Origin of the sequence: Salicola sp. Rm-C-2C1-2 (genome assembly GCF_040196175.1) — a bacterium.
In the GTDB taxonomy this organism is placed as follows: domain Bacteria; phylum Pseudomonadota; class Gammaproteobacteria; order Pseudomonadales; family Oleiphilaceae; genus Halospina.
On sequence record NZ_JBEFNF010000001.1, the window covers coordinates 741,539 to 799,209 of the forward strand.

A 57,671-nucleotide genomic window follows, 5' to 3' on the forward strand; every position below is an offset into this window, starting at 1 on the left:
TTACTCCGCGATGACTGCGAGCAACTCCGCAGGTGAGGAGCGGCGTGTACTGCTGACCTGGAAAACCTCGCGCTACCCTGGTTGGCACTGGCGCCTTGACAGGGCAACGCCGATTACTGTTGAAACCCAATGCAGTGAGCGCCAGTGGAAGCTGCGTGACCCGGGAATGGAGGGAGCTTGCACAGACGATGCTATTGCCGCCTGTGGCGATCCGCGTCTGGATGCTACAGGGAGTGGGGAGCCGGTGGACGAGGGGCTGGTATGCATGCGGCTGACTGATGAAGACGGCAGCGAGCGTATTCGGGAACTTGGCAACCGCCTGAAACTGAAGGTCAGTTGCTCACCGCGCCGCGCCCAAGTGGATATGGGAGACAGGGTGGTCAATGTTGATTATCCGAGAGCGTCCTCAGTGGCCTACACCTTCCGGGTGCGGTCCGTGCCGACTGGCAGTCTGACCCAGCGCCCGCCGGAGCTCGATGATCATGTCTGCAGCGACGACTGACGCATCCGCCGCGTAAAGGTCAGTAACATTTCGCCGCATTTATTAAACGTTTCGTCACCGGGGGGCCATTGCTTCTTCTCTGAAATTTGAAAAAATGCAAAAAGGTATAATTAGTGCCGGGCGTTCGAGGTTAGATTCATGGGTGTACAGCGGTGTAAGCTTCCCGTTCAGGATCTGGAAATAGGGATGTTCGTGGCCGACCTTGATCGGCCATGGTACGAAACCCCATTTCCGATCCAGGGATTCCATATCCGTGATCAGCAGGAGCTGGATCAGCTGATACGCCATTGCCGGCACGTGCACGTAGATGTGGCGGAAAAACGCCAGGATGTAGCCGCTGAGTCGGTTGCCGGACCGGAGCGCCAGGGGAGCGCTGGCGGCAAGGTTCTGAAGTTGCCCGCCGTTAAGGTTCGTAACCCTCACCACTACGAGATAACCCGCCCTCTGCGCAAAGAAGTCCGAGATGTGCAACAGGTCCTGGACAGTGTCGAAAAGGCTCTGGATCGGGTCAGTGAAACCCTGTCCGGAGGCCGGAGCCAGGTGGCTGTAGAGGCGGTTACCTCCGTTGCGCGTACCATGGCCGAAAGCGTGACGCGCAATCCGGATGCGTTGCTGTGGTTAAGCCGGGTCCAGAGCCGGGATGACTATACTTGGCGTCATTCGCTCAACATCAGTATCTGGGCGCTGCTTTTGGGCCGCCAGTTAGGCTTGGATCCAGATGTGTTGCACAAGCTTTCGTTGGGAGCTCTGCTTTCCCAGATTGGCAAGGCGCGCTTGCCTGAGGGAATGCTGGTGTTCGAAAGCGACCTGAGTGATGAACAGTGGCGAACCTATTGCCGCTATCCCGAAACCGGCGCCCGCATCGCAGCGGAATCCGGTCTGCCGCGGGTTGTAGTCAATGTGATTCGCTATCACCGAGAACGCCACAATGGCACCGGCTTCCCGCAGAAGGTAACGGGCGAGCAGATCCCGCTTCTGGCAAAGCTCGTGGGATTGGTGGACTACTACGAATCATTGATCGAGCCGCGCGACAGACGCAATCAGTTGACGCCGGCCCAGGCGGTTTCACGGCTTTTTGACTGTCGTAACAGCCAGTTCCAGGAGGATCTGGTTGAACAGTTCATCCAGGCTGTGGGGGTCTATCCCACCGGCACTATTGTCGAGCTTGCCACCAGCGAGGTTGGGGTGGTTGTTTCACATACGCCGAAACGCCGTCTCTGGCCCAGCGTGATGGTGCTGACTGATGCTGAGAAGAGGCCGCTCAAACAGGGTCATGTCGTGGATCTTGCCCGGCAGAATGAGGAAACGGCGGATGCCAGCGCACGTATCGTGGACTGCAAGCCCGTCGGTTACGGTGGCATTGACCCCTCTCAGTACGAGGTGACTGGCGCTGCTGCGCGCTCGCGGTCTCGGTGGCGTCTCAGGGGGCTTTTCAGTTGATTTCCACGAGCAGGTTCTTGCGGAACCAGCGGTAGTTGTCGAAGTCCGGGTAGTCCACCTTGAAGCTCAGCACAATAGTGCCGTCTTCCGCCGGTTGGCTTGTGTTGCGATAGAATTCCACTGTGCCTTCCTGGCGGTTAACGCCGTGAATTGCCCAGCCCTTGCCTTTGGTTATTGCATCCAGGCGTTTCAGTGAATAGCCCGATGAGCCGGTGCGCCTGATTGCGACTTCTTTGATGCGGCCGTCTGAGGGATCCAGAGTCAGGGTTTCCGGTTCCAGGTAGAACGCGGTTGCCAGGTCGTTCCTGAAATCCAGTGTCTCACTCTCGAGGAAATCAATGGCGTTATTGGCAGGGGCTTCGTCGAGAGTGCGCCGGGCATTGAGAATCCGGCTGCGTTTGTCTGACTGCTCTTCCGAGAGCTCATTGTTGGGACCATCGACGGGCGGTTTCTCACAGAGCTCGCTGCCTTTGGCCGCAAAGCAGATGTTGTCCAGAAGCTGGTTGGCGGGGGACGGATTCGCCAGGTCGCCCGCTTTGTCCCGATTTTCCTCAGAGATGTTTTCCGGCCGTGCGAATGCCTCGACGGTAGTACTGAAGTCGATTTCGGGGTTGCTGTCGTCCGCCAGGTAGTCGTTCAGCTGGTCAATCGTGCGCTCTGTGATTTCGAGCGTTTCGTCCGATGAACGTACGTTTTCCTGCTCGGCGAGAGCTGTTAGCAAGCGTGTGATGTTAATGGCGACGGCGTTGTTGTTGGCCAGTGCCACTTCGGTGGTGCGATGGGTCGTGAGGTCTTCGCCTTCGTCAGCGCCGCCTTTATGCAGCCGCGTGCGCGCATTCGCGGTGAAATCGATGGGGCTCAGGAAGGGGGCGGCGGGTATATCGTCGGCCAGGACGAGGTTGCCCACGCGGAATGTCAGTGTCTCGCCGGGACGGAAGCGGAATTCTCCGGCTTCGTCGGTGGTCCCGGACTGGCTGCGCGTTTCATAATGGATATTCTCAATCCCCTGAGTAAAAAGGGTGCCTGTGCGCAGACCGTCATTACCACCACCGTCACTATCACTGCAGCCGGTAAGCGTCAGCAGGCTCAGCGCGGTGAAAGATATACCTGCTTTCCATCCTGTGTATCGCGGGGTCTGATGGGTCATTGGTCGTCCGTAGGCCCTGAGTGGTACGTTTCGCCATTGTAGGAAGCTGGTGCCACTTCTGATCTGACACAGGTCGCAGATTGGGAATACCCTTGCATTGCGGCGCATGACCCCCATAATCGGCGCCGTTCATTCGATAAGAGATCCCTATGAGCTACGCACTGGATATTTGTGGACTGCGCAAGACCTTCCCCGGTGGCCTTGATGCCCTGAAAGGGATCGACCTGCAGGTCGAAACGGGCGATTTCTTTGCGCTTCTGGGCCCGAATGGAGCCGGCAAATCCACCACACTGGGCGTGCTTGCCTCACTGGTGCGCAAGACAGCGGGCCAGGTCCAGGTGTTTGATGCTGACCTGGATAGCGATCCCGCGCGGCTCAAGACCTGGCTAGGGTTTGTGCCTCAGGAGTTCAACTTCAATCAGTTCGAGAAAGTGGGTGACATCGTGCGCACCCAGGCGGGCTACTACGGCATGCCACCGGGCCGGGCTGCCCGCAATGCTGAGCGGTATCTGCGCGAACTGGGCCTGTGGGACAAACGCGATTCCCCGGCACGTATGCTTTCTGGTGGTATGAAGCGGCGACTGCTCATTGCCCGCGCGCTGGTGCACGAGCCGCGGGTGCTGATCCTGGACGAACCCACCGCAGGCGTGGACATTGAATTGCGGCGCTCCATGTGGAGCTTCCTGGAGCGGATCAACCGTGAGGGGGTCACCATCATTCTCACCACCCATTATCTGGAGGAAGCGGAAGCGCTGTGCCGCAATATTGCCATCATCGATGGCGGGCGTATTCTCCAGAACACGTCCAAACAGGCGCTTCTGCAGCAGCTGAGCCTGGAGCATTTCATTCTTGATATCGGCAATGATCCGGGGACGGTGCCACAGCTCGAGGGCTATTACTGTTTCCGCAATGACGAGGGCGCTCTGGTCGTTGAGGTGGAACGCGAAGACGGGCTGAATGATGTTTTCCGTCAGCTTGGCGAGCAGGGCTGGGAGGTCACCAGCATGCGTAATCGTTCCAACCGTCTGGAGGAGCTTTTCATGAGTCTGGTGGGCCGCTCGCTGCCGGAGTCGCAAGAGGAGGCAAGCGCATGACGGCGTACCAGATCTGGATTGCGTTCATGACCATCGTGGTGCGCGAAGTGCGGCGTTTTACGCGCATCTGGCCGCAGACGCTGCTGCCGCCGGCAGTGACCATGACCCTGTATTTCGTGATTTTCGGCAACCTGATCGGCAGCCGCATTGGCCCCATGGAAGGCTATGACTACATGGAGTTCATTGTTCCGGGCCTGATCATGATGGCGGTGATAACCAGCTCCTACGCCAACGTGGTGTCGTCGTTCTTCAGCATGAAGTTCCAGCGCAGCATTGAGGAGTTGCTGGTCTCGCCCACGCCCAACTGGGTGATCCTGACCGGCTACGTGGCCGGTGGCATGGCTCGCGGGTTGATTGTGGGGTTTGTGGTCATGCTGGTATCTCTGACTTTCACTACTCTGGAGTTCTACAGCCCGGTGCTGGTTATCTCAACGGCATTGCTTACGTCCCTGGTGTTCTCTCTGGGTGGGTTCATCAATGCCATGTTTGCCACCAAGTTTGATGACATCTCGATTGTGCCGACGTTTGTGCTGACGCCGCTGACCTATCTGGGAGGCGTTTTCTATTCCATCAACCTTCTGGATCCGCTCTGGCAGGCGTTTTCCATGGCCAATCCCATCCTCTACATGGTCAATGCCTTCCGCTACGGGGTGTTGGGCGCCTCGGATGTGGGGCCGGTTTGGGCGATTGCCATGCTAGTAGTGTTCTCCGTGGTACTGTTCACGCTAAGCTTGCGCCTGCTTAACCAGGGCAAGGGCATTCGCAGCTGAGGAGCGGGACTATGCATCTGGACAATGGGCCGCTGGGCCGCACCAGCGATTACCCTGAGCGTTACGATCCGTCGCTTCTTTACCCGGTTCCCCGGGCGGATGCACGGCACTCGCTGGGTCTGGCGGACGGCTGGCCGTGGCACGGCGAAGATCGCTGGCAGGCCTGGGAACTCAGCTGGCTGCGGCCGGATGGTGTCCCACGGGTGGCGACGGCGGAGTTCCGCGTACCGGCGCATTCACCGAACCTGGTCGAGTCCAAGTCGCTCAAGCTGTATCTGAACTCGCTCAACGGGACGCCGTTCGAAAACGCGGATCTGGTACGCGCGACGGTTGAGCAGGATCTTTCCGGGGCTGCCTGTGCCGATGTCTCCGTGGTTCTGGCGGATGTGGATGCGCAAGCGTCGGTAGTGGCGAGGCCGGAAGGAGCTCACCTGATCGATGATGTGGAAGGCGTGATCATGCCCGGCGCGCAACCGCTGGCGTCGCTGCGTTCGCTGGAAGGCGATGTGGTCACGGAGACGCTGTGTAGCCACCTGCTGCGCAGTCTCTGCCCGGTGACGGGTCAGCCGGACTGGGCGACGCTTATGGTGCATTACACCGGTGCTCGCCTGAGGCCGGAAGCACTGCTTGGGTACATCATCGGCTATCGTGATGCCCGGGGTTTTCACGAAGCCTGCGTGGAGCGCATATTCATGGATCTGGAAAAGGCGTTGAACCCGGAGCGGCTCAGTGTGGGGGCTTTCTACACCCGCCGCGGCGGGCTCGACATCAATCCTTGGCGCTCGACCCATCAGGGCGATGCCCCGCCTCTTAGGCTGTTGCGCCAGTAGGCACTAATCGTCACGCAGGCGCCGGGCCGCCCGGTCGAGTGCCTGGATGATGTGGTCGCGTTCGCGCTCGTTGACTTTCTCGGAGTCCAGGTACATCGCGAAGCCATCGCCTTCATGCTCCAGGAAGCTGCGCTGATCGCCCACATCCTGGCGGAAATCGATAACCTGGTAGATGGGGACTGGTCGGGCGAAGCCCTTCACCGTGATTTCGCCCTTATCCCGGCACAGGATCTGATCCTTGATGAGTGAGAAGGTTTCGTAGGAAACCAGGATTTCGCCCGGATCCGTCAGCTCTTCCAATCGGCTCGCGAGGTTCACCTCCTTGCCGATGATGGTGTAGTCCATCCGGTTGTCCGCCCCGAAGTTACCTACCGTGCAGAAGCCGGTACTGATGCCCATGCGGATCTCAAGCGGCGTGCGGATGCCCTGGCTCTTCCACTTCTGGCGCAGTACCGTCATGTGTTTGCGCATCTCGATGGCCATGGAGACACAGGCTTGGGTGTCTTGTCTGGCGCCCTGGCTGGTAGGGTCACCGAAGAAGATCATGATGCTGTCGCCAACAAACTTGTCGATGGTCCCGCCATACCGCAGCGCGATCTGTGACATCTCGGTGAAGTAGGTGTTGAGCAGTTCGGTGAGCGCCTCCGGTTCCATCTCTTCCGACAGTTCCGTGAAGCCGCGGATGTCAGAAAAAAACACCGCCAGTTTCTTGCGCTGTGTTTCCAGCCGAACATCCCGCTCGCCGGTGAAGATGGACTGCCAGACCTGGGGCGAGAGGTACTTGGCAAGCTTGTGGGACAGGGCGATGGATTGTTCTCTCTGGTACTGGATCTGGGACTTGGCCGCCACCAGCGCACGGGCCTGGAGATAGGTGTAGAAGGCCATGACGCAGACGTAGAAGGCGGTAACCGCACCACTCACCACCGTCAGGGCAGGCGGCGCCCAAGGCTCAAAACTGCTGCCGGCAACCGGGATTGATATCAGCACACCCGCTGCCATCGCCGAGACATTCAGGGCCCAGGCCCTCAATCCCCCGACGATGATGGCGCTGAAGCTGATCATCAGAAGAAACATCAGCGACGGCATCACGCTGAATTCAATGTGCACCGTGAGTGACCCGATCAGGAAGCTGTCGAGCAGAAGAATGCGTTCACGGATTTGCGGCGTGCGTTTGGTGAATAAGGCGCGGGAAATGAAGTACAGGACATGGGGCCAGATCAGCGCCAGCGGCACCAGCCAGATCAGGTGATCCTCAAAATGATCCAGAAAAACCCCGGTGGCGATAATGGCAGCCCCGGCCATATAACCCAAAACCCGCGCATGGTAGTCCGGCATGGGCGGAATGGCACTGGGCTTGTGTTTGGGGTCAATCGCGGTGAGACCCGAGGGCATGAGGGATACGTTCATCATCGTTCAACGATCGCGTGCATATTGGAAAACGGTACCAGCAAAGTTACAGCCTCACAATTGACCCCGGAGACAGGGGGTCCGGCACTGGCACAGGTTTGCCGCATCGCCCCCGGTATGGTTGCCAGGGCGGCGTTAATGCCTGAATACAAAGGAGTGTAGCAGTTTGGCACTGCTATTGCTTATCAACAGGCAAAGCCCGATTACCCGGCAAAAAGGGGCCAGTCATGACCACGATCAGCTTTGACAATGCATTAGGCATTCACGATGACGCACTCCGGCTGCGCTCTCAGCGCTCCGAAGTGCTGGCGAACAATCTCGCCAACGCCGATACACCCGGTTACAAGGCGCGGGATGTCGATTTCCAGGCTGCCCTGCAGCAGGCGCAGGGTCAGCAGGAGGGCATGACAATGGCAGCCTCGGACGCGGCCCATATGTCAGCCGATGGTGCTGGTGGTGGCAGCCCGGAACTGATGTATCGCAACCCTATTCAGCCGTCGATTGACGGCAACACCGTGGATACCCAGACGGAGATGTCCAAGTACATGCGCAACTCCATGGAGTTCCAGGCCAGTTTCCAGTTCCTGAACAGCAGCATCAAGGGACTTAAAGACGCACTCGCGGGGCAGTAAACCATGTCACTTAATCAGGTTTTTGATATCGCGGGTTCAGCTATGTCGGCCCAGTCCATCCGGCTGAACACCACCTCCAGCAACCTGGCCAATGCCGAGACGGCCAGTTCCAGTACTGGTGAGGTCTATCGTGCGCGCAAACCGGTTTTCTCCGCGATCCAGGCCGACATGATGGGCCAGCAGGGTAGCGGTGTGAGCGAGGCGGGCTTCTCTGGCAATGAGCTGCAGTCGGCCGGGGTCAAGGTGGATGGCATCGTAGAGAGCGATGTGGGTCTGGAGCAGCGTTATCAGCCGGAGCATCCCAAAGCGGATGATAACGGCTATGTGTATTACCCGAACGTCAGTGTGGTGGAGGAGATGGCCGATATGATGTCGGCATCCCGCTCCTTTCAGACCAATGTTGAGGTGATGAATACGGCCAAGAGCATGATGCAGCGCGTCATGACGCTGGGTCAGGGCCAGTAAACGGGAACGGGAGTAGCGACGATGGACGGCGTTAACAGTTCAGCCAACTCGGCTTCCGACATTCTCAAGGAGTATCGGAACCAGGGCGATAAGAGCGAAGGTGGCAAAAAAGCCTCCGATATGGGACGTAATGAGTTCCTGGATCTCATGATGACCCAGATGCAGAACCAGAATCCGCTGGATCCGAAGAAAAATGAGGATTTCGTGGCCCAGCTGGCCCAGTTCTCGTCACTGGAGGAGATGGAGAGCCTGAACACCTCTGTTGAGGATGCCATGGGCCAGTTCCGCTCGACGCAGGCGCTGCAGGCCTCCGCCATGGTGGGGCAGCAGGTTCAGGTGGAGGGCAACGTTGCCAATCTTGGCCCTGAAGGTCAGGTGAAAGGGGCGGTGGAGGTGCCGTCGGCCACCTCGAACCTGCGGGTATCGGTTTATAACCCCTCCGGCGAACTGGTTCGCCAGATGGATATGGGGCAGCAGGGCAGCGGCACGGTGGATTTCAGTTGGGATGGCGAGAATGGTAACGGCGACCTGATGGAGCCGGGCGATTACCGCGTTCAAGCGCAAGCCCAGTACGACGGCGAGACCCAGGAGCTGGCCACCCGGCTCAATGCGAACGTGGACAGCGTCAACCTGGAGAATGGGGGCGTGACGCTGAACCTGGCAGGACGCGGCTCGGTGCCGCTTGACCAGGTCAAACAGATCAACTGATAACAAGTAGTGGGCGAGGTTTACCATGGCGTTCAATATCGCACTCAGCGGACTCAATGCGGCCCAGACGGATCTGGATGTGAAAGGCAACAACATCGCCAACGCCAGCACCACGGGCTTCAAGCGCTCGCGGGCGGAATTCGGTGATCTCTACAGTTCCGGCCTGCAGAATCTGGGCGATACGTCCGCGGGTGATGGGGTGAGCGTTCAGAACACTCGGCAGCTGTTCCAACAGGGCAATCTAACCGCCACCAACAATGGCCTGGATATGGCGATCGATGGTGAAGGGTTTTTCGTTCTTGATGGTGCCAATGGTGAACGCCAATTCTCGCGCGCTGGTCAGTTCGGTGTGGATGAGCAGGGGTTTGTTACCAATAATCAGGGTGCTCGGGTACAGGGTTTTCAGGCGACCGAGGATGGTGAGGTTGGTGACGTTCGTGGTGATCTCGAAGTAAACACTGAGAATCTGGCGCCCAAATCCACCACCAATGTTGCGGCGAATCTGAACCTGGACTCACGCGAAAACGTCCTAAGAGTTGATCAGACGTTGATCGAAGCCAATGGCGATCAGATTGACGAGCTGGAATCGGGATCGATTGGCAACGTTGGGTTTGATCAAACTGATTGGACAGTTACAGACCCAGAGGGCAACAATTCAACCTTTTCAACCGTTGATAACAGCTCCGCTGCTAATATTGCCGCGAGCTTTGCCAGTGAGTCGGGCGTGAGTGCGACTGCCAACTCTCAGGCCACTCTTTCCAATCTGAACAACCAGGATGCTGGGGATACGCTTAAGCTGACTCTGTCCGACGGTGGCGGTAGTTTTAATTACAATATTGACGGAAGTTCAAGTCTTCAGGATATTGCTGATGACATCAACGCGGACGGTTCCATTGCGCTTAATGCACAGGCAGGCGGTGGCGATCTGACGCTGGCTGACAATGAAGGCCGCAACATTGAGGTTGAGCTCACCGGCGGCGGGACAACAGAGTTGGATCTTGAGTCACAGGGGCCTGATACCGGGCCGAAAAATCTTGATACTACTGGGCCGGTTACAGTATTCGGAAATCTGGAGTTTACCGTACAGGATGGCTTTGACCTTGCCGCGAATAATGCACAGATCCTGAGCGGTAGTGAAACAGGCACGTCTGACATTCAGAATGCATTTGATCCTAACGATTCGAATACCTACAACCACTCAACCTCCACTACCATCTACGACAGTCTGGGCAACCCGCATGAAATGACCCAGTACTTCGTGAAGCAGTCGCAGGTCGGTAACCCCGATAACTCCTGGAAAAGCTACGTAGAGGTTGATGGCGAACTGGTCGGCAATACTCAGGATAACCCCGATGGTACTGACGGTTTTGATCTGGTTTTTCAGAACAACGGGAGTCTGGACACCGCTCAATCCGATGATGTATTGATTAATGACTGGGTACCCAAAGATAGCAGTGGCAATCCTAATGGTGCTGCAGGTCCCAACAACGGCGTCGAGGAGCCGCCGTTGCCCCCGGAGTCCAGCAGTTCCAACTTCGTGCTTGATTACACGAACAGCACCCAGGTTGGCTCGGAGTTCGCCATCAATGATCTTCAGCAGAACGGCTTTGCCACAGGCCGGCTCACTGGTTTGGATGTCAGTGAGGAGGGCGTTATCCAGGCGCGCTTCAGCAATGGCGAATCCCAGGCACTTGGCCAGGTTGCTCTGGCTAATTTCCGCAACAATGAGGGACTGGCACCGGTGGGTGACACCAGTTGGGTTGAGACTTTCGAGTCCGGCGATGCGGTGATCAGTCGCCCCAATACTGGTCCTCTGGGGGCTATTCAGGCGAGCTCACTGGAGGAATCCAACGTCGATCTCTCCGAGCAGCTGGTTGGCCTGATTACCGCGCAGCGGAACTTCCAGGCCAACTCCAAGACCATCGAGACTTCGGACCAGATCACCCAGACCATCATCAACCTGCGGTAACGCCGCGGGTTGAGGGCTGAATGAGCACAGGAGGGTTCCATGGACCGCTCGCTCTATATCTCCATGACCGGCGCCAAGCAGAACATGTATGCGCAGCAGGTCAACTCCAATAATCTGGCGAACGCGGATACCACCGGGTTCAAGCAGGATTTCGCGAATGCGCGCAGTATGCCGGTATTCGGGGAGGGGCATCCCTCACGGGCCTACGCCATGACAGAGAATCCGGGAGCGGACCTCAGCCATGGGCCCATGAAACAGACCGGGCGTTCTCTGGACGTTGCCATCAAGGGCGACGGCTGGCTGGCGGTGGAACCGGAGCCGGGTGAAGAGGCTTATACCCGCGCCGGGAGCCTCCAGGTTGACGCTAACGGGATTCTGCGCAATGGCGAAGGACTCCCCGTAATGGGCAATGGCGGCCCGGTCGCGGTCCCTCCGGCGGATAAGGTGGAGATCGGTTCGGACGGGACCCTTTCGGTCGTGCCTGCCGGGGCGCCCAGCGATCAGCTGGTGCAGGTGGACCGGCTCAAGCTTGTGAACCCGGATCAGGAAGCACTTCAGAAAGGTGACGACGGCTTGTTCCGCTTCAAGCCTGATGCGGATCAACAGGGGGCTGCGCAGCCGGATGGCGATGTCCGCGTCGTCAGCGGGTTTCTGGAAGGGTCCAATGTCTCCGCCGTAGAATCCATGATCCATAACCTTCAACTTTCCCGCCAGTACGAGATGCAGGTCAAGGCCATGCAGACCGCCGACGAGAACAGCCAGAGCGTGGCACGCTTATTGCAAGACCTCTGATGGAAACGTCATGGGTGACGGAAAAGCGGCAAACCGATGCCGCCGCCCGAAGGGCCCGCACCCACGCGATCGGAGGACAGAACAATGCATCCAGCGCTTTGGGTCAGCAAGACCGGCCTCGCCGCTCAGGACAAACAGCTGAGCACCATTTCCAACAACCTGGCGAACGTCAACACCACCGGTTTCAAGCGTGACCGCGCCAATTTCCAGGACTTGATGTACCAGACGGAGCGTCAGCCAGGCGGTCTGTCTTCCCAGAACACAGAGCTGCCCTCGGGGCTGCAACTGGGCACTGGTGTGCGGGTTGCGGCTACCAGCAAAGAGCACACTCAGGGCGATATGAAAGTCACGGATCAGTCCCTGGACATGGCCATTGATGGTGAAGGGTTCTTCCGGGTGCTGAAACCGGATGGCGAAGTGGCCTACACCCGCAACGGTGAGTTCCAGCTCAACTCAGAAGGGACGATCGTTACCCCTAATGGCAACCCGCTTGAGCCCAACATCAATGTGCCGGAAAACGCGACCTCGATTACAGTCGGTCGCGATGGCACTGTCAGCGCCAAAATCGCCAATCAGCCGGAACCGCAGCAACTGGGTCAGATTGATCTTGCTAATTTTGTGAACCCGCAGGGGCTCCAGGCCGTTGGAAGCAATCTCTACCAGGAAACCGCTGCCAGTGGCGATCCGCTGGTTGGTGAGGCCGGCGTGGACGGTATTGGCACCATTGAACAGGGGATGCTGGAGGGCTCCAACGTTGAGGTGGTGGAGGAAATGGTCAACATGATTACCACCCAGCGCGCGTACGAGATGAACTCCAAGGTGGTCTCGACTTCGGACCAGATGCTCCAGTTCATTACTCAGAACCTGTAACGCTTGGGGTAGAGGGAGAGCCTTGATGATTACGCCAGGCATGCTACTCAAGCGGGCCATGCTGCTGATGCTGATCCTGGTGCTGGCTGGGTGCCAGGCCATGACCCGTGAGCGCGCCAAACCCGGGGATCCGGCGTTCGCGCCGGTTGAGCCGGAGGCGATGATGGCGGATCAGCCGGTCAATGGTTCCATCTATCAGAACTCGCGCAACCATAATCTGTTCGGCGACAGCAAGGCGCTGAATGTGGGCGATGTGGTGACGGTGCAGCTGCAGGAAAACACGGCGGCCTCTAAGACCTCCAATACCAACATCACCAAGGAGAGTGAAGCTGGCCTGGAGGCCCCCTCGGTGCTGGGGCAGGAAGGCTTGGGGATTGGGACTGACGTGAGCCAGGACCGTGAATTCGATGGGGCTGCCCAGGCGGACCAGAGCAATCAGCTGAGTGGCAGTATCACCGTCACTGTGGTTGAGGTTATGCCCAATGGTGTGTTGCGGGTGCGTGGCGAGAAATGGCTTGAGCTGACTCAGGGCAAGGAATACGTGCGGGTTTCCGGGTTGATCCGGCAACAGGACATCGGCTCCGACAACCGGGTGAGTTCGCGCCGGATTGCGGATGCGCGGATTTCCTATGGCGGGACCGGTGACTTTGACCAGTCCAACCGTATGGGCTGGCTGACCCGTTTCTTCAACAGTGAATGGTGGCCGCTGTGAGCAGTCGTTCAGGAGGTGGCGTCATGTGGAATCGGATTGCGGCAGTACTGATGCTGGCCGTTCTGGTGGCCGCTCCGGTGCAGGCCGACCGGCTCAAGGACCTGACTTCAGTGAAGGGGGTGCGAAACAATCAGCTGGTCGGCTACGGCCTTGTGGTTGGCCTCGCCGGCAGTGGGGATGGGGCGCCTTTCACGAATCAGAGCCTTCGCAACATGATGGACCAGTTCGGCATCGCCATCCCGCCGGGCGTTGATCCCGGTGCTGAGAATGTGGCTGCTGTCATGGTGACTGCGGATCTCGAGCCGTTTGCCAGCCCCGGCCAGGAGATCGACGTTACCGTGTCCTCTGTTGGTGATGCCGACAGCCTGCGTGGCGGCACCCTGCTGATGACCCCCCTGCAGGGGGCGGACGGCCAGACTTATGCCATGGCTCAGGGCAGTCTGGTTGTCGGCGGTTTTGGTGCTGAGGGCGGAGATGGCTCTTCCATAACGGTGAATATACCGAGTGTGGGCCGTATCCCGCAGGGGGCGACGGTTGAGCGTAAGGTACCGACCGCCTTTTCCGAAGGCGATACCGTTACATTGAATCTGCGCAATCCGGATTTCACGACAGCACGACGTGTCGTGGAGGCTGTGAACGACCGACTTGGCCCGGAGACCGCCTATGCTAAGAATGCCTCTGCCGTGAAGGTGCGGGCACCACGGGATGCCTCCCAGCGCGTGAGCTTTCTTTCCATTCTGGAGAACATAGAGATCACTCCAGCGGAGGAATCCGCTAAGGTCGTCGTCAACTCGCGCACCGGCACCATCGTGGTGGGTGAGAATGTGAAGGTCAGCCCGGCGGCGGTAACGCATGGTAATCTGAGCGTGACCATCACTGAGAGCCCCGAGGCCGTCGCGCCGGGCCTCTTTGGCGATGGTGACCCGACCGTTATCCCGCAAACCGATGTGGCGATCGAGCAGGAGGAGGCCCGGATGTTCGAATTCGGGCCGGCCGTTACGCTCAACGAGATTGTTCAGTCCGTGAATCAGGTAGGCGCCGCGCCGGGCGATGTTATGGCAGTGCTCCAAGCGCTTAAACAGGCCGGCGCGCTGCGCGCGGAACTGATCGTTATCTGAGGTGGAAGCCATGATCCAGTCATCTGCAGGCAGTACCGATAGCGCTCACGTCTACACCGACATGAGTGCCATGAGCGATCTCAAGCGGCTTGCCGATAGCGATCGTGACAAGGCCCTTGAGAAAGTCGCCAAGCAGTTCGAATCGCTGTTTCTGCAGCAGATGATGAAGTCCATGCGCTCCGCCAATGAGGTCTTCAGCGAGGACAACTACCTGAGCAGCCAGGAGACTGAGCAGTATCAGGACATGTTCGACAAGCAGCTGACGCTGAGCCTGACCCAGGAGCGCAGCATTGGTATTGCCGACCAGCTGGTGCGCCAGCTTGGTGGTGGCGAAAAGGGTGCGGACCGCCCTGATGCCAGGACCAGTATCACTGAGTATGCTCGGCAGTTGCCGGCGCCGGACCCAAAGCTGGCGGAACGTGTTGATGAAGTCCGTCAAATGATGCCGGAGGCGAACAGCGCGGGTTCCGGGGTTGCCGGTGAAAGCGCCAGCAAGCTGCCTGAACAGTTTGAAGGGCCTGAGCAGTTTGTGCAGGCGCTCAGCCCTGTGGCCCGTGATGTGAGCGAGCGCACTGGCGTGCCGGCCCAGGTGATGATTGCCCAGGCGGCTCTGGAAACCGGGTGGGGGCAGAATATGATCAGTGGTGAAAAGCAGCCCAGCCATAATCTGTTCGGCATCAAAGCGGATGAACGCTGGGACGGTGAGAAGGTCCGTGTCAGCACCACTGAATTCCGCGACGGGCTGGCAATGCAGGAAAAGGCTGATTTCCGTGCCTACCCCGATTACGCCAGCAGCTTTGAGGATTACGCGAACTTCCTGAACGAAAATCCCCGTTACCAGCGGGTGCTGCAACAGGCGGATAATCCGGAAGCATTCGCCCAGGCTCTGCAGGATGCCGGTTACGCTACGGACCCCGCCTATGCCGACAAAATCCAGGACATTATGGAGCGGCCTACGCTCGGCAGCGTGACCGATGACGGGACGGAAGGGGAGTAAGCTGCCATGAGTCTGCTGAATACGGGCCTGACCGGGATCCTGTCCAACCAGAAGGCACTCGAGACCACCAGTAACAACATTACCAACGCCAACACCCCGGGCTACAGCCGCCAGCGTGCGGATTTCGAGTCCAACCCTTCCCAGGTATCGGGCAGTGGCTACATCGGGCAGGGGGTGAATGTTGTTGATATTCAGCGGCTCAACGACGAGTTCATCAACACTCAGCTGCGATCGGATACCACCCTGCACTCGGAGCAGACCGCTCTAGTGGAGAACCTGAATGGCATGGATGATCTTCTGGGGAACGAAAATACCGGTCTTAACCAGTCTCTGACCCAGTTCTTCGGCACACTTCAGGACGCAGCGGAAAGCCCTGCCTCCGGTTCTCTGCGTGCGCAGGCCCTCAACCAAGCCGACAACCTGGTGTCCCGATTCAAATCTGTGGATAGTCAGCTGCGTGCGCGAGAGGAAACGGTGAATGACCGTATCTCGGCCAATCTGAGCGAGATTAATTCACTGGCGGATGGTATTGCAGAGCTGAACCTCAGTATTGCCGAATCACCAGGGCGTGCCAGCGGGCTCGACGCGAATGATCTGCTGGACAAGCGTGATGAAAAGCTTCGTAAGCTTTCGGAATTGGTTCAGGTCCAGACCAACGAGAATAATGATGGCACTGTTGATGTGAGTATCGGCAAGGGCCAGGGCGTTGTCAGCAAGGGTACAAGCGCTACTTTGCGCCTTTCCGGCAGCACCGAGCAGGCGGGTCGACGGGAGGTGCTGCTGCAGGGGGTTGGCCGGGACCGGGCCATTACCCATGAGTTGGCGGGCGGAGCCCTGGGCGGTAATCTTTCCTTCCGGGATGAGGTTCTTGAACCGACCATGAATGGTATCGGACGGATCGCCGTCGGCCTGTCGGAGCGCATCAACGAACAGCATGAACTGGGCCAGGATCTGAATGGCAACCTTGGCGGCAATTTCTTCCGCGACATCAATTCGGAGAGTCTGGCCCGGGGGCGAATCACCCCGTCCGCTGAAACAGCGGAGAGTGGCAATAGCCAGGCTCGTGTGAACATTACTGACAGCAGCAAGCTGGATACCCGCTCTTACACACTGGAATTCACGGGGCCGGATGATCAGCAGTACCGCATTCGTGACGCGACCAGCGGGGAGCTGGTCAAAACCGGCAGCATCAGTGACAGTGGCCCGTCCACTATTTCCATGGAAGGGTTCGAGGTTGAGCTGGAATCCGGCGATTTCGAGCAGGGTGATGAATTCACTATCCGGCCCACCTTCAATGGCGCCCGTGACATGGAGACGGCAATCGGCAGTGGCGAGGAGATTGCGCTTGCCGCGCCCATCCGCGCCGAGGCCAGCAGCGGCAACCAGGGTACTGGCCAGATCAGCCAGGGCCGGATGCTGGATGTTCGTAACCCGCAGACCGGGCGTCGACTGGAGGCCCTGGATCAGAACGGCAATCTCGATCCGCCCATGGAGATCCGGTTCCTTTCGGAGAATCGCTATGAGGTTGTAGACGTCTCTGACCCTGCCAACCCCAAGTCGCTGGATCCGCCCATGAACAATGTGCGGTTTGAGCCGGGGAAGACGAATACCGTGTTCAATGGGGATCCGGGAGCGCGGGTTGTGACAGCTTCTGAGCCACAGGGTGTGGGTCCGCAGGTCGGGACGGACAATGGCTACACCGGGCAGACACTGAACATCCGGGTGCGTAATCCGGAAACCGGTGTGGTTTCAACCCAGCCGGCACTAAACATCAGTGCCAATGAGTCTGCCCAGTCGATTGCCGAGAAACTTAATGGACGTTCAGGGGTTCAGGCAACGGCCTATACGGAAACCAAGCTCAGTAACCTCAGTGGTAACGATGCTGAAATCGCCATCTCAGTCAAAGATGATTCCGGCACCCAAACGGCTAATTTAGGTCCAATTGATGGTCCTTTAACGGCTGATAGCCTCAAGCAGGCTATGCAGGGCAATAGCGATTTTGCGTCACTGAATCTCGATGTTCGCACGTCCGGTGATGATGGCAATAGCGTCAAGCTGCGTTCCAACACCGGAGCGGATATACAGGTTCAGCTCAAAAGCAGTGGGGACTCACTTGAGGTTGAAAAGCCGAACGCCTATGAGAGTGGTACCGTAGGTGGCGCTCAAACCCTGGGGGCCGCTGGGGAAGAGGCAACTGTTGGGGGCTACGTCGATACAACCCTCGCCGATGGTGTGCGCCTGACAGCCAATAATGATGGGGTCTTCAACGAGGCCCCCAGTAGTGAACCCGCCTACAAAGGCTTCCAGTTTGAGCTCAGCGGCAACCCCAAAGCCGGTGACAGTTTCCGTCTTGAAACTAACGAAGGCGGCACCTCGGACAATCGTAACGGCCTGGCCTTGGGCGACCTGAACGCGAAGAACTACCTGGATGATGGCAACTTCAGCTTTACGGATGCTTACGGCTCCGTGGTGGAGGATGTGGGCTCGCGAACCCGTACCGCCCAGGTGGATAAGGAAGCGGCTGGTACGCTCAAAGAGCAGTCCCAGAAACAGTGGGAGGAGCAGTCCGGCGTTAACCTGGATGAGGAAGCCGGTAAGCTCGTCCAGTTCCAGAACGCTTACAGCGCCTCATCGCAGGTGGTTTCGGTTGCCCGGGACCTGTTCAATACCCTGCTCGGCACCTTCAACTAGGGGAGGGAGCTCATGCGTGTTTCCACAAGCCAGATCTTCAATCAGGGGATCCAGCAATTCCAGAACCTGAACGCCCAGCAGGCGCGTACCCAGGAGCAGATAGCCACGGGCAAAGAGGTGTTAAGCCCCTCTGATGACCCGGTGGCCTCAACCCGCATCGTGCAGCTCAAGGATGACCTGGCGCGTAGTGAACAATACCAGGATACGCTGGATATGACCCAGACCCGGCTGGAACAGGAAGATGGGTCGCTCTCCAGCTATACCGATGCGCTGGCTCGCACCCGGGAGTTGATGGTTCAGGCCGGCAGTGGCTCGCTGAGTGAGTCGGATCGTGGCTCCATTGCACAAGAGCTGAAACAGGTAAAGGACCAGATGGTCAGCCTGGCCAATACTCAGGGGCCGCAGGGCGAGTTCCTGTTCGCAGGCTTTCAGGGCGGGGAGAAGCCGTTTACCGAAGACGTTTCCGGTAATATTGAGTACCGCGGGGACTCTGGCGAGCGCTCGGTTCAGATTGATGACGGCGTCACCCTCAAGGTAAACGATAATGGGCGTGAAACCTTCGAGGCCATACCCAGCGATCGGCCTACCTTCAACACTCAGGCCTCACAGGGTAACGAGGGCAGCGGTCGCATCAGTACCGGGGTCGTGGCAGACCGGGAAGAGTTCGAATCGTTCTACCCGGACGATCTGGTGGTTGAGTTTTCTGGAGGGGGGAGTGAATTTACGGTGAAATCCAGAGAGACTGGCGAAAAGTTCATCGAAAATGAGGCCTACACCAGTGGGCGTTCTGTTGAAGTGAAGGGCATGCGTTTTGAGATTAGCGGTGAGCCTAAAGAAGACGATACCTTTACGGTGACCAGTGGCGACCAACAAAGCATTTTCGGCACCATGGAAAAGATGATCGAGGGGCTGGAGACCCATCCCAATACGCCGGGTGGGCGCGAAGCGCTGAAGGACACCATCGACCAAGGGCTGGCTAATCTCCAGAATGCCGAGGATCGGGCCACGGAAATCCAGTCGGGCGTAGGCACGCGCTTGAATACTGTGGAGAGCACTCAGGAGTTCCTGAAAGACAGCGACCTCCTCGCCGAGGAGACTCTTTCGGATCTTGAAGATGTGGATTACGCTGAGGCTATTAGCCGCCTGACTCAGCAGAACTTCACGCTCCAGGCGGCCCAGCAGTCATTCGCTCAGATCTCACGCCTGTCGCTGTTTGATGCGCTGTGATTGACGCGGCTTTGACCGTGCGTATAATCCCGCTTGAGCTGCTGACGCAGCAGTACATCATCCCCTGCTTCCGGGAGTGGCGGAACTGGTAGACGCGCTCGACTCAAAATCGAGTGGCCTTGTGCCTTGTGGGTTCGAGTCCCACCTCCCGGACCATCTTTTGATCCAGACGTTTTAAACGTCCTGCATGCGACCGACTTCGCGTGCGATTCGCATGGCTTCGTGGCGCTCCAGGTTCAACAGGTTCTCAGCCATCTCCCGTGTTTCAGGGATCTCGGCACGGTCCTGAAGGTTCTGATAGAGCTCTATGATCTGGTCGTGGAAATCAAAGATTTCCTGGCAGATGCCGTCGAAATCCAGTCTGGTGTAGGGCAGATCACAGGTCCGATGAGTCTCGACGGGCTTATGGGACAGGAAGTCATAGATCCAGGTCTGAAGTGCCTTGGCATCGCTTTCGTTTTCAAACCCCGCCACTGTTTTTTCCAGTTCCGCCTCGTGGGTTGCCAGATAATCCAGTAGTATACGGGCGCGTGTTTCCTCATGCTCATTGGCACAGTGTTCAAGGCAGGTGGCCATGTGGCTGTGGAGTGTGCGCGTCCAGTCGATCAGATCTTTGAACGTTTTGAGTTCCATTGTGAGCGCTCCTTTGGCTAATCACCGTGATGATGGTGGCCGTTATCCGCGGGTGTGTGATTGTTGGCAAGAAATACGCTTTCCACGAACAGGATAACGCCCATGGCCAGCGCCGCCACGCCAATAACAACACGGTCGGTGACGAGTTTAACCCAGATAAACCCACCCAGCACGACAAGGTCAAGCAGGATCGCCGTTACCAGGATGGCGGGATTGGCTCTGACTTCCTGTTTCAGGTATCTCAATACCCCCCAGTGAATGGCAATGTCCATGATCAGATAGAAGATGATCCCCAGGGCGGCGATCCGCGTGAGATCGAAGAAGGCCGTAAGGATCAGGCCCAGAACCATGGTATAGACCAGCGTATGCTTTTGGATGTAACCCGGCATGCCGAAATGGCTGTGGGGCACCAGTTTCATCCGAGGTCAGGATAGGCAGCATACGGGATACGGCAAAATACTGGCAAAGATGCGGGCGCCAATTGTGCACCCATCGTTGACAGCTACCGGCGCCTCTTATTCTTCCGAGTTTAAAGAGGGTCTTTTTAGGCTTGGTGCCCAACTACTTATGGATTTCCCTGGCCCGGTTTGATCAACTCAACAACCCGTTTCTCGATCTCGTCGGGTGTTACTGAGGCCTTGTTCACAACCGCCGCAACGCGGGAGGCGATTGGGCGCGGCACTTCGTAGCCAGAAATAATCACGACCGGCACATCGGGTTGGGCGCGGTGGAGCGATTCCCACAATTCGATGCCGCTGCCATCGTCCAGTTTCAGATCCAGCAGGATCAAATCGTATGCGACCTGCCGCAAAAACTCGTGCGCCTCGCGCAGAGTGACGGCTCGCTCGACGTTGCTCCATGGCGCGAGCTGAGCGGCGACGACCGTTGCCAGATCGTTATCATCCTCCACATGCAGGATGCGGGCTTTACCCGGGGACGGCATTGAATCGAGTTCGGCGCGAGGAAAACGGAACCAGAACCGTGACCCTTCGCCCTCACGGGACTCGAAGCCGATGACACCGCCCATTCGCTCGACCAGCTCCCGTGTTACCGCGAGACCAAGGCCGGTTCCGCCCTTAGCGCGCGAATCTGAGGCATCTGCCTGGGCAAAGCGCTCGAAAATACGGCTTCGAAATGACGCAGGGATTCCGGGGCCCTGGTCAATGACACTGACCAGAGCCTGACCTTCTGAGCTGGACTCACAATGGATCGCAACTTCCGCGCCACGTGGCGAATGCTTGCAGGCGTTCGATATCAGATTGGCCAATACCTGCTGGAGGCGGGGGGGATCGACCTGAATCCGGTCGTCTGATGAACCGGTGTGTTTGAGTGTCACCTCGTAGGGCTCAGCAAAGCTCTGCATCTGCTCAATGGCCTCATCGATCATGGCGGCGAGGTCTACATCTTCGTAGTTCAGGTCCATTTCCCCGGCGGCGAGTTTGTTCAGGTCGAGAAGGTCGTTGACCAGCTGGATCAGCCGCTGGCTGTTCTGCTCGGCGATCCGCAGCATATTGTTCATACGTTCGGGCACCTCGCCCACAGCTCCTCCGGTGATCAGCCGCAGCGAGCCCGATATTGAAGCCAGTGGCGTCCGCAGTTCGTGGCTTACGGTCGACACGAACTCGTCTTTCAGTTTTTCATTACGTTTGCTCTCGGTGAGATCCCGGGCCACCAGAACCCAGCCATGTAATGGATCATACTGGCCCCGCACGCGCGACAGGCTTAGCTCAAGGGAGGTCGGCGCTTTGCCAACTATATCGAGGGAAGTTTCCCACCGTGCTACCAGTGATTCGTGCGTCTGCTCCTCGGATGGCTCGGTCTCTTCAGCGGCTAGCCTATCGGCCAGCTCTGGTAGTCGAGTGCTGAGACTTGAGCCGACGGCGTCGGTCGGTAGCTCAAAAAGCGCAGCGGCTGCCCGGTTGTGACTGATGATTGTGGTGTTCGAATCGAGCACGAGAACAGCATCGACCAGGGAGTCGAAGAGCTGCTCCAGAAAGCGTCGGTTGGCCTCCAGTTCCTGGGTTGCGTGATGTTCGCTCGACACATCCTGAATCTGGGATACAAAGTGCAGCGGCTCACCATTGTCGTCGGTGACCAGTCCTACTGACAGTAGCGCGTGCATAATGCTGCCATCCTGGCGGTAATACCGTTTTTTCATCTGGTACTGATTGATCCGGCCGGCAAGCAGGTCGTTCAAAAGCGCCAGATCACTGTCAAGGTCATCGGGGTGGGTCAGGCTCTGGAAGTCGGTCGCGAGGAGTTCCTCCCGGGAGTAGCCGAAAAGACTGGGCAGAGCCTCATTGACATCAAGCCATTGCCCCTTGAGAGATACCAGTGCCATGCCCAGTGCTGCGGAGTTGAATGCTTCGCTGAAGCGCTCCTTTGCTAGACGGGCCTCTTTCTCTGCGCGCAGGCGCTCCGTGATGTCCACGGCCATACCGAGAAAGCCGCTGATTGTACCGGCTTCGTCCCGCATTGCACTCACGGAAAGACGGATCTGGCGGTGTTCCCCATCCTTGCGCACGTAGGTCCAGGTTAATGTTTCGGGGAGGTCTCGACGCGCCTTCTCGACGAGAGTGTCGAACCCGTTGACGCAGACCCCGAGTTCTTCTGACAGTCGCGCAGCTCGCTCTTCCACTTCTGGCGCCCAGTGGAATATCGCGGGTGAGTGAATTCCCACAACTTCTTCAGCCGAATAGCCAAGAAGCGTCTCGGCTCCGGTATTAAAAAGCGTAATGATCCCTTCTGTATTGGTTGCGATGATGGCAACCCCGACAGATGAGTCGATTGCGGACTGCAGGTAGGCGCGTGTTTCGTTCAGTTCACTATAGGCGTAGCGCAGGGACGTTATATCGCTCATGGTGACGACGGCGCCGAGCAGCCGGCCGTCACTGTCCTCGAGGCGTTCGCCATTACAAAGCACAACCCGGGACGCCTGGTCGTGTGTTTGAATCACAATTTCGGCGTTGCGCACCCGCTCACCACGCCAAGCGCGCGATAGGGGGGTATGCGCTGTCGCCAATGGTGTTTTGCCATCTGGTTCGTAAAGGCCAAAATGATCTGCCCATTGTTCCGGAGGCAGGGCGCGAGGGTCGACACCATGCCATTCACGCGCTTTACGGTTGAACTGGGCCAGCTTGCCCTCACTATCGCAGGAGACCGTGGCGTCCGGCATCGACTCAAGCAGTACGGCAAGCGTTCTAGCGTCGATATCAGCTTGCCTCTGCCGGGCCCAGTCTTCAAGACGTTTGACGGTTAACCGTGCAAGGCGTTCAAGGCTTTCTCGTTGCCCCTCCCTAAGTCTGTCTCGGGGACGGGTGTCGATGACGCAGAGCGTTCCGTAGGCGTGCCCGGGCTCGCCCACCAGCGGTGTGCCAGCGTAATAGCGAATGCCCGGAGGGCCGGTAACAAGCGGATTGTCGGCAAAGCGGTCATCATCCAGTGTATCGCACACCTCCAGAATGTCGGCGCCGTGAATGGCGTGAGCACAGAAGGACTCATCACGCCCCGTTTGCTGGGCCTCCAGGCCGCAGGTGGCCTTAAACCATTGCCGATCTGAATCCACCAGAGAAATCAATGCAATCGGTCTGTCACAAAGCTGGGCTGCGATATACGCGAGGTCGTCGAACTGGTCGTCCGGTGGACTATCCAGAATATCAAGTCTGGTCAGTGACAGCAGTCGGGCCTGCTCGTCCTGGGGCAGTGGTGCCGGTTGAAAGCGTTTCCCGGTCATAAAGTTGACTAGATCCTTGTGCTGGTAGACCGATCACCTAGTCAGTCTTGTATCGATTGTGGCTGACCGGTCGGGGCTTTGCCACCTGGGGTGCTCTTTTCGCTGCCATGTGGCTGGTAAGCGCGAGGACCCGGGCCGAGACTGAGAGGGTTGTTTTGCAAGCCGTCAGTTTCGTGTCAGCTTATTGTGCCAAGCTCATGGTTCCATTCGAATCGGCAAGTCCCGATGATCCGGAGATCGGGGGAGTTTGAGCATGAGCAACCACCAGCAACCACGACCACTGTCGCGCCGGGATATTCTCAGAACGGGTTCCACCATGGGCCTATTGCTTGGGCTGGGCAGCCTTTTGCCCGGCTATGCCTTCGGCCTGACCGGTAACCAGGAACTCACGCGTCGAACCGAGGGCAACTCGGACATCTACGAGCTGACCATTGACCGCACGCCCCTGACAATCGACGGGCGCAGGAGCGTCCAGCCGATCACGCTTAACGGCTCACTGCCGGCTCCGTTGATCCGTCTGCGTGAGGGGCGTGAGGCTGTTCTGCGGGTTACCAATAAGCTTGATGACTACACGTCCATCCATTGGCACGGCATCCTTCTGCCATTCGATATGGACGGCGTGCCGGGGGTCAGCTTCCCGGGGATCGCGCCGGGTGAAACTTTCGAATACCGCTATCCGGTCCGCCAGAGTGGCACCTACTGGTATCACAGCCATTCCGGGCTCCAGGAGCAACTGGGCCACTATGGGCCCCTGATTGTGGATCCGGCGGAACCCGAGCCGTTCGAGTACGACCGCGAGCATGTGATCGTGCTTTCCGACTGGACCTTCAGTGACCCAGCCGAGGTGATGCGCAACCTCAAGGTGGCCGAGGGGTATTATAACTACAACAAGCGGACGGTGGCCGACTTCTTTGAGGATGTGGCCAACCTCGGATGGAGTGGCGCCTGGGAGAAGGCCGGTATTTGGGGCGAGATGCGCATGACGCCGAGGGACATCCTGGATGTCACCGGTTCCGAGTACACCTACCTGATGAATGGCATGTCGCCCGATGACAACTGGACCGGTGTCTTCAAGCCGGGCGAGAAAGTGCGCCTGCGCGTGATCAATGCCTCGGCCATGTCCATCTTCGATGTCCGCATCCCGGGATTGGCGATGACCGTGGTCGAGGCCGACGGTCAGAAGGTCGAGCCGGTGGAGACCGATGAGTTCCGCATCGGGGTGGCCGAGACCTACGACGTTATCGTGGAGCCGCAGGACGAGGCCTATACCCTGTTCGCGCAGTCCCAGGACCGTTCCGGGTTTACCCGTGGCACCCTGGCTGTACGCGACGGTATGGAAGCGTCCGTTCCGGAGCTTTATCCGCGCACTGAGCGGGGCATGGCAGCCATGGGCATGGCCGGTGATGGCGGCATGGAGCATGGTTCCATGGAGGGGATGAACGCCATGCACGAGGACGGTGGCAGCATGGACGGCCCCATGCACGACAATGGGGGACAGCCCCCGGTGGCGGACCGCCAGATTTCGCACGGACCGGACAACCACGGCGCCGGCGCCGCCATGGTTGCGATGAATCCAAGACCAAGACTCGACGAACCCGGTGTCGGCTTCGAGCATGTTGACCACCGGGTACTGACCTACGACCAGCTCCGGGGGCTGCACGCCTGGCCGGATGAGCGCGAACCCCAGCGGGAGGTGGAGCTGCACCTGACCGGCAACATGGAGCGCTACATGTGGTCCTTTGACGGGGAGAAGTTCTCTGAAGTGGATGGCTCCATGCCTTTCGGTCATGGCGAGCGCCTGCGCCTGATCCTGGTCAACGACACCATGATGGATCATCCCATCCATCTCCATGGCATGTGGATGGAACTGGAGACTGGTAACGATGGTTACCGACCCCGCAAGCACACCCTGCTGGTCAAACCGGGGGAAATGATCTCGGCACAGATTACGCCGGAGCATGAGGGTGACTGGGCCTTCCACTGCCACCTTCTCTACCACATGAAGGCGGGCATGTTCCGCGTGGTGTCCGTCCAATGAGTGCAGAGAACAGGAGTAACAAAATGGCTGTCACACACGGTCGTTGCGCGGCCCTGATAGTCCTGGGGCTGATAGTGCCGGCTGCCGGTACCTTCGCACAGGGCGTTGGCCCCCAGGCGAAACCGGGCTGGTCGCTTCCGGTGCATGACGATGTCACCCATAGCCAGCTTCTGATGGATCGCTTTGAGTACCAGGACGGCGATGACGAGGACGTCTTTGCCTGGGAGGGCCAGGCCTGGTGGGGTGGGGATACCCATCGTCTGGTAGTCGACTCCGAGGGTGAGGCCCTGGTTTCCGGGGGTGATGGCGGTGAAGTGGAAAGCTTTGATGTCCAGTACGGCTACGGGTTCAGTGCCTACTGGCAGGCCAAGACCGGGGTTGGATATCAGACCACCTTCGGTCCCGGTCCGGACAGGGACCGGGCTTCCGCCGTCGTCGGCGTTCAGGGGCTGGCCCCTTACTGGTTTGAGGTGGACACCGGCCTGCGCGTCAGTGAGGATGGTGATGCGGTCGCCGAATTCGAGGGCGAATACGACTGGCTGTTCACCCAGCGAATGATCCTTCAGGGCCGGGCGGAAACCAGCTATGCCTTCAACGAGGTCCGTGAATTCGGTGTTGGTGAAGGCGTTAATGGCCTCACCCTCGGACTGCGTCTGCGCTATGAACTGTTCCGTGAGTTCGCGCCCTATGTCGGCGTACGCTGGCAGGACCAGTACGGGGATACGGCGGATCTGACCCGTGCCGAAGGCGAGGACACGGAAAAGACATCACTGGTTGCCGGCGTGCGCTGGTGGTTCTGAAGGAATGCAATGAGACTGCTGCTGGTTGAAGACGACAGCCTGCTTGCCGAGAGCCTGCAACGACAGCTCTCCTCGGCAGGCTTCAGTGTGGATGCAATTGCTACGGCGTCAGGCGCGGACCAGCTTGGCAGGCAGGAAGACTATCGCGTTGTGGTGCTGGATCTGGGCCTTCCCGACGGCAACGGTCTGGAGGTGCTCAGGGGGTGGCGAGCACGCGGTCTTACAATGCCGGTTGTGATCCTCACCGCCCGCAGTGACTGGCAGGATAAGGTGAGTGGCCTCAAGGCGGGCGCCGATGATTATCTGGCCAAACCCTTCCAGACCGAAGAACTGCTGGCGCGTCTTGATGCCCTGATCCGTCGCAGCGAAGGGCGGGTTGATTCGATGCTCTGCGCCGGCCGCTTCAAACTGGATGAAAACCGTCAGGTCCTGGCAACCCCGGATGGCGAGGAACATCCGCTTACCGGCACTGAGTTCCGCCTGCTGCGCTGTCTGATGAGTCGGCCGGGGCAGCTGTTTTCCAAGGAACGGCTTCTGGAGCAGGTCTATAACCTGGATGAAAGCCCGACCCACAACGCGATTGAGGCGTATATCCGCCGGCTCCGGAAGCTGGCCGGGAAAGACGCCATTGTGACGCGTCGGGGGCAGGGGTATATGTTCAATGCCTTGGATTGACCTCAACCGCTCCATCCGGCGCGCGCTGCTGATTGTGCTGCTTCCCGCTTCCATTGCCCTGATGGGCGCTGCCTGGGTTATTCATGGAGCACTGCTTGAGCGTATGGCGCGCAGTTTTGTGGAGGACCGTCTCAGGGAAGAGGTCAGTTTTCTCAAACATCGCATCAATCAAGCCGACGGCAGCATTAATGCGCTGAGCACCGGGGATTATTTCGAGGCAGTCTTTCATCACGCTTTTGCCGTCCGCGTGGGATCCCAGCGCTACTTCAGCCTCGCCCGCTGGAAACCGTTACTAGCGCCACTGTTGGAAGAGAACGGCACGGGATTTATCCGGCGGACGGATTCTGACGGGGCGATTTCTGATTACTTTGCCTACCGAGAAAACTTCAAGCTGGGTGAACGGGAAGTAGTTATTGTCGTTGCTGAAGACCTTTCCCGGATTGATGCCAGTCAGCGCGAGCTGCATATCTGGACGGCGGTGGTTTCCGCGGTGCTTCTGGGCCTGCTTGTTCTGGTGATCTGGATGGCCATTCGGCTGTCTCTGGCGTCTGTGACGAATTTGCAGACGGCATTGAAGCAATTGCAGCAGGGCGAGCGGGAACGCCTGGATAGCGACACGCCCGAAGAGTTCCGGCCGCTTGTTCATCAGTTGAATCAGCTGCTGGACACGCTTGACCAGCGCCTGGCCCGCTCGCGGGAGGCGCTGGCGAACCTGTCTCACAGTGTTAAGACGCCGATCACGGCGGTACGGCAGGTGCTTGAAGAGCGCGACCAGCATCTGGACTGGGGCACGCGCCAGCAATTGGCCCAACGCCTTTCGGATATCGATGGTCAACTCGAAAACGAAATGCGTCGCAGCCGCTTTGCCGGCGCCCAGGCCGGTAAGGGCGCAGCGCCCGTGACTCAGGCACGGGAGCTGATCTGGATGCTCGGACGACTCTATCTGGACAAAGATTTTGAGCTCGAAACCGCTCTGGCGGACGAACGCCGCTGGCCCATCGAGGAATACGACCTTAATGAGGTCCTGGGAAACATCCTGGATAACGCCGGGAAATGGGGAGCGTCGAGGGTGGTTCTGTCGTTGCGTGAAGATAAAGCGGGCCTGGTCATGGAGGTCAGTGATGATGGCCCAGGTGTCACGCGGGAACGACTGTCGACACTCGGGACCCGTGGCCAGCGTCTGGATGAGCAGGCTCCCGGGCACGGGTTGGGGCTGGCTATTGTCCGTGATGTGGTCCGGCGCTACGGCGGATGGGTGGTTTTTGATTGCAGTGAAAGCGGAGGGCTCCAGGTTCGGATCGTATTGCCGGACCGGGTTTCCTTGTAAAACCACTAAATTTCGCCGGTAATCAGTTTCAGGTCAGCTTTATATGGTGTGATGGGGATCATCGGGGTTGGGTAGCTGGCTCCGGTGCGACAATTAAGCAATGAAAAGAGAGGGTAAGGGAATGAAAAAGATACTCGCACTGATGCTGTTGGCTGTATTTACTGTGACCCCAGCAGTCGCCCAGCAAGGTGACATGCACGATGGCATGAAACAGGGCGGCATGATGGGCAAGGGCTCAGGCATGGGCATGATGAATGACGAGCACATGCAGGAGCGCATGCAGAGGATGCACGAGCAAGTGAATCAGGCCCGGCAAACAGGGGACCCTGAAAAGCGTCGTGAATTCATGCGCGAACACATGAAAACCATGCACGGCACCATGCAGGAGATGCGCGGCGGTATGGGAAGGAACAGCGAGGGCACCGCCAAGCCTTCCGAAATGCCTATGGAAAAGCGTATGCAGCGCATGGAGCAGCACATGCAGATGATGCAGGGCATGATGCAGCAGATGATGGAACGGGAGTCGCTCGAAGAAGAATAAGGAGCGCGGGAGACCTATAATGATCGAGATTGTACCCAACTGGCACCCCATCTGGGTCCATTTCCCAATCGCGCTGTTCAGTATGGCAACCGCCTTTTTCCTACTGGGCCTTGTTCTTCCGGACAGGGTGGGGGAACGGGTAACGGCTGCGGCACGCTGGAATCTGGCGGTGGGAGCGGTATTGCTGATCCCCACGCTGGTGACAGGCTATCTGGCTTACAACTCAGTCGCCCATGACGGCGCCGGCCACCAGGCCATGGAGCGCCATATGACGGCGGCTTGGGTGGTTGCGGCCCTGTTTGTGGTTGCCGTTGTGCTTGCCTGGCTGGATCGTTTCCGGGCCCGTGGGGCAGGGCTGGTGCTGACTGTCGTGCTTTTGATCGGCACCGGGGCTGTTGCTGTTACCGGCTACCTCGGGGCGGAAAACGTTTATCGTCATGGTCTGGGGGTTGAACGATTGCCGGATGGTGTTGGCGATACCGGATCAACCCAGTCGGAAGATCGCTCCCCGGAATCCCGGAAAGAAACGGATGATCCAGAAAGCGGCGATGCTGAATCGCCGAACGCAGAGCGGGATTCAGAGCAGGGTGGTACTGAGGAGACAGCACCTGAAGGCCACGAAGGGCATGACCATGCGCACTGATCCTGCATCTTGATGCTAAGCCTCGTCGCGCTGTCTCGGGTGTTTGCCGAAGCGGCGAGGATGCGGATTGTCTCGCAGTTTGATCATGACTCTCCCGGAACACGCTCCTCTTAATCCGTAACGCCATTGCGCGCGGACTGACCGTGCGCGAGGCAGGCATCGTTTACCATCAGGCCTCACACAGCGCCAGGGCTGGCGCCTGGATAGCAGCCATTAACGATAACCTGACGCTCCAATCCAGCTGCAGTTCAGCGTATTGTGCTTAAATAGGGTAGAGGGCAAGTGAATGAGACCAATGTGATCATGGTTTCAGCGCGCGAGAGCGAGAACGGCCTCGCTCTCGCGCCAAGATTGATTTTACCTTTAGAAGGAACACTTAAATGATGTCTGGCGGTATGCACGCAGGTGGAATGATCTGGATGCTCGTGGTGGGCATTATCCTCGTTATTCCGTTCTGGAAACTGGCCACCCGCGTCGGTTACCCGGGGCCGTTGGCCCTGCTCATCCTGATCCCTTTGGTGAACCTGGCGTTTATCTATTTTCTGGCCTTTTCCAAGTGGCCGGAGTCAGAGGAAACCCGTTGGTAAATTGACCATCAGGATTCACGCTGGGAGATAGTGATGACTTCACACGAGTGTGCTCATTGTGGGGTGGTGGCCATGGATTCCGGGACCGACGTTGCTATTGAAAGTGCCGGGGTAACCCTGCTTCGCGGGGATCTGATGGGCATTGTCGAGGCCAGGCGGCTCTCACGCGCAACCATGCGCAACATCCGCCAGAATCTGTTCTTTGCCTTTGTTTACAACTCGGCGGGGGTGCCGATCGCGGCCGGAGTTCTCTATCCGTTCGCCGGGATACTGCTGTCGCCAATCTTTGCGGCAGCAGCAATGTCCCTGTCGTCGGTCAGCGTGATCGCCAATGCGCTCAGGCTGAGGATCGTTCGGCTCTCCGGGGACGGGTAAATGTGCCGTCAGGTGCGGTCTTGCTGGGGAGGTTCCCTGGGAATCCGCACGTGGGTCCGTTGGTCCACATAAGGCTTTCTGAGGGCGATCAGAAGTGCCGGGATGAACGTCAGCAGCAGTAGCCCGAACGGCAAACCGCTGGCAATAGTGGCCGACTGCAGGGCGTTAAGGCCGCCTGCCCGCAGAAGCACTGCGGTAACCAGACCGATGGCCGTCATCCAGAACAGGCGCTGTTGCCAGCTTGGGTCGTGGCCATTGGAAGTCAGTGTTGCCACCACCAGTGACCCGGAATCCGCTGAGGTTACAAAGAAAACCAGTACCACCAGGATTGCAATCCCAATGGTGGCAGCACTCAGTGGCAGGAACTCCAGAAAGTTGTACAGACTGGCGTTGGGCGAGCTGGTGACCGTGTTAACGAAATCAACATTCTGGAACAGCTCCAGGTGCAGCGCGTTGGCACCGAACACCGTCATCCAGACAAAGTTGAAGAAAGTTGGCACCAGCAGGACGCCCAGAAGATATTCACGGATGGTGCGCCCCCGCGATACCCGAGCGATGAACATGCCCACAAAGGGCGACCAGGAGATCCACCAGCTCCAGTAAAAGACCGTCCAGGAGGATTGCCAGTCTGTGCCCTGGTAAGTTTCGTTCCAGGTTGAGAGCGTCAGCAGATCATTGAAGTAGCCGCCGATGTGTTGGCCCAGAGCCTTGAGCACAAATACGGTTTCCCCGGCAATAAGCACGAACAGCATCAGGCCACCAGCCAGTAGAAGGTTGAGCTTACTCAGCCGTCGTACGCCGCTGCTCAGTCCCGTCATTACGGAGACAAGGGCTACGGCACAGACAATACCGATAAGCAGCATCTGGAGCCAGAGCCCGGATTCGTAGCCGGTGAGCTTGGCGATACCGGCCGCCGCCTGACTGGTCCCCAGACCCAGCGATGTGCAGACACCGAAAACCGTCCCGATAACTGCCGCAAAGTTGGCAATACCACCAATGCGCTGGGCCCGTTTCCGGCTGAAGAGTTCCTTAAGCGGCGCATCGAAGCTGAGGGCATGATTGGCGTTGAAGTGGAAGTAGGCCAGGGTTAACCCAACCAGCGCATAGATCGCCCAGGGGTGAAGGCCCCAGTGGAGGAAAGTGGTTTCCATGGCGAGCTGGGCGGTGTCCGCATTGTTGCCAACAAAGGGGCCGAAAGTGTCGTAGTGCTGGAGCGGTTCGGAAACGCTGTAGAACAGAAGGCCGATGCCCATACCCGCTGCGAACAGCATGCCGAACCAGTCCAGGCGGCTGAACTCCGGTCTGGCATCCTTGCCGCCCAGGCGTATATGCGCCAGCGGGCTGAATATCAGGTAGACGGCGAACAGGAGGGCGGCATTCATGATGAGGATCAAAAGCCAGCCGGTGTTGTGGGAGAACCACGCCTCTAAACCGGTGAATACCGTGCGAGCCAGTTCCTGCTGCAGGGTTGCGAATGCCAGCAGGACAACAATGGCGGCAGCGGAGATAATGAAAAGGCTCATCCGGCGAAGCGTGTGCAATGGGGCGGCCTCCAGTCGCAGTTGGTTGAGGCGCACAGCATAGCATCGAGAGCAACCGGGCGCGTGGGGCAGCGTGCGCTCCCCGACCATGCTAGACTTTTTGAAAGAACGGAACAGCAGGGATTGAATGGTCATGGCAAGACTGGTCCAGGCATTGCTGTCATTGTTCTCAGGCTATAAAGGCCAACGGAGATCGCTGGCGAGCAAGACAGCAGATGTTGCGGGAAATGGCTCCACTGGGCAGTCGCTATCAGAAAGCCAGGATCTGGCACCCGAAGTGGAGCGATTGCACGCTTGGCTGATGGGGCGTCAGGGAATTGACCATGGCGAGCACTCTATACCAGAACGGGCAATGCTCACTGAGTTACGGCACCGGATCAGGGATCGCCGTCTCTCCCAGATTCCGCTTCAGCCGAGGGTCTTACCGTTATTGATCCGGGCGCTTGGTGACGAGCGCCAGAGCCACCGTGACATTGCCTCCATTATTGTCGATGAGCCCGCATTGACGGACGAACTGCTCCGTGTGGTTAATCGTTCCCGTGGTCAATCTATTGATGCGCATTCAATCGAATCGGTTGAACAGGCGGTTCTGATGGTCGGGTTTGAAGGGGTCAGGCGGGCCGTTTCGGAAGCCGTGATGCGGCCTGTGATGCAGAGTGCATCGCGTCCGGGGGCAGGGTTCGCGCGTAACGTATGGCACTGGGGCCTGTTGTGCGCGAACGCGTGCGACCTCCTGGGGCAGCAGCAGCGCGATGTGGGCTCCGACCTGTTCATGATCGGGCTGATGCCCTCGCTGGCTTACCTGTCGATCTACCGGGAACTCGAATCCATTGCCCAGGATCAGTCGGGGAACCAACCTGTTCCGCCACCGGTTTTAAGCGAGGCGCTGTATCGTGAGACCGGGCGTATGCTGGAGAGGCTGGTTGGGGCTTGGCAGTTGCCCTCCCGGTATGGAGACCACCTCCGCGAACTGCATGAGACGCCTCTCGGATGCGCCCGATCGACCCTTTCAAGAGGAATGATTCTGGGTACCGGCGAGGCGCTGCGTGGAGCAGGGCGCCGGACCTTGCTGCAGAAAGAGCTGGTGACGGTAACCGATCTTGAGCACCGTCAGTTGGAGCATGTTCAGGCTGGTCTCAAGCGCGCCTAGTCTTGTCAGATCAGCACGAACGACGTTTGGCGATGCCCAAGCCCGCCATGATTCTCGATGAAACCGCCTCAAATGGGCTGGCGCTCGATAGGAGCGCTTCCCCGTTACTAATGGCTCCGGTACCATTCGCGCTCAGATTTCGCTTGCTGGGTTCCCCGTTGAATGAAACGCTCCGATTTTCACTTTGATCTTCCTGATGAACTCATCGCCCGCTACCCGCTTGCCGAGCGTGAAGCGAGCCGTCTGCTGCGCCTGGATGGTGCCGGGGGTGCTGTCTCTCACCATGAGTTCCGAGAGCTTGCGGATCTGCTGGAGCCCGGTGACCTTCTGGTCTTCAACGACACCAGGGTGATCCCCGCAAGGGTTTACGGCCAGAAAGCCTCGGGGGGAAAGGTGGAAATGCTTGTGGAGCGAATCCTGGATTCCCATTGCGCTCTGGTGCACCTGAAAGTTTCGCGAGCGCCAACGGCAGGAGGTGAACTCACTCTGGAAGGTGGCTATCAGGTGGCAGTTGAGGAGCACACACCGGAAGGACTCTTCCGGGTGCGCTTTATGCATGCGGGGGTGATGACCGTTCTGGAGGCAGTCGGACACATGCCGTTGCCACCCTACATTGACCGGCCTGACGAGATGACAGATGAGGAACGCTATCAAACGGTCTTCGGCGAGAAGCCCGGGGCCGTGGCGGCGCCTACTGCGGGGTTGCATTTCACGGATGCCATAATGGATGAGCTGGCGAGTAGGGGCATCGAGCGCACCTTTGTAACTCTGCACGTTGGGGCGGGAACCTTCCAGCCAGTGCGCAGCGAAGACATACGAGAACACCACATGCATCAGGAGTGGCTGGCCGTGGACCAGGAAACGGTGGATGCGGTGAAGCGTACCCGCAAGCGGGGTGGCCGAGTGGTGGCTGTGGGCACGACGGCGGTCCGGGCGCTCGAATCCGCCTCGCAGGGACAAGAGCTCGCGCCCTTCGCGGGCGAGACTCGGATCTTCATCTATCCGGGTTACCGGTTCCGCAGCGTTGACGCCATGGTCACCAATTTCCATCTGCCGGAATCCACCCTCATCATGCTGGTCAGCGCCTTTGCTGGTCGCCAGCATGTGTTGGATGCTTACCGGGCGGCGATCCATGAACATTATCGGTTCTTCAGTTATGGCGATGCCATGCTGGTATTTCCCCATCCCGAAGCGATTGCGCCGGAGGTGTCGGCATGAGCGCTAACTCATTCATGGACTTCGAACACATGGCGAGCGACGGGCCCGCGCGGCGGAGTCGGCTGAGCTTTCCTCGTGGTACTGTAGAGACACCTGCCTTTATGCCCGTGGGCACTTACGGCACCGTCAAAGGTATGCTGCCGCGGGATCTGGAAGCGACCGGCGCCGAGATCATACTGGGTAACACATTCCATCTGATGCTACGCCCGGGCACCGAGGTGATTGAGGCGCATGATGGCCTGCATGGGTTTGCTGGCTGGGAACGGCCGATGCTTACGGATTCCGGTGGTTTTCAGGTTTTCAGCCTCTCGGATATGACCTGGACAACGGAAACAGGCGTGACCTTCAAATCACCAATTGACGGTGCCAGGGTGGAGCTGACCCCTGAGAAGTCTATGCAGGTGCAGAGGTCACTGGGTTCGGACATTGTCATGATCTTCGATGAATGCACACCGTACCCCGCCACAGAAGAAGAGGCACGACGGTCCATGAACCTGTCTCTGCGCTGGGCCGAACGCAGCCGGCAAGCGCACGGTGACAGTCGGTCCGCACTCTTCGGCATTGTTCAGGGGGGCATGTACGAGTCATTGCGGCGTGAGTCCCTGGAGGGGCTGAAAGCCATCGGGTTTGAGGGTTACGCTATTGGTGGGCTGTCCGTTGGCGAACCCCGTGAGGAGATGCACCGGATGCTGGAGGTGCTGGAACCGGTTATGCCGGAGGATGCACCGCGTTACCTGATGGGCGTGGGGCGCCCTGAGGACATTGTGGAGGCGGTCAGTCGTGGTGTGGATATGTTCGACTGCGTGATGCCGACCCGCAATGCGCGTAACGGGCATCTGTTCACCCACGAGGGCGTCGTACGCATCCGCAACGCCCGCCACCGTCATGATACCGGGGCTCTGGATGCGATGTGTGACTGTTACACCTGCCACCACTTTTCGCGCGCCTACCTGCACCATCTTGACCGCTGTGGCGAAATGCTGGGGGCACAGCTTGCCTCCATCCATAACCTCCATTATTACCAGACTCTCATGGCTGGATTGCGTGAGGCTATCCAAGCAGGTACATTGGCGACCTTCATTGACAGGTTCTATCAGTTACGCGGAGTAGTCCGATGATGTTCAGCGTTCGCTCGCTTTTGTTTGTGCTGCTGGCTCTTATGCCGGCGGTTGCCTTTGCCGCGCCCCAGGGCGGGCCGGGGGTTATTTCACAGGTCGTGCTCTTTGGCGGCTTTATTCTTATCTTCTACTTCCTGATCTGGCGTCCCCAGTCCAAGCGTGCCAAGGAACACAAAGCGTTGGTTGAAGGGCTCGATAAAGGTGACGAAGTGGTAACAGGCGGTGGCCTCACAGGTCGTATCTCACGTCTGACCGATGACTACATGGTGGTGGAGATCGCTGATGGCGTTGAGGTGAAGGTTCAACGCCAGTCTGTTACCCAGGCCCTGCCCAAGGGAACGCTCAAGGACATCTGATCTTCCGGTTCCGCACAAGGATCCCCGATGCTTAACAAGTATCCTCTCTGGAAGAACCTCCTGGTTTCGGCGGTGGTTCTTCTCGGTATCATATACGCGCTTCCGAATCTTTTCCCGGACGACTACGCCGTCCAGATCAGTGGCTCCAGTGCTTCGGTCAGTGTCGACGAGCCATTGCTGGATGAGGCTGAAAACGCATTGGACGAGGCCGGTGTTCCGTACCGGGACCCGATGCTGGATGACGGTACCGCCATGCTGCGCTTTGATTCCAGTGATGCGCAGCTGCGTGCCCGGTCGGTGCTTCAGGAAGCCCTTAGCTCGGAGTATGTTTCCGCGCTGAGTCTGGCGGCGACCACGCCGGATTGGCTGCGTTCTATTGCGGCAACGCCCATGACCCTGGGGCTTGATCTGCGTGGAGGTGTTCACTTCCTGATGGAAGTGGATATGGAGGCGGCCGTGGATCGACGGCTCGATGTCTATGCCAGTGAGATCAAACGCCAACTCCGTGAAGAGCGCGTGCGGTACCGGGGCGGTGACGCTGCAGATGGTCAGCTGCAATTTGTTTTCCCTAGTGAGGCCGCCCGCGATGAGGCAGGGTCTCTGGTGAATTCAGAGTATGACCAGTTCCGCAGCAGTACGCGCGCAGACGGTGATGATTATATTCTGGAGCTAACGCTGAATCAGCAGTCAGCGTCCGAGATCAGGGAATATGCTCTCAATCAGAACCTGACTACTCTGCGTAACCGGGTCAACGAACTTGGTGTAGCCGAGCCGTTGATCCAGCAACAGGGCAGTGATCGGATCGTAGTCCAGCTTCCTGGTGTGCAGGATACTGCCGAGGCCAAGCGGGTACTGGGCTCCACCGCGAACCTGGAGTTTCGGCTCGAGGCGCGATCGGATGCATCCTCGGCGAAGACGCAGACTTTCTCTTTCCGTAACAATCCGAACCGCACAGCGGAACTTGAGCGTAACGTTATCATCACTGGCGACAACGTGGCGGATGCCAATCAATCCTTTGATGAGAACGGTCAACCTCAGGTCAACATTACACTGGACGGGCCGGGCGGCAGCATCATGCAGGACGTGACCCGGGATGCCGTAGGGCGCCAGCTGGGCGTTCTCTTCATTGAGCACAGCAGCGAAGAGGTTGAACGCCAGGTAAACGGTGAAACCGTGACTGAGCGTGAGCGCGAAACCGAGCGCAGCATCATCAGCCTGGCAACTATCCGCAGCACTCTGGGCAGTAACTTCCGGGTAACCGGCCTGGAAAACGTAGCGGAAGCCTCTGAGTTGGCCCTGCTGCTGCGGGCGGGTGCGCTGGCGGCACCGATCTATTTCGTGGAAGAGCGCACCATTGGCCCAAGTCTGGGGCAGCAGAACATCGAATCAGGCATCAACTCCGTGATCCTCGGCTTTATCCTGGTCGCGCTCATGATGCTTGTGATCTACAAGGCCTTTGGTCTGCTTGCGAATATGGCGCTGGCGGTTAACCTGACGCTGCTTGTTTCGGCGATGTCCATCCTAGGGGCAACACTGACGCTGCCGGGTATCGCTGGTATCGTGCTGACGGTCGGCATGGCGGTAGACGCCAACGTGCTGATCTTTGAACGCATCAAAGAGGAGCTGCGCGAAGGCCTGCCTGTTCAGTCCGCCATCAATGCTGGCTTCAGTCGGGCTTTCGTGTCTATTTTTGATGCCAACGTCACCACCTTCCTGGTTGCCGGCATCCTGTTTGCCGTGGGGACCGGGCCGGTGAAAGGTTTTGCCGTCACCCTTCTGATCGGCATCCTGACATCCATGTTCACGGCCCTCATGGTCAGCCGCGCCATCGTCAATGCCAGCATTGGCGGGCGCAGTGACCTCAAGGCACTGTCAATCTGAGGGTGATCGAATGAGTGAAGAGAGTAAAAAACATATTGATTTCATGGGCGTGCGGCGGATTGCCGCCGCAGTCTCGATCATTCTCGTTCTGGGCGCCGTGATCAGTCTCGGTGTGAAGGGGCTGGCCCTGGGGTTGGATTTTACCGGTGGCAGCCTGGTGGAACTGGAGTATGCGGAGGCGCCCGAGCTGCCTGATGTACGCAGCAAGCTGGAGTCAGCAGGCTACGACAACGCCATGGTCCAGAATTTTGGTTCGGACAAGGCGGTGCTCATCCGGTTGCCGGCGGCGTTTGATGATTCCGTTGGCACGGAAGTGGTGTCGGCACTGAGCCGGAACGCGGAGCTGACTTTGGAGCGTTCTGAATACGTCGGTGGTCAGGTTGGTGAGGAACTGCGCGAGCAGGGCGGGATTGCACTGTTGCTGGCTTTCTTCGTGGTCCTCATCTATGTAGCCATGCGCTTCCAGCTGAAGTTCGGTCTCGCCTCAGTGGTACCGCTTGTGCACGATGTGTTGATCGTGCTCGGTATCTTCTCGGTCTTTCAGCTCACCTTTGATCTGACCGTTCTGGCAGCGCTTCTGGCGGTGATCGGTTACTCGCTCAACGACACCATCATTGTTTCGGACCGGATCCGAGAGAACTTCCGTCGCATTCTCAAAGGCGAGCCGGAAGAAATCATCAATATCTCTCTCAATCAGGTTCTTCTGCGGACGATCGTCACATCCGGCACAACCTTGGTGGTATTGATTTCACTGTTGGTGTTTGGCGGCGAAATGATCCGGAATTTCGCGCTGGCGTTGTTCATCGGCGTTCTGGTGGGCACCTATTCGTCAATCTACGTGGCGGCGAACATGCTGGTAACTCTGAATGTGAACCGTGATGACCTTTACGTACCGCAAAAGGAAGGTGCGGAGGGCAGTCAGCCGGAAGAAGAGGATCCGCCCGACTGGCTCAAGCGCATGGATTAAGGATAGGCGCCTTTAGGCGCCTTTCATGCGCTGTCGGTACGGCTGGGCCTGGTGGAGGATCTCCCGAAAAAGCAGGTTGTTGGCAATTACCAGCTCACCGGCTTTGCGCCCGAGCGGATTGCCCTTGAGGTCACCCCCTACAGCTCCAGCTTCCTGGCTGATGAGGCCCGCCATAACCTGCTCGTGGCGCTGGTCAGTGGCCAATACGGCTGCGTCCAGATAACCGCCGGCGACCCTCGCTATATCCAGAACACTGCAGCCGTTGTACTGCAGGTCTGCTCCCTCTTGTACCAGCGTCCCCGCTACATCCAACCAGAGTCCGCTGTCTTCGCCACTGCTGCGTCGGTTGAAAAGGTTGCAGCTGAGCAGTGTCTGACCGAGATGCTGGGTCGAGCGAGCGCGGATACGCTGACTGTTCAGCACGGCGCCGTAACCACGGCTGAACGCGTATTCCTCGCCTGTGAATGGGCACAGTACGACGAGATTTTCTGGCCGGTCATTGATTTTCTGGAGCAGGGCTGTGGCGTATTCCGGTAGGCCGCGGGCGAAGTTGCGTTCGCCCAGGATGGGAAAAACGTGCCAGCTTTGGGGCCAGTCCCCCGCCTCCGGGTCGCCGAGGGGCGCAATCCAGTGGTCTTTGTAGGAACGGCGCAGCAGGTCTTCGGTGCGTTCATGGAGCCGGTGCTCAATCGCCTGAACCGTGCGCACTACCGCCTCTGGCGTCTTGCTTTCGGCATCCAGGCGTGCCTGCTGGTCCTTGAGAAAATCGCTGTTTTGCCTTGCCGCGCGCAAGGCCATTTTGATTGCTGGTTGCATCAGGTTACCAATGGGGTTCGATTCGGGGATGGGCGGCGGACTATACCAGAAAATGGCTGTTAAAACGATTGCCGGGCAGGCTACGGCGTCAGGGAAACCCGCGAGCCATCTGCCGCCAGCTGGCCGCTCATGCTAGGATGCGCCTTTTATTGGCAACAGGTGGTGGCATGGTGGGTGAAAAGCGGAATGTCTGACTATCCTTCCCTTGAGGGCCTTCGGGTTGTTCTTGTTGAACCGTCGCATCCGGGCAATATTGGTGCCGTGGCCCGGGCTATGAAGAATATGGGCGTCGCCGAGCTGGTACTGGTCTCCCCGGCGCCTTTCCCAGTTGAAAAGGCGAGTGCTCGCGCCTCTGGAGCGGATGATGTGCTTGAAAATGCTCGGGTGGTCGCGGATCTCAATGAAGCAGTGGCTGATTGTGTTGAGGTGATCGCCACCAGTGCCCGCTCACGCAGCCTGACATGGCCGATTCTTAATCCCCGGGACTGCGGCGCCAGGGTGCTGGAGCAGCGTCGCCAGGGCCCCGTGGCGCTGGTGTTCGGTCGCGAGGATAACGGGCTTTCGAATGAGGAGCTGCAGCGCTGCCATTATCATGTACAGGTACCTTCAGATCCTGCGTTCAGTTCTCTCAACCTTGCGATGGCGGTGCAGGTAATGCTTTACGAAGTCCGGATGCAGAGCCTGTTTGAAGCGCCGGATGTGAACGTTGCGGCGTGGCAGAGTACGCATACGCCGGCGGATGCCGGTTGGGATGAGCTACCCGCCACTGCTGGGGATATGGAGCGGCTTATGACCCATCTGGAGCGAACGCTGACAACCACCGGTTTTCATGATCCGGAGCGTCCGCGACAATTGATGGTAAGAATGCGTCGGCTGTTCCAGAGGGCTCATCCGGACCGCATGGAAATGAATATACTCAGGGGAATCCTGACCAGCGTTGACAAGCTGGCCCGTTCCCAGGACAGGGGCAATCATGTTTGATCGTCTGCGCGAGGACATCCAGAGCGTCTTCCATCGTGATCCTGCGGCGCGCAATGCCTTCGAGGTTCTGACCAATTATCCCGGCCTGCATGCACTTCTGTTTCATCGCATGAATCATCGTCTGTGGCAATGGGGCTTCAAATGGTTGGCGCGCACCATCTCCACTTTTGCGCGTTGGCTGACGGGCGTGGAGATCCATCCGGGGGCAACCATCGGGCGCAGATTTTTCATCGATCATGGCATGGGCGTGGTGATTGGTGAGACCACCGTGATCGGTAATGACGTGACGCTCTACCAGGGCGTAACGCTGGGAGGCACCAGCTGGAACCATGGCAAGCGCCACCCAACTCTGGACGATGGCGTGGTCGTGGGTGCTGGCGCGAAAATCCTTGGCCCCTTCACCATTGGTCAGCATGCCAAGGTGGGATCGAACGCAGTGGTGACCAAGGAGGTGCCGGAAGGTGCGACTGTTGTGGGGATTCCCGGGCGCATTGTGACCAAAAAGGAAGAGCCTGAGGAAGGGCGCCGCAAGGCAATGGAACAGAAGATTGGCTTCGATGCTTACGGGCTGAGTGAGGATATGCCGGATCCAATTGCGCGTTCCATCCGCAGCATGCTGGATCACATCCATGTGGTCGATGAACGCATTGAATCCATGTGCCGGGCGTTGAAACAGATGGATAGCTATAGAGGCTCTACTGAAATGCCGCCATTGCCGATGGACTTCGACTGCGGAGACGTACCGGAGGAGGGGCGGGATCAAAGGTCAGATCAGGAGGATACCGGTTCAAATACTTGACTGTTTTACTTGGTTAATCGATAATCAGAATCAATCTGCCAGTAAAATCGGACGCCAGCCATGAAGCTGACCACCAAGGGACGCTACGCCGTTACAGCGATGCTGGACCTGGCTATCCACTGCGAGAGCGGTCCGGTATCGCTTGCGGCCATCTCCCAGCGCCAGGGCATATCACTCTCTTATCTGGAGCAACTGTTCTCCAGGTTGCGCCAGAGCGGGTTGGTGACCAGTGTACGTGGGCCAGGCGGTGGTTACCGGCTGACGGCGGGAGATGACGCCATTGTCGTGGCGGAGGTCGTGGATGCTGTTAACGAGTCCTTGGATACGACCCGTTGTAACCGGGCCGGCGATTGTCAGAATGGCGAGATGTGCCTGACCCATTATCTGTGGGCGGATCTCGGGGATGAGATCCATCGGTTTCTAAGCAGCATCAGTCTGGCCGAACTCCGGGATAAGCCGGAAATCCAGGCGGTGGCCCAGCGTCAGGATGAACGCCAGCGCGAAACCGCAGTCATCGCGGACGATACCCGCCCGGCCAGCGTTTGAGAAATTCCCGCGTGGGCGATTCCCAAGAGCGAAGCAATCCCATGACACAGACCATCTATCTTGATTATGCCGCCACTACGCCAGTTGACCCGCGCGTGGCGGAGACGCTTCAGCAGTATCTGACACCAGACGGTATTTTCGGCAACCCGGCCTCGCGCTCTCATGCAGTGGGCTGGCAGGCCGAGGCGGCCGTCGAACAGGCGCGTGCGCGTGTGGCCGGTCTCGTGGGCGCGGACAGTCGCGAGATCGTGTGGACCTCCGGTGCCACTGAGTCTGACAACCTCGCGATCAAGGGGGCAGCCATGGCCAATCAGGCCCATGGGCGCCATGTTATAACCTCGCTCATTGAGCACAAGGCAGTAGTGGACTGCTTTCTATGGCTGCAAGAGCGTGGATTCGAGGTAACCTGGCTGGAACCTGATGAGGCCGGCTGTATTTCGAGAGCACAGGTCGAGGCAGCGCTCAGGGAAGACACCATTCTTGTATCGCTGATGGCGGTTAACAATGAGCTGGGCAGCATTAATCCTCTCCAGGCAATTGGTGCGCTTTTGCGAGAAAGGGGCGTTCTGTTCCATGTGGATGCCGCCCAGGCGGCGGGCAAGATGGCTCTGGATGTGAGCGCGATGCCGGTAGACCTGATGGCGCTGTCAGCGCACAAAGCCTATGGCCCCAAGGGAGTTGGTGCACTGTACGTGCGACGCTCACCTGACGTCACCATTGAGGCTCAGATCCATGGCGGTGGCCATGAGCGGGGCTTGCGTTCCGGCACTCTGGCAACCCATCAGGTCGCAGCCATGGGGCATGCCTTTAATCTGGCACTGGAAGAGGGAGATGCGGAGGCCGGTAGGTTCGAGTCACTGCGTTCGCGGTTTCTCGACGCTTTTGGGGGGCTCTCGGGAGTTCATGTTCATGGCCCGGAGCGGGCGCGTATTCCCGGAATCATCAATATCGGCTTCGAGGGGGTTGATGGTGAGTCGTTGCTTCTGGCGCTGCGCGGAGTTGCGGTATCTTCCGGCTCTGCCTGTGCCTCTGCGACCACCGAACCCTCCTATGTGTTGCGTGGCATCGGCCTTTCTCCTGAGATGGCGCAGGGGTCGCTGCGTTTTTCCCTGGGGCGGTTCAGTACTGAGGAAGAGATCGACACAGCTGCTGAGCGCCTCACCGAAGCAGTGGCCCGGCTGCGTGAGCGGGGAGCAGCCCGTCGGGCGACGGTGTGACTTTGCGCCTGAGGTGCGTATAATCCCGCTTGGATGCTACCGATTATCGATAACAGGAGTTTGAAAACATGGCTATTGAGCGCACGCTTTCGATCATCAAGCCGGACGCCTTGTCCCGTAACGTGATCGGCGAGATTGAAAGTCGCTTTGAAAACGCTGGCCTTCAGATCGTGGCGGCCCGTATGATCCATATGACCCAGGAGCAGGCGGAAGGCTTCTATGCCGAGCACCGGGAACGTTCATTCTTCCCTGATCTGGTGGGTTTCATGACTTCCGGCCCGGTAATGGTGCAGGTTCTGGAAGGCGAAAACGCGATTGCGCTGAACCGTGACCTGATGGGAGCAACCAATCCCAAAGAAGCGGAAGCTGGCACGATCCGTGCCGATTACGCCGAGACCATCGACGCGAATGCGGTACACGGCTCTGATTCGCCGGAGACCGCCGAGCGCGAGATTGCCTATTTCTTCAACGACAGCGAGATCTGCCCGCGCACCCTGTAAAACGGGTACGGGCACAGAAGGTACCCGATCATGAGCAACAGCGGCGACCAGAGCCAGACCGAAAAGGTCAATCTTCTTGGTTTGCCAAGGCATAAAATGGAGCAGTTCTTCGTCGATATCGGCGAGAAAAAGTTCCGTGCAGGGCAGGTAATGAAGTGGATCCATCATTACGGGGTGGATGACTTTGAAGCTATGACCAACGTCAGTAAGACACTACGGGCGCGGCTTGCGGAGATCGCTGAGATTCGGGGGCCAGAGGTGCTGCTGGATGAGACGTCGAGCGATGGCACCCGTAAGTGGGTCATGCGGATGGCCGAGGGCAACAGCATCGAGGCGGTGCTGATCCCCGACGGCGAGCGCGGTACACTCTGTGTCTCCTCACAGGTCGGGTGCAGCCTTGACTGCAGTTTTTGCTCCACTGGCAAGCGTGGTTTTAACCGCAACCTCTCAGCGGCTGAGATCATCGGACAGGTGTGGGCAGCACTGCGTACCTTCATGCCCTTTGATCGCGCCAACGAGCGGCCCGTCACCAACGTGGTGATGATGGGGATGGGGGAACCGTTGCTCAACTTCGATAATGTCGTTGATGCCATGGACCTGATGATGGACGACTGGGCCTATGGCATTTCCAAGCGCCGGGTAACCGTGAGCACCTCCGGGGTGATCCCGGCGCTGGAGAAATTGGGTGAAGTGTCTGATGTGTCACTTGCCATTTCACTTCATGCCCCTAATGATGAGCTTCGGAACGAGCTGGTTCCGCTGAATCGCAAGTATCCGATTGAGCGTCTGTTATCAGCTACGAAACAGTATCTTTCGGGACTTGGGGACAGGCGCCGGGCAACAATCGAATACACCCTCATTGAGGGCGTTAACGATCAGCCAGAGCATGCAAGGCAGCTGGCGGAACTGTTGGTCGATGTGCCATGTAAGATCAACCTCATTCCGTTTAATCCGTTTCCGGAGAGTGACTATCGGCGTCCGAGCGGCAATGCCGTCAAGCGCTTTCAGGACATCATGAATCAGGCGGGCTATATTACAACGGTGCGCACGACCCGCGGTGATGATATTGATGCGGCCTGTGGTCAGCTGGTTGGTCAGTTTGAGGATCGTACGCGGCGCAGCGAGCGCTATATTCCGGTTCACCAGGAGGTGAGCTGAACTGCAACACCTGCGGAGGATGACAGACTCCATGCGAGTGCGGCTCATGGCAGACGCGATGCGAACCACTGCGGTTCTTCTTCTGTGCGTTCTCGTAGCAGGATGTGTCTCGCAGCGTGAGGGGACCTTTGCCTCAGGGAATCCTGACAAGGCAGAAGATGCGTACGTCCGGCTGGGGCTCGCTTACATCCAGGATGACCGCTTCGAGCGGGCTCGCCGCCATTTGGACCGTGCGCTCGAGATCAATGACGAGAGTGCTCCTGCTATTGCTGCCAGGGGCTTGATCAGCCAGGAGGAAGGCGAATTCGATCTGGCCGAGAAACGCTTTAAGAAGGCACTTGAACTGGATCCGGAGTACACCCGGGGGCGCTCCCATTACGGCGTTTTCCTGTTCAATCGTGGCCGATATGAAGAGGCTCTAGAGCAGTTCCGGCACGCGTCTGAAAATACTGATTACGACAACCGGGCCGGGGTTTTCATCAACCTTGCTCGCAGCGCGGGTCGACTTGACCGACCCGATGAGGCCGCTGAGGCTTACCAGCGAGCTATGCAGTTGCAGCGGGGCAATGTCACCGCACACATCGGCGCGGTATCCTCTTTGGTCGAGGCCGAACGTTATGCGCAAGCCCGTTCTTTGTACCGCCAGCTGACCATGCGTATTGACCGGTCGGCCGAGGTTTCGCATACGCCGGAATCGTTGCTTGCCGGGATTCGCCTGGCGCGTGAAGCGGGGCGTGACGACAGGGCGTCCAAGCTTGCGCGCCAGCTGGGGGAACGTTTCCCGGATTCACAGGAATATCAGCAATACAGGAACATGGTCACTGATGAGTGAAGAGGGCATCACGGATAATAATAACGAGACAATGCCCCGATCTGTGGGCGAACAACTGCGAAGCGCCCGCGAGCAGCACGGAATGGATCGGCAGGATGTGGCGGATCAGTTGCACTTGAGGCCTTCCATCATCCAGGCGATTGAGGAAAGCGATTACGGGGTGGTGCCGGCGGATCTTTTCCTGAAGGGGTATGTCCGTTCCTACGCGCGGCTGACTGAGCAGGACGGGGACGATCTGATTGCACGGCTGGACAGGGAGCTGGAGCCCTACCGTCAGAGTCAGGAAGAGAAAGAGCCAAGTACTACTGAGATCATACACCAGACAAAACTTCGACGGCGCCGTATAGGTGTTGCGCTCATCACGACTGTGACTGTCCTGGTGCTGGGATGGCTGGTCTATCAGTACGGAGCCTTGGTTGTTAATTCAGCAGGCGATGTAGTTGATACCGTCGGGGAGATGGAGCTGGATGTGCCTGACTCAGAGCCCAAGCCTGACGTTGAACCTGAACCTGAACCTGAACCTGAACTTGAACCTGATTCTGACACCGGCACCGGCACCGGCACTGACGCCGGGTCGCAAGCGCAGGTTACAACTGCTGAAACCGAGTCGGACTTGTCCACGCCGGTCGCAACTGTTGAAGAGTCTAAAACTGCAGAAGATGAGTCGGGACAGCCGATGACATCGTCAGCGCCGGGCGCTGGTCGTCAGGCTTCACTGACCATTGCCTTTAATGGAGCCTGCTGGGTTGAGGTGGTCGATGGCAGTGGCGAACGCGTGGTCGTCACTCTTGCCGAGGCCGGGGATAGAGTGGACTATGAAGGACCAGCGCCGTTTGAGGTGCTGCTGGGCAACGTGGACGCGGTTGCGGGAGTCCGTTTCATGGGTGAAGCGGTCGACCTGGGCCAGTATCCGGTGAACGCCGGGCGCGCACAGTTTGTACTTGAAACAGTCAATGGCTGAGCCCCGTCGGGGCAGCCGCAGACAGTGACAGGATCGCAACAATGCTTAAGAACGAAGAGTCTCCCATCAAACGCAGGCCCTCACGTCAGATCCATGTGGGTTCGGTCCCCGTGGGGGGCGACGCCCCCATTGCTGTTCAGAGCATGACGAACACTGACACGCTTGATGTCGAGGGGACAGTAGCGCAGATCCGGCAGCTGGAGGAAACCGGTGCCGACATCGTGCGTGTTTCCGTGCCGGACATGGACTCCGCGGAAGCTTTTGCAAAGATCCGTTCGGCGGTGAACGTCCCCCTTGTGGCAGACATTCATTTCGACTACAAGATTGCGCTGCGCGTGGCCGAGCTGGGCGTTGACTGCTTGCGCATCAATCCTGGCAATATCGGCAAGGAAGAACGGATCAGGGCCGTAATCAACGCAGCCAAGGATTACGGCATCCCGATCCGTATCGGCGTCAATGCCGGCTCCCTTGAGAAGGATCTGCAGCGTAAGTACGGCGAGCCCACGTCGGAGGCGATGGTGGAATCCGCCATGCGCCACATTGAGATCCTCGAACGTTATGATTTCAAGGACTTCAAGGTCAGCCTCAAGGCTTCTGATGTGATTATGGCCGTCCAGGCCTACCGGCTGATTGCAGAGAAAATCGAACAGCCGTTGCACTTGGGTATCACTGAAGCCGGGGGCTTCCGTTCCGGCTCGGTCAAATCCTCCGTTGGCCTGGGCATGCTGCTGGCGGAAGGGATTGGTGATACCATCCGCATTTCGCTGGCGGCGGACCCGGTGGAGGAGATCAAGGTCGGTTTTGACATCCTCAAGAGTCTTCGCCTGCGCACGCGCGGGATCAACTTCATCGCCTGCCCGAGTTGCTCGCGCCAGAACTTTGATGTGATCGGGACCATGAACGAGCTTGAGTCCCGGCTGGAGGATGTGAACACCTCCATGGATGTGGCCGTAATCGGGTGCGTTGTCAACGGTCCCGGCGAGGCGAAGGAAGCCGACATCGGTATCACCGGCGGCACGCCCCAGCACCTGATGTATCAGGACGGGGACAAAGATCGCAAGATCGACAAGGCTTCCCTGGTGGATGATCTGGAGCGTGAAATCCGCGAACGGGCGGAACGCAAAAAGGCGGAAGAAGACGCCATCATCGCCAAGGGGTGATCGCGGGCAGGCAACCACGCGACCGAACAGGGGAAAACCTTGGCCAGAATACAGGCAATTCGTGGAATGAATGACATACTGCCGGACCAATCACCGGTCTGGCAGTATCTGGAGCACACCATTGGGAGTGTGCTCAATGGCTATGGGTATCGTGAGATTCGGATGCCCATTGTGGAGAAAACCGAGCTGTTCAGCCGTTCTATCGGTGAGGTCACCGATATCGTTGAGAAGGAAATGTATACCTTCGAGGATCGTAACGGCGACAGCCTGACTCTCAGGCCTGAAGGTACCGCGGGCTGCGTTCGCGCTGCCGAACAGCACGGGCTGCTTTTCAATCAGCAGCAGCGACTCTGGTACACCGGTCCCATGTTCCGGCATGAACGTCCCCAGAAAGGACGTTACCGCCAGTTTCATCAGATTGGCGTGGAAGCTTTTGGCATGGAAGGGCCGGACATTGATGCCGAGCTGCTTCTGATGACAGCACGGATATGGCGTGCCCTTGGGCTGGCTGATCAGGTGCATCTGGAAATCAACTCCCTGGGCACGGCCGGAGACCGCCAGCGTTACCGTGAGGCGCTCACCGCCTACCTGGACAATCACCGTGACCGGCTTGACGACGACAGTCAGCGTCGGCTTGCCAGCAACCCGCTGCGGATCCTGGACTCGAAAGTAGCTGAAACCCAGCGGATTCTTGAGGATGCGCCTGTGCTGGCGGACTACATCGGCGAGGAAAGCCGCGAGCATTTTCGGGGTCTGTGTGAGCGCCTCGATGCCGCCGGGCTTGGTTATAGCATCAACCCCGGACTGGTCCGGGGGCTGGACTATTACGGCAAAACCGTGTTCGAGTGGGTTACCGATGCGCTTGGTGCCCAAGGGACCATTTGTGCGGGTGGTCGCTACGACGGCCTGGTGGAGCAGCTCGGTGGCCGATCCACGCCAGCGATTGGCTTCGCCATGGGCATGGAGCGCCTGATACTGCTTCTGGAGACAGAAAAGCTGGTTCCAGACTGGGTCAACGGTAACGCCGATATCTATGTGCTGGGGATGGACGAGCGTCTTTCCACCCAGGCGTTCGCCCTCGCGGAGCGCCTTCGGGGTGCCCTGCCGTCGCGGCGAGTTGTCACTCATTGTGGTGGTGGTGGCTTTAAAAGCCGCATGAAAAAGGCGGATGCTTCCGGCGCACGGTTGGCGGTGATTCTGGGCGCGGATGAGGCCGAAGCCGGGGAGGTCAGCGTCAAGGATCTTGCAAGTACTGAACAGCATCAGCTGGCACAGTCCGAGCTGGTGGCGGCCTGTGAGGCGCGCCTCGCTCAGAGAACAAACGAACAGGGAGAATAAACAGTGGCGGAAGAAGATGAGCAGTGGGAAGCGTTCAAACGCTGGTGGAAGCAGAATGGTGCCAGCGTGCTCATGGGCATTGCCATCGTCATCCTGGGGGTAGCCGGCTGGCAGTACTGGGAAGCCCGTGAGGCTACGGCTCGCGCCGAGGCGCGGCAGGGTTTTGACGGCGTGATCAGCGCACTGCAATCCGAAGAAGATACTGAAAAGCGTCTTTCCTCCATGGAATACGCGCTGGATAATCTCAAGGATAGCCAGCCAGGCAGTCCTTACGCGGTGTTTTCTGCCATGGTGGCAGCCAGCGTCTACATGGAAGAATCCCGCCCGGAAGACGCGGTGGAGGAACTTTCATGGGCACTGGAGCAAGCAGGGGGTGAACCACTGCCAATGGTGGTCCGTCTTCGGCTGGCGCGCGCACAGCTGGCCAATGAGAATTTTGAGGGTGCGCTATCAACACTCGAAGGCATCGCTGATGCTGGCGAGTTCGCACCTCTGTTCCACGAACTCAAAGGAGACGCCCATCACGCTGTGGGGAATGAAAAAGACGCGCGGCAGGCCTACCAGGCAGCACGCGAATCCCAGGGAAAAAATATGAATGACCGTCTGCTTGAGCTCAAGCTGAGCGACCTGGCCGCAATGGAGGAGGGTTGATGCGGGCACCTGCCGCAGCTTGGCGCTGCGTGATGATGTATGTGCTGGCGAGTGTTGTGCTTGCCGGATGCAGCAGCTCCGAGCCCGAAGAGCAACCAGCTGCTGTTCCTGAAGCCTCGGGGGATGTGGAAGTTCGCGAGATCTGGAGCCGCCGGGTAGCCGATGGCATGGACGGACAGTATCTGTTCCTGTCGCCCGGTGTGCATGAGGGTACGGTCTACGCGGCCACCGAGAGCGGATACATGACGGCCTATAACGCTCGCAATGGTCGTCGCGACTGGTGGCAAAAGCTGGATGAGAAGATTCTGGCTGGTGTGGGCGTGGACAGCGACCACCTCTATGTGGTGACACGTAATGGGGAATTGATCGCGCTGTCCCATAAGGGAAAGGAACAGTGGCGTGCGTCCCTGCCTAATGAGTCCCTGGTGGCGCCACGGAGCAACGGGCGCTATGTGGTCGCCCAGACCATTGACGGTGAACTCCTGGCATTCAATCAATCCAACGGTGATCGGCGCTGGCAGTACGACAGCAACATGCCAGTGCTGAGCTTTCGCGGTAATGCCACCCCTTGGCTGGATGGAAGCCGCGTGATTGCCGGCTTTGACAATGGCCGGGTGGTGTCCCTGGATGTGCGCAGCGGTGCAGTCCAGTGGGAAAAGCGCTTGGCCGAGCCGGCAGGTAGAACCGAACTGGAGCGGCTGGTGGACGTGGATTCCTCGCCCCACGTGGTTGACGATGCAGTCTATGTGAGCGCTTATCAGGGGAGTGTGACAGCTCTGGATCTACGGTCCGGCGAAGAACGCTGGAGCCGTGAACTCTCCAGTCTGGAGGCGCCCGCTGTCACTGAAGATCAGATAGTGGCCGCTGGCGCGGATGGTACGCTGGTGGGATTTGAACGTGCTTCCCGCAATGAGCTTTGGCGCCACCGTAAACTAGCCTGGCGTCAGCCGGGCGCGCCTGTGTCTCTGGGAAACCATGTCATGGTGGGGGACTTTGAGGGTTATCTTTACGCGGTTGACGCCGCTGATGGCAGCATTGACGCGCGCCTTCTTGTAGACGACGCGGGGTTGCGCTCGCCGCCGATCCGGTTCCGTGACCGTGTGATCGTCTTTGGCAACGGGGGCTGGCTGGCTTCCTACCACATAAGGGAAAGCAGCCGCTGAAACCTATGATACCTGTCATCGCCGTTGTCGGCCGGCCCAATGTGGGCAAGTCCACCCTGTTCAACCAGCTCACACGTAGCCGGGATGCCTTGGTCGCTGACTTTTCGGGTTTGACCCGGGATCGCCAGTATGGTCAGGGGCGCCATCATGGGCGGCGTTTCATTGCCATTGATACTGGGGGGCTCGCCGGCGAAGAGGAGGCTGTAGACCAGCTGATGGCGGACCAGGCTACCGCCGCCATTGAAGAGGCCGACGCCGTGCTGTTGGTTGTGGATGGTCGTTCCGGGCTTACGCCCGGTGATCAAGCCATCATTGACCAGCTTCGCCGCCAGGGCGTTGCTGCCCACCTTGTTATCAACAAGACTGACGGCCAGGACGAGGAGCAGGCGGCAGCTGAGTTCCATGGTCTTGGTTTTGAACTTCTTCACCGAGTTTCCGCCGCCCATAATCGTGGCGTTCGCCAGCTTCTGGATGCCGTGGTTGGCGATGAGGAATCTTTGGAAGGGGAAGAAGAGGCAGAAGACGAGGACCGGATTCAGGTTGGCATCATCGGTCGCCCCAATGTGGGCAAGTCGACCCTGGTTAACCGGATCCTTGGCGAGGACCGGGTGGTTGTCTACGACGAACCCGGCACGACTCGTGACAGCATCCGGATCCCTTTCAGTCGTCGGGATCGCGACTATACCCTGATTGATACAGCCGGGGTCCGCCGCCGGCGGCAGGTCAAGGAGAAAGTCGAAAAATTCTCGGTAGTTAAGACGCTCCAGTCGATAGAGCAGGCGCATGTCGTGGTTGCCATGATTGATGCGCGTGAAGGGCTGGTGGATCAGGATATGCACCTGATTGGCTTCGCCCTTGATGCCGGTCGTGCCGTTGTGGTCGTCATCAATAAGTGGGATGGCATGGATCCGGAGGACCGGCGCTGGCTTAAGGAACACCTGAGGTGGCGGCTGGGCTTTCTCGATTACGCCCGGATGCATTTCATTTCGGCCCTGCATGGTACGGGTGTGGGGGATCTCTATGACTCCATCAATGCGGGATATGATTCCGCGATGGCAAAATGGTCCACCAACCAGCTTACCCGCATTCTGCAGGATGCGGTTACCCAGCATCCGCCACCTATGGTGCGGGGCCATCGTATTAAACTGCGTTATGCCCATCAGGGCGGCTCCTGCCCGCCACGGGTCGTGGTGCACGGGACCCAGGCGGATGCTGTGCCCAGAGACTATCAGCGTTATCTGGAGAACACCTACCGCCGGGTACTGAAGGTTGAGGAAACGCCCATCCGGTTTGAGTTCCGATCGCCGGACAACCCCTTTGAAGGCCGGAAAAACACGCTCAACAAGCGCCAGAAACAGAAGAAAGCGCGCTTGATGCAGCATGTGAAAAAGAAGGAAAAGCAGACCAAGCACCGCAAGAAACGGGCTTGAGGCGAATCAAGCCAGCCCCTGGTCTGCCACCTGTTTTGCCTGAATCGCCGTCAGCGCGATGGTAAAGACAATGTCCTCCACCATAGCGCCTCTTGAGAGATCGTTCACCGGCTTGCGCAGGCCCTGTAGCATGGGGCCGATGCTTACCACATTGGCGCTGCGTTGAACCGCCTTGTAAGTAGTGTTGCCGGTGTTGAGATCCGGGAAAACGAAGATGGTGGCACGGCCCGCGACAGGGCTGTCAGGCGCTTTGCTTCGGGCAACGCTTTCAATGGCGGCGGCATCATATTGCAGTGGTCCGTCGATAACGAGGTCTGGGCGCCGCTCCTTGGCAATTTCGGTAGCCTGGCGCACCTTTACCACGTCGTCTCCGCTTCCGGAACTGCCGGTACTGTAACTGATCATCGCTACACGGGGCGTGATGCCGAAGGTTTGGGCGGAATCCGCGCTCTGTATGGCGATATCCGCCAGCTCCTTAGCATCCGGATCCGGGTTTACCGCACAGTCGCCGTAGACCCGCACCTGATCCGGCAAGCACATGAAGAAAATCGACGACACGATCCGGGCCGCCTGGTGGGTCTTGATCAGCTGCAGGGCGGGCCGAATGGTGTTGGCGGTTGTGTGAACAGCGCCAGAAACCAGACCGTCCATCTCATCCAGCGCGACCATCAGGGTGGCCAGCATGACGTTGTCTTCCAGTAAGGCCTGGGCCATGTCCGGCTTCATGCCTTTATGGCGGCGCAACTCGACCATGCTATCCACGTAGCTTTCCCGTGCCTCCTCCGGATCGATAATCTCGATGCTGTCGGGCAGGGTGATGTCCCGTGAATGGGCCACGGAGCGGATCTGGTCGCGATTGCCGACCAGCACGCATTCGGCAATGCCTTTCTCCTGGCAGCGTGCGGCGGCCTGCAGTGTTCTGGGCTCATCGCCTTCCGGCAGGATGATGCGTTTGCCCGCCTCGCGAGCCCGGCGTGTTAGAAGGTAACGGAACGCCGGTGGTGATAGGCGCGGTTCGCGGTCCACGGCTAGTTGGTCGCGTAGCCATTCGGCATCGATGGCTTCAGCTGTGGTTTCCATAACCTTTTCAATGCGTTCCCCGTCGTCCACGGGTACCGCAATAGCCATGGAGGCAAGGCAATGGGTCGTATGATAGGTGTCCATGGTTGAGGTCATGACAGGTAGACCCGTGTCCAGTGCTGAGCGGCAGAACCTAAGAGTCTGGTTACTGGGTCTGAGTCCACCGGTCAGCACCAGTCCGGCCAGCGGGATGCCGGAAAGGGCGGCCAAAGCAGCGGCCACAATGATGTCCTCGCGGTCGCCGGGCGTAACCACCAGCGTGCCTGGCCTGAGGGTTTCCACCATGTTGGGAATAGTGCGCGAGGCAATGCTGAGCCGGCGTACCCGCCGCTTCTCCATGTCACCACTGTAGAGGTGCTGCGCTTCCAGTTCCCGGGCTATATCACTGACCCTCGGCTCGATCAATTCCGGGCGCCAGGGAATGGCGCCGATCAGTCGTAGATGGCCGTCGCGCAGCGGGGGGCATTCGCCAGCCCAGTCGGGCACCGGGTCGGGTTCGGTATCATCGGCAGCCAGGGGCAGGGTGTGGCCGGTGGGCTCCCCGAGACGGTTAAGAATAACGCCGATGACCGGCGTTTCGCCGGATTCGGCGAAAATGCGGCTGGTGAAAGTCAGTCGATCGCCCTGCTCGGTGGGGGTTCGTTTTCCGGGGGCGCTCACCAGGATGACCTGTGCGTCCAGGTTACGGGCCATTTCCACGTTCAGCCGCTGGGTGTAGCTTTCCTGGCTGTCAGGCACCAGACCTTCGACAATGACAACGTCGCAATCCTCGCAGGATTCGTGATAACGGCTGACGATGTCTTCCATCAATTCACCTGAACGCCCCTCGTTGATGCATTCCTGCGCTTCGCGCAGCGTAACGGGGGTCGAGGGCTCAAGATTGGTCCGCGCGCGGATGAAGTGGACGGAGGCATCAGAATCCTCGCCCATGGCACTCTGAGCCACGGGCTTGAAAAAGCCAACACGCAGCCCGAGGCGGTCCAGTGCCCGAACGAGGCCCAGACAGACAGACGTAAGGCCGGAATGCAGATCGGTGGGGGCAATGAACAGATTATGGGCCATCACGTGGTCCTCCTTGCGTTGGTCAGGCGCTGCGTATCCAGCGCGATCATCTGTTCCTCATCCGTGGGGATTACCAGTACCGGAGGGCCGCCACTGGCCTGAATGCTTGTTGCGGTATCTGTCTCAGTCTGATTATTAGCAGTCTCATCCACCGCAATACCGAAAATACCGAGATGTGCCAGGGTTCGCTGGCGCACAGTAGCGCTGTTCTCTCCGATGCCCCCTGTAAACACCAGTGCGTCCAGCCGATCCAGGGATGCCATCATAGCGCCAATGTAGCGTGCCAGTCGGAAACAGAAGACGTTAACCGCCAGATCGGCCTGTTCATGGCCGTCAGCAGCTGCTTTGGTAAGTGTGCGCATATCATGGCTGACTCCGGAAAGTCCTAAAAGGCCACTTTCGCGGTTGAGCATGTCGTGTATGGCTTGAGCACCGTAGCCCCGCCGGAGGAGAAAGTCGAACAGCCCAGGATCCACGTCACCGCTGCGTGTTCCCATCACCAGGCCTTCCAGGGGCGTTAGACCCATGCTGGTGTCGACGCTCTGGCCTTCGTGCACGGCGGTCACGCTGCAGCCGTTACCGAGATGCGCGGAGATGATGGCAGTTCGTTCCGGCGCCTGATTCAGCCACTCAGAGGCCTGCTGTAGGATCCAGCGGTGGCTGGTGCCGTGGAAGCCGTAACGCCGCACGCCGTGTTCCTCGTAGAGAGTTCGTGGTACGGCGTAATGGTAGGCTGCTTGCGGGAGCGACTGATGGAAAGCCGTATCGAAGACGGCCACCTGAGGGCAGTCGGGGTAGAGGGTCTGAATAGCGCGGATTCCCGCCAGATTGGCGGGGTTGTGCAACGGTGCCAGGGTACTGCAGGTGTCAATGGCGGTGATAATCTGTTCGTCGATCAGGGCCGAATCCGTGAATGACTCGCCACCATGCACCACACGGTGGCCCACCGCGTCCGGCTCGTGGGTGAGCAGGCCCTGCTCCTGGAGGCGCTCCAGGCAGGCTTCCAGCGCCTGCTGGTGACTGCTGCCAGTGCTCAGGGGGGTGCAGGCGCTCTGCGGTGCCTTCTGGGTTAGAGTAGGGGTATCAGCGCCCAGTCGCTCGGCAAGGAAGGCGGCAAGAACGGTGTAGTTGGGCAGTGTCGCCAGAGTCAGCTTCAGTGAGGAGCTGCCAGCGTTGATGATGAGCAGATGCTTTTGATTCATGGCGGCATCCTAACCGTCCACGTGGCTGCTGCACCAGAGTAGAAATTCGCGTTCATTGAGCGGATGGGTGAACAGGAAGCCCTGAGCGTAGTCACAGTGCTCACCTGTCAAGTATTCAAGCTGATCCTGATGTTCCACGCCTTCGGCCACTACCTGCAGCCCAAGACTGTGTGACATGTTGATGATGGCACGCACCAGGGCAGTGTCATCCGAATCGCGGTTGAGATCGCCTACAAAGGATTTATCGATCTTCAGGGTGTCAAATGGATAGTTCTTGAGGTAACCAAGAGCGGAATAGCCAGTGCCAAAGTCGTCCACGGAAAGCCGCACGCCCATTGCATCCAGGTCGTGGAGGACGCGATCGGTTTCAAGGTTGTTGTCCAGGATCAGTCTTTCTGTGATCTCCAGCTCGAGGTACTGGCCTTCCAGCCCGGTTTCCTCGAGAGCGTCACTGACCGTCTGTACGAAATGCGGATCACGGAACTGGCGGGGCGATACATTGACAGCCATGATCACGGGATCGCCAGTCTGCTTCTGCCAGCGGCTGAGCGCATGGCAGGCTTCGTGGATGACCCAGCGGCCAATTGAGATGATCAGGCCGGTTTCCTCCGCCAGCGGGATGAAACGGTCCGGTGGCACCATGCCCAGAGTCGGGTTATTCCAGCGCAGGAGCGCCTCTGCTCCCATGATGCGACTGTCTCCGAGTCGCAGTATGGGCTGGAAGCGGAGCTCAAATTCCTGCATTTCCAGAGCGCGCCGGAGCAGGCTCTCCGTCTGCAGCCGCTCCTGGGAGACGGCCTTCATTTCCGGGGCGAAGCGTTGGAATGCACTCTTACCTCGGTTTTTAGCCTCGTACATGGCAGCGTCCGCGTTCTGAAGCAGATTGGTGCTGTTTTCTCCATCCCCAGGATATATGGCAATGCCAATACTGGTGCTTACGAATACTTCCTGCCCGGCAACGTGGAAGGGCGGCACAAAGGTCTGGAGAATGCGCTCGGCTACCTGATGCGTTGCCTCGGGGGAGGCCAGCGTGGGCAGGATGATCAGGAATTCGTCCCCGCCGAGGCGGGCCACGGTGCTGGTGCCGCGCAGGCAGGCGGATATGCGGCGTGAGGCCTCAATCAGCATGTTGTCGCCAGCGTCATGGCCCATGGTGTCATTAACGTGCTTGAAGTTGTCCAGGTCCAGGAACATGACGCCGACCATGCTCTGATCCCGCCGGGCCTGCGCCAGGGCCAGCTTGAGACGGTCGAGTGCCAGCATCCGGTTGGGCAGGCCGGTGAGGATGTCGTAGTTGGCCTGACGTAGCAGCTGTTGTTCGTAACGCTTGCGAATGCTGATGTCTTCCCCGAGGATCAGGTAGTGGGACGGTTGTTCATCCTCACTGCGGATGGGTGTGACCACGACCTGTTCCCAGAAGCGCTCGCCGTTATCCCGTGTGCGTTGCATCTCCCCCTGCCAGACACCGACCCGTTGGACCTGAAGCCGAACGTTGTTCCAAAGCTCGCGGTTGTCTTCCTCGCTGAGCGTATCCGCTGTCAGAAATGCCGGATGGTGGCCGTTGATGTCGTCCATGCGGTGGCCAGTGAGCTGCAGGAACTTGTCGTTGGCGTATTCAATGTGCCAGTTCCGGTCACAGATAACCACCGAGGAAGGACTCTGCTCCAGGGCCAGCGACAGTTTGCGGATCTCGGCTTCGTCGGTTTTCTGGCGCTCCAGATCTTCACGAAGACGTTCGCGCATGCTGTTGATGGCCTCTGTGACATGATCCAGTTCATCCTGGCGCTGGGATGGGTGCGAGTGTCGTTCCAGTAGCAGTGG

General features: G+C 58.6%; 52 protein-coding genes, 1 tRNA gene and 1 pseudogene (2 of these 54 running past the window's edge). 44 read left to right on the forward strand and 10 right to left on the reverse strand.

What is annotated here, in order from left to right:
- Together AAF659_RS03440 and AAF659_RS03445 are read left to right on the forward strand one after the other, a co-directional pair.
- On the forward strand, positions 1–502 hold the 3' portion of the coding sequence (locus tag AAF659_RS03440; RefSeq protein WP_349750295.1) for a hypothetical protein. The gene continues 77 nt to the left of window position 1, outside the view; the window shows 502 of its 579 coding nt (coding positions 78–579); the start codon falls outside the window, past its left edge; the stop codon is at positions 500–502.
- Positions 503–640: 138 nt separating this feature from the next.
- Positions 641–1,942, forward strand: coding sequence for an HD-GYP domain-containing protein (locus AAF659_RS03445; protein ID WP_349750296.1), 1,302 nt, complete (start codon positions 641–643; stop codon positions 1,940–1,942).
- Here AAF659_RS03445 and AAF659_RS03450 read toward each other — a convergent pair.
- Complete coding sequence (locus AAF659_RS03450; RefSeq protein WP_349750297.1) at positions 1,935–3,089, reverse strand: hypothetical protein; 1,155 nt, start codon at positions 3,087–3,089, stop codon at positions 1,935–1,937. The two genes, AAF659_RS03445 and AAF659_RS03450, sit on opposite strands and share 8 nt — an antisense overlap.
- 149 nt (positions 3,090–3,238) lie before the next feature.
- Between AAF659_RS03450 and AAF659_RS03455 the strand changes: the two genes are divergently transcribed.
- From AAF659_RS03455 to queF, 3 genes are read left to right on the forward strand one after another with little or no spacing between them, the layout of a single operon-like run.
- Entirely contained in the window at positions 3,239–4,183 is a 945-nt protein-coding gene (locus tag AAF659_RS03455) for an ABC transporter ATP-binding protein (protein WP_349750298.1), read from the forward strand.
- Positions 4,180–4,953 carry an ABC transporter permease gene (locus AAF659_RS03460; RefSeq protein WP_349750299.1) on the forward strand — a complete coding sequence of 258 codons (774 nt, stop codon included), beginning with the start codon at positions 4,180–4,182 and terminating at the stop codon, positions 4,951–4,953. The genes AAF659_RS03455 and AAF659_RS03460 overlap by 4 nt, the downstream gene beginning before the upstream one ends.
- Positions 4,954–4,964: 11 nt before the next feature.
- Entirely contained in the window at positions 4,965–5,783 is an 819-nt protein-coding gene (gene queF / locus AAF659_RS03465; protein WP_349750300.1) for an NADPH-dependent 7-cyano-7-deazaguanine reductase QueF, read from the forward strand.
- Positions 5,784–5,786: 3 nt separating this feature from the next.
- Here queF and AAF659_RS03470 read toward each other — a convergent pair whose 3' ends face one another.
- Positions 5,787–7,193 carry an adenylate/guanylate cyclase domain-containing protein gene (locus tag AAF659_RS03470; RefSeq protein WP_349750301.1) on the reverse strand — a complete coding sequence of 469 codons (1,407 nt, stop codon included), beginning with the start codon at positions 7,191–7,193 and terminating at the stop codon, positions 5,787–5,789.
- A gap of 224 nt (positions 7,194–7,417) precedes the next feature.
- On the opposite strand from AAF659_RS03470, the gene flgB reads away from it, so the two are divergent.
- The 12 genes from flgB (at position 7,418) to AAF659_RS03530 (ending at position 19,527) form a co-directional block, all read left to right on the forward strand.
- Positions 7,418–7,822: a flagellar basal body rod protein FlgB gene (gene flgB / locus AAF659_RS03475; protein WP_349750302.1), complete on the forward strand. Its 405-nt coding sequence runs from the start codon at positions 7,418–7,420 to the stop codon at positions 7,820–7,822.
- 3 nt (positions 7,823–7,825) lie between these two features.
- On the forward strand, positions 7,826–8,287 hold the full coding sequence (flgC, locus tag AAF659_RS03480) for a flagellar basal body rod protein FlgC (protein WP_349750303.1): 462 nt from the start codon (positions 7,826–7,828) through the stop codon (positions 8,285–8,287).
- Positions 8,288–8,308: 21 nt separating this feature from the next.
- Positions 8,309–8,995, forward strand: a complete 687-nt coding sequence (locus AAF659_RS03485; protein WP_349750304.1) for a flagellar hook assembly protein FlgD — start codon at positions 8,309–8,311, stop codon at positions 8,993–8,995.
- 25 nt (positions 8,996–9,020) lie between these two features.
- Positions 9,021–10,964: a flagellar hook-basal body complex protein gene (locus AAF659_RS03490; RefSeq protein ID WP_349750305.1), complete on the forward strand. Its 1,944-nt coding sequence runs from the start codon at positions 9,021–9,023 to the stop codon at positions 10,962–10,964.
- A 39-nt stretch (positions 10,965–11,003) separates the two neighbouring features.
- Complete coding sequence (flgF, locus tag AAF659_RS03495; protein ID WP_349750306.1) at positions 11,004–11,756, forward strand: flagellar basal-body rod protein FlgF; 753 nt, start codon at positions 11,004–11,006, stop codon at positions 11,754–11,756.
- Between the two features lie 84 nt (positions 11,757–11,840).
- Positions 11,841–12,626, forward strand: a complete 786-nt coding sequence (flgG, locus tag AAF659_RS03500; RefSeq protein ID WP_349750307.1) for a flagellar basal-body rod protein FlgG — start codon at positions 11,841–11,843, stop codon at positions 12,624–12,626.
- A 25-nt stretch (positions 12,627–12,651) separates the two neighbouring features.
- Positions 12,652–13,338 (forward strand): flagellar basal body L-ring protein FlgH, encoded by a 687-nt coding sequence (flgH, locus tag AAF659_RS03505; RefSeq protein WP_349750308.1) that lies wholly within the window; start codon positions 12,652–12,654, stop codon positions 13,336–13,338.
- Between the two features lie 23 nt (positions 13,339–13,361).
- A complete protein-coding gene (locus AAF659_RS03510; protein ID WP_349750309.1) occupies positions 13,362–14,456 on the forward strand; it encodes a flagellar basal body P-ring protein FlgI in 1,095 nt (364 codons plus the stop codon).
- 10 nt (positions 14,457–14,466) lie between these two features.
- Positions 14,467–15,453, forward strand: coding sequence for a flagellar assembly peptidoglycan hydrolase FlgJ (flgJ, locus tag AAF659_RS03515; protein ID WP_349750310.1), 987 nt, complete (start codon positions 14,467–14,469; stop codon positions 15,451–15,453).
- A 6-nt stretch (positions 15,454–15,459) separates the two neighbouring features.
- Positions 15,460–18,144 (forward strand): flagellar hook-associated protein FlgK, encoded by a 2,685-nt coding sequence (gene flgK / locus AAF659_RS03520; protein WP_349750311.1) that lies wholly within the window; start codon positions 15,460–15,462, stop codon positions 18,142–18,144.
- Between the two features lie 12 nt (positions 18,145–18,156).
- Positions 18,157–19,371: a flagellar hook-associated protein FlgL gene (gene flgL / locus AAF659_RS03525; RefSeq protein WP_349750312.1), complete on the forward strand. Its 1,215-nt coding sequence runs from the start codon at positions 18,157–18,159 to the stop codon at positions 19,369–19,371.
- A gap of 70 nt (positions 19,372–19,441) precedes the next feature.
- A tRNA-Leu gene (locus AAF659_RS03530) sits at positions 19,442–19,527 on the forward strand.
- An 18-nt stretch (positions 19,528–19,545) separates the two neighbouring features.
- Here the strand turns inward: AAF659_RS03530 and AAF659_RS03535 are convergent.
- From AAF659_RS03535 to AAF659_RS03545, 3 genes are all read right to left on the reverse strand, one after another.
- Positions 19,546–20,004, reverse strand: a complete 459-nt coding sequence (locus AAF659_RS03535; protein WP_349750313.1) for an ATPase — start codon at positions 20,002–20,004, stop codon at positions 19,546–19,548.
- Positions 20,005–20,021: 17 nt separating this feature from the next.
- The gene (locus AAF659_RS03540) at positions 20,022–20,423 is read right to left on the reverse strand and encodes a hypothetical protein (protein ID WP_502949185.1); all 402 of its coding nucleotides are present in this window, start codon (positions 20,421–20,423) and stop codon (positions 20,022–20,024) included.
- A gap of 146 nt (positions 20,424–20,569) precedes the next feature.
- The gene (locus AAF659_RS03545; RefSeq protein ID WP_349750314.1) at positions 20,570–23,737 is read right to left on the reverse strand and encodes a PAS domain S-box protein; all 3,168 of its coding nucleotides are present in this window, start codon (positions 23,735–23,737) and stop codon (positions 20,570–20,572) included.
- 253 nt (positions 23,738–23,990) lie between these two features.
- On the opposite strand from AAF659_RS03545, the gene AAF659_RS03550 reads away from it, so the two are divergent.
- From AAF659_RS03550 to AAF659_RS03585, 8 genes and pseudogenes are all read left to right on the forward strand, one after another.
- Positions 23,991–25,775 (forward strand): copper resistance system multicopper oxidase, encoded by a 1,785-nt coding sequence (locus AAF659_RS03550; RefSeq protein ID WP_349750315.1) that lies wholly within the window; start codon positions 23,991–23,993, stop codon positions 25,773–25,775.
- Positions 25,776–25,798: 23 nt separating this feature from the next.
- Positions 25,799–26,575 (forward strand): copper resistance protein B, encoded by a 777-nt coding sequence (locus AAF659_RS03555; protein ID WP_349750316.1) that lies wholly within the window; start codon positions 25,799–25,801, stop codon positions 26,573–26,575.
- Positions 26,576–26,584: 9 nt separating this feature from the next.
- A complete protein-coding gene (locus tag AAF659_RS03560; protein ID WP_349750317.1) occupies positions 26,585–27,250 on the forward strand; it encodes a response regulator transcription factor in 666 nt (221 codons plus the stop codon).
- On the forward strand, positions 27,237–28,577 hold the full coding sequence (locus AAF659_RS03565; protein ID WP_349750318.1) for a sensor histidine kinase: 1,341 nt from the start codon (positions 27,237–27,239) through the stop codon (positions 28,575–28,577). The genes AAF659_RS03560 and AAF659_RS03565 overlap by 14 nt, the downstream gene beginning before the upstream one ends.
- Positions 28,578–28,698: 121 nt before the next feature.
- Positions 28,699–29,118 carry a hypothetical protein gene (locus AAF659_RS03570; protein WP_349750319.1) on the forward strand — a complete coding sequence of 140 codons (420 nt, stop codon included), beginning with the start codon at positions 28,699–28,701 and terminating at the stop codon, positions 29,116–29,118.
- Positions 29,119–29,137: 19 nt separating this feature from the next.
- Entirely contained in the window at positions 29,138–29,761 is a 624-nt protein-coding gene (locus tag AAF659_RS03575; RefSeq protein ID WP_349750320.1) for a DUF2231 domain-containing protein, read from the forward strand.
- Between the two features lie 410 nt (positions 29,762–30,171).
- Positions 30,172–30,348, forward strand: coding sequence for a hypothetical protein (locus AAF659_RS03580; RefSeq protein ID WP_349750321.1), 177 nt, complete (start codon positions 30,172–30,174; stop codon positions 30,346–30,348).
- A 66-nt stretch (positions 30,349–30,414) separates the two neighbouring features.
- Positions 30,415–30,723: pseudogene (locus AAF659_RS03585) on the forward strand (haloacid dehalogenase); the annotation flags it as partial.
- Positions 30,724–30,731: 8 nt separating this feature from the next.
- Here the strand turns inward: AAF659_RS03585 and AAF659_RS03590 are convergent.
- Positions 30,732–32,264 (reverse strand): BCCT family transporter, encoded by a 1,533-nt coding sequence (locus AAF659_RS03590; protein ID WP_349750322.1) that lies wholly within the window; start codon positions 32,262–32,264, stop codon positions 30,732–30,734.
- Between the two features lie 133 nt (positions 32,265–32,397).
- Here AAF659_RS03590 and AAF659_RS03595 point away from each other — a divergent pair, with 133 nt between their 5' ends.
- The 6 genes from AAF659_RS03595 to secF all read left to right on the forward strand — a co-directional run bounded on the left by AAF659_RS03595 (position 32,398) and on the right by secF (position 38,954).
- A complete protein-coding gene (locus AAF659_RS03595; protein ID WP_349750323.1) occupies positions 32,398–33,414 on the forward strand; it encodes an HDOD domain-containing protein in 1,017 nt (338 codons plus the stop codon).
- 162 nt (positions 33,415–33,576) lie between these two features.
- Positions 33,577–34,632, forward strand: a complete 1,056-nt coding sequence (gene queA, locus AAF659_RS03600; RefSeq protein WP_349750324.1) for a tRNA preQ1(34) S-adenosylmethionine ribosyltransferase-isomerase QueA — start codon at positions 33,577–33,579, stop codon at positions 34,630–34,632.
- A 14-nt stretch (positions 34,633–34,646) separates the two neighbouring features.
- Entirely contained in the window at positions 34,647–35,750 is a 1,104-nt protein-coding gene (gene tgt, locus AAF659_RS03605; protein WP_349750746.1) for a tRNA guanosine(34) transglycosylase Tgt, read from the forward strand.
- Complete coding sequence (gene yajC, locus AAF659_RS03610; RefSeq protein WP_502949194.1) at positions 35,750–36,106, forward strand: preprotein translocase subunit YajC; 357 nt, start codon at positions 35,750–35,752, stop codon at positions 36,104–36,106. The genes tgt and yajC overlap by 1 nt, the downstream gene beginning before the upstream one ends.
- Positions 36,107–36,133: 27 nt before the next feature.
- On the forward strand, positions 36,134–37,987 hold the full coding sequence (gene secD / locus AAF659_RS03615) for a protein translocase subunit SecD (RefSeq protein ID WP_349750325.1): 1,854 nt from the start codon (positions 36,134–36,136) through the stop codon (positions 37,985–37,987).
- A gap of 10 nt (positions 37,988–37,997) precedes the next feature.
- Positions 37,998–38,954 (forward strand): protein translocase subunit SecF, encoded by a 957-nt coding sequence (secF, locus tag AAF659_RS03620; RefSeq protein WP_349750326.1) that lies wholly within the window; start codon positions 37,998–38,000, stop codon positions 38,952–38,954.
- Between the two features lie 12 nt (positions 38,955–38,966).
- Here the strand turns inward: secF and AAF659_RS03625 are convergent, their stop codons facing one another.
- Entirely contained in the window at positions 38,967–39,770 is an 804-nt protein-coding gene (locus AAF659_RS03625) for an inositol monophosphatase family protein (RefSeq protein WP_349750327.1), read from the reverse strand.
- Between the two features lie 186 nt (positions 39,771–39,956).
- Here AAF659_RS03625 and trmJ point away from each other — a divergent pair, with 186 nt between their 5' ends.
- From trmJ to der, 13 genes are all read left to right on the forward strand, one after another.
- A complete protein-coding gene (trmJ, locus tag AAF659_RS03630; protein WP_349750328.1) occupies positions 39,957–40,751 on the forward strand; it encodes a tRNA (cytosine(32)/uridine(32)-2'-O)-methyltransferase TrmJ in 795 nt (264 codons plus the stop codon).
- Positions 40,744–41,550: a serine O-acetyltransferase gene (gene cysE, locus AAF659_RS03635; protein ID WP_349750329.1), complete on the forward strand. Its 807-nt coding sequence runs from the start codon at positions 40,744–40,746 to the stop codon at positions 41,548–41,550. The genes trmJ and cysE overlap by 8 nt, the downstream gene beginning before the upstream one ends.
- A gap of 60 nt (positions 41,551–41,610) precedes the next feature.
- Entirely contained in the window at positions 41,611–42,096 is a 486-nt protein-coding gene (locus AAF659_RS03640; RefSeq protein WP_349750330.1) for an Rrf2 family transcriptional regulator, read from the forward strand.
- A gap of 41 nt (positions 42,097–42,137) precedes the next feature.
- Positions 42,138–43,313, forward strand: a complete 1,176-nt coding sequence (locus AAF659_RS03645; RefSeq protein WP_349750331.1) for an aminotransferase class V-fold PLP-dependent enzyme — start codon at positions 42,138–42,140, stop codon at positions 43,311–43,313.
- A gap of 68 nt (positions 43,314–43,381) precedes the next feature.
- Positions 43,382–43,813, forward strand: coding sequence for a nucleoside-diphosphate kinase (ndk, locus tag AAF659_RS03650; protein WP_349750332.1), 432 nt, complete (start codon positions 43,382–43,384; stop codon positions 43,811–43,813).
- 30 nt (positions 43,814–43,843) lie between these two features.
- Positions 43,844–44,971 carry a dual-specificity RNA methyltransferase RlmN gene (rlmN, locus tag AAF659_RS03655; protein WP_349750333.1) on the forward strand — a complete coding sequence of 376 codons (1,128 nt, stop codon included), beginning with the start codon at positions 43,844–43,846 and terminating at the stop codon, positions 44,969–44,971.
- Between the two features lie 31 nt (positions 44,972–45,002).
- Entirely contained in the window at positions 45,003–45,803 is an 801-nt protein-coding gene (pilW, locus tag AAF659_RS03660; protein ID WP_349750334.1) for a type IV pilus biogenesis/stability protein PilW, read from the forward strand.
- Positions 45,796–46,764, forward strand: a complete 969-nt coding sequence (locus AAF659_RS03665; RefSeq protein ID WP_349750335.1) for a RodZ domain-containing protein — start codon at positions 45,796–45,798, stop codon at positions 46,762–46,764. The genes pilW and AAF659_RS03665 overlap by 8 nt, the downstream gene beginning before the upstream one ends.
- Positions 46,765–46,805: 41 nt before the next feature.
- Entirely contained in the window at positions 46,806–47,924 is a 1,119-nt protein-coding gene (ispG, locus tag AAF659_RS03670; protein ID WP_349750336.1) for a flavodoxin-dependent (E)-4-hydroxy-3-methylbut-2-enyl-diphosphate synthase, read from the forward strand.
- Positions 47,925–47,963: 39 nt separating this feature from the next.
- Positions 47,964–49,262 (forward strand): histidine--tRNA ligase, encoded by a 1,299-nt coding sequence (hisS, locus tag AAF659_RS03675; protein WP_349750337.1) that lies wholly within the window; start codon positions 47,964–47,966, stop codon positions 49,260–49,262.
- A 3-nt stretch (positions 49,263–49,265) separates the two neighbouring features.
- Positions 49,266–49,913 carry a YfgM family protein gene (locus tag AAF659_RS03680; RefSeq protein WP_349750338.1) on the forward strand — a complete coding sequence of 216 codons (648 nt, stop codon included), beginning with the start codon at positions 49,266–49,268 and terminating at the stop codon, positions 49,911–49,913.
- Positions 49,913–51,076 (forward strand): outer membrane protein assembly factor BamB, encoded by a 1,164-nt coding sequence (gene bamB / locus AAF659_RS03685; RefSeq protein ID WP_349750339.1) that lies wholly within the window; start codon positions 49,913–49,915, stop codon positions 51,074–51,076. Before AAF659_RS03680 ends, bamB begins: the two co-directional genes overlap by 1 nt.
- A 5-nt stretch (positions 51,077–51,081) precedes the next feature.
- Positions 51,082–52,506 carry a ribosome biogenesis GTPase Der gene (der, locus tag AAF659_RS03690; protein WP_349750340.1) on the forward strand — a complete coding sequence of 475 codons (1,425 nt, stop codon included), beginning with the start codon at positions 51,082–51,084 and terminating at the stop codon, positions 52,504–52,506.
- Between the two features lie 6 nt (positions 52,507–52,512).
- On the opposite strand, the gene pta is transcribed toward der, so the two are convergent.
- The 3 genes in view from pta to AAF659_RS03705 are tightly spaced (at most 9 nt apart) and all read right to left on the reverse strand, a layout consistent with a single transcriptional unit that may run on beyond the window.
- Entirely contained in the window at positions 52,513–54,648 is a 2,136-nt protein-coding gene (gene pta, locus AAF659_RS03695) for a phosphate acetyltransferase (protein WP_349750341.1), read from the reverse strand.
- The gene (locus AAF659_RS03700; protein ID WP_349750342.1) at positions 54,648–55,850 is read right to left on the reverse strand and encodes an acetate/propionate family kinase; all 1,203 of its coding nucleotides are present in this window, start codon (positions 55,848–55,850) and stop codon (positions 54,648–54,650) included. Before AAF659_RS03700 ends, pta begins: the two co-directional genes overlap by 1 nt.
- Positions 55,851–55,859: 9 nt before the next feature.
- Positions 55,860–57,671: the 3' portion of a bifunctional diguanylate cyclase/phosphodiesterase gene (locus tag AAF659_RS03705; protein WP_349750343.1), read on the reverse strand. It continues 591 nt past the right edge of the window; only the last 1,812 of its 2,403 coding nucleotides appear in the window; the start codon falls outside the window, past its right edge — the gene reads right to left on this strand; its stop codon occupies positions 55,860–55,862.

Coding starts and splice junctions, on each gene's coding strand:
- AAF659_RS03560 (WP_349750317.1), top strand. CDS start 26,585: ATGAGACTGCTGCTGGTTGAAGACGACAGCCTGCTTGCCGAGAGCCTG.
- secD (WP_349750325.1), top strand. CDS start 36,134: ATGCTTAACAAGTATCCTCTCTGGAAGAACCTCCTGGTTTCGGCGGTG.
- AAF659_RS03490 (WP_349750305.1), top strand. CDS start 9,021: ATGGCGTTCAATATCGCACTCAGCGGACTCAATGCGGCCCAGACGGAT.
- flgF (WP_349750306.1), top strand. CDS start 11,004: ATGGACCGCTCGCTCTATATCTCCATGACCGGCGCCAAGCAGAACATG.
- queA (WP_349750324.1), top strand. CDS start 33,577: ATGAAACGCTCCGATTTTCACTTTGATCTTCCTGATGAACTCATCGCC.
- cysE (WP_349750329.1), top strand. CDS start 40,744: ATGTTTGATCGTCTGCGCGAGGACATCCAGAGCGTCTTCCATCGTGAT.
- flgH (WP_349750308.1), top strand. CDS start 12,652: ATGATTACGCCAGGCATGCTACTCAAGCGGGCCATGCTGCTGATGCTG.
- AAF659_RS03645 (WP_349750331.1), top strand. CDS start 42,138: ATGACACAGACCATCTATCTTGATTATGCCGCCACTACGCCAGTTGAC.
- AAF659_RS03470 (WP_349750301.1), bottom strand. CDS start 7,193: ATGATGAACGTATCCCTCATGCCCTCGGGTCTCACCGCGATTGACCCC.
- flgC (WP_349750303.1), top strand. CDS start 7,826: ATGTCACTTAATCAGGTTTTTGATATCGCGGGTTCAGCTATGTCGGCC.
- AAF659_RS03565 (WP_349750318.1), top strand. CDS start 27,237: ATGCCTTGGATTGACCTCAACCGCTCCATCCGGCGCGCGCTGCTGATT.
- AAF659_RS03445 (WP_349750296.1), top strand. CDS start 641: ATGGGTGTACAGCGGTGTAAGCTTCCCGTTCAGGATCTGGAAATAGGG.
- bamB (WP_349750339.1), top strand. CDS start 49,913: ATGCGGGCACCTGCCGCAGCTTGGCGCTGCGTGATGATGTATGTGCTG.
- AAF659_RS03555 (WP_349750316.1), top strand. CDS start 25,799: ATGGCTGTCACACACGGTCGTTGCGCGGCCCTGATAGTCCTGGGGCTG.
- ndk (WP_349750332.1), top strand. CDS start 43,382: ATGGCTATTGAGCGCACGCTTTCGATCATCAAGCCGGACGCCTTGTCC.
- AAF659_RS03575 (WP_349750320.1), top strand. CDS start 29,138: ATGATCGAGATTGTACCCAACTGGCACCCCATCTGGGTCCATTTCCCA.
- AAF659_RS03570 (WP_349750319.1), top strand. CDS start 28,699: ATGAAAAAGATACTCGCACTGATGCTGTTGGCTGTATTTACTGTGACC.
- AAF659_RS03550 (WP_349750315.1), top strand. CDS start 23,991: ATGAGCAACCACCAGCAACCACGACCACTGTCGCGCCGGGATATTCTC.
- AAF659_RS03535 (WP_349750313.1), bottom strand. CDS start 20,004: ATGGAACTCAAAACGTTCAAAGATCTGATCGACTGGACGCGCACACTC.
- rlmN (WP_349750333.1), top strand. CDS start 43,844: ATGAGCAACAGCGGCGACCAGAGCCAGACCGAAAAGGTCAATCTTCTT.
- flgB (WP_349750302.1), top strand. CDS start 7,418: ATGACCACGATCAGCTTTGACAATGCATTAGGCATTCACGATGACGCA.
- AAF659_RS03665 (WP_349750335.1), top strand. CDS start 45,796: ATGAGTGAAGAGGGCATCACGGATAATAATAACGAGACAATGCCCCGA.
- AAF659_RS03455 (WP_349750298.1), top strand. CDS start 3,239: ATGAGCTACGCACTGGATATTTGTGGACTGCGCAAGACCTTCCCCGGT.
- AAF659_RS03625 (WP_349750327.1), bottom strand. CDS start 39,770: ATGCAACCAGCAATCAAAATGGCCTTGCGCGCGGCAAGGCAAAACAGC.
- flgG (WP_349750307.1), top strand. CDS start 11,841: ATGCATCCAGCGCTTTGGGTCAGCAAGACCGGCCTCGCCGCTCAGGAC.
- tgt (WP_349750746.1), top strand. CDS start 34,647: ATGGACTTCGAACACATGGCGAGCGACGGGCCCGCGCGGCGGAGTCGG.
- AAF659_RS03540 (WP_502949185.1), bottom strand. CDS start 20,423: ATGAAACTGGTGCCCCACAGCCATTTCGGCATGCCGGGTTACATCCAA.
- AAF659_RS03485 (WP_349750304.1), top strand. CDS start 8,309: ATGGACGGCGTTAACAGTTCAGCCAACTCGGCTTCCGACATTCTCAAG.
- der (WP_349750340.1), top strand. CDS start 51,082: ATGATACCTGTCATCGCCGTTGTCGGCCGGCCCAATGTGGGCAAGTCC.
- flgK (WP_349750311.1), top strand. CDS start 15,460: ATGAGTCTGCTGAATACGGGCCTGACCGGGATCCTGTCCAACCAGAAG.
- AAF659_RS03460 (WP_349750299.1), top strand. CDS start 4,180: ATGACGGCGTACCAGATCTGGATTGCGTTCATGACCATCGTGGTGCGC.
- trmJ (WP_349750328.1), top strand. CDS start 39,957: ATGTCTGACTATCCTTCCCTTGAGGGCCTTCGGGTTGTTCTTGTTGAA.
- ispG (WP_349750336.1), top strand. CDS start 46,806: ATGCTTAAGAACGAAGAGTCTCCCATCAAACGCAGGCCCTCACGTCAG.
- queF (WP_349750300.1), top strand. CDS start 4,965: ATGCATCTGGACAATGGGCCGCTGGGCCGCACCAGCGATTACCCTGAG.
- AAF659_RS03450 (WP_349750297.1), bottom strand. CDS start 3,089: ATGACCCATCAGACCCCGCGATACACAGGATGGAAAGCAGGTATATCT.
- AAF659_RS03640 (WP_349750330.1), top strand. CDS start 41,611: ATGAAGCTGACCACCAAGGGACGCTACGCCGTTACAGCGATGCTGGAC.
- pilW (WP_349750334.1), top strand. CDS start 45,003: ATGCGAGTGCGGCTCATGGCAGACGCGATGCGAACCACTGCGGTTCTT.
- flgL (WP_349750312.1), top strand. CDS start 18,157: ATGCGTGTTTCCACAAGCCAGATCTTCAATCAGGGGATCCAGCAATTC.
- AAF659_RS03580 (WP_349750321.1), top strand. CDS start 30,172: ATGATCTGGATGCTCGTGGTGGGCATTATCCTCGTTATTCCGTTCTGG.
- AAF659_RS03595 (WP_349750323.1), top strand. CDS start 32,398: ATGGCAAGACTGGTCCAGGCATTGCTGTCATTGTTCTCAGGCTATAAA.
- AAF659_RS03700 (WP_349750342.1), bottom strand. CDS start 55,850: ATGAATCAAAAGCATCTGCTCATCATCAACGCTGGCAGCTCCTCACTG.
- AAF659_RS03545 (WP_349750314.1), bottom strand. CDS start 23,737: ATGACCGGGAAACGCTTTCAACCGGCACCACTGCCCCAGGACGAGCAG.
- flgJ (WP_349750310.1), top strand. CDS start 14,467: ATGATCCAGTCATCTGCAGGCAGTACCGATAGCGCTCACGTCTACACC.
- pta (WP_349750341.1), bottom strand. CDS start 54,648: ATGGCCCATAATCTGTTCATTGCCCCCACCGATCTGCATTCCGGCCTT.
- AAF659_RS03510 (WP_349750309.1), top strand. CDS start 13,362: ATGTGGAATCGGATTGCGGCAGTACTGATGCTGGCCGTTCTGGTGGCC.
- secF (WP_349750326.1), top strand. CDS start 37,998: ATGAGTGAAGAGAGTAAAAAACATATTGATTTCATGGGCGTGCGGCGG.
- yajC (WP_502949194.1), top strand. CDS start 35,750: ATGTTCAGCGTTCGCTCGCTTTTGTTTGTGCTGCTGGCTCTTATGCCG.